This window comes from Citrobacter sp. Cf072, from assembly GCF_030334485.1.
Taxonomy (GTDB): domain Bacteria; phylum Pseudomonadota; class Gammaproteobacteria; order Enterobacterales; family Enterobacteriaceae; genus Citrobacter; species Citrobacter freundii.
The window spans coordinates 57,672-104,292 of record NZ_JAOWDX010000015.1 but is presented as its reverse complement, the minus strand read 5'-3'; the positions used below and the strand labels follow the sequence as shown (position 1 = coordinate 104,292).

42 protein-coding genes (1 of these 42 running past the window's edge) are annotated in these 46,621 nt (G+C 53.3%); 33 read left to right on the top strand and 9 right to left on the bottom strand.

The window, feature by feature from the left end:
• Positions 1 to 351 precede the first annotated feature (351 nt).
• The 5 genes from OGX66_RS01365 to OGX66_RS01345 all read left to right on the top strand — a co-directional run bounded on the left by OGX66_RS01365 (position 352) and on the right by OGX66_RS01345 (position 7,270).
• Positions 352 to 1,983, top strand: a complete 1,632-nt coding sequence (locus tag OGX66_RS01365; protein ID WP_193863377.1) for a sensor histidine kinase — start codon at positions 352 to 354, stop codon at positions 1,981 to 1,983.
• Entirely contained in the window at positions 1,980 to 2,699 is a 720-nt protein-coding gene (gene dcuR, locus OGX66_RS01360; protein ID WP_003031875.1) for a two-component system response regulator DcuR, read from the top strand. Before OGX66_RS01365 ends, dcuR begins: the two co-directional genes overlap by 4 nt.
• 716 nt (positions 2,700 to 3,415) lie before the next feature.
• Positions 3,416 to 4,756 carry an anaerobic C4-dicarboxylate transporter DcuB gene (gene dcuB, locus OGX66_RS01355; RefSeq protein ID WP_003031873.1) on the top strand — a complete coding sequence of 447 codons (1,341 nt, stop codon included), beginning with the start codon at positions 3,416 to 3,418 and terminating at the stop codon, positions 4,754 to 4,756.
• A gap of 96 nt (positions 4,757 to 4,852) precedes the next feature.
• Positions 4,853 to 6,499, top strand: coding sequence for a class I fumarate hydratase FumA (gene fumA, locus OGX66_RS01350; protein WP_003031871.1), 1,647 nt, complete (start codon positions 4,853 to 4,855; stop codon positions 6,497 to 6,499).
• Between the two features lie 147 nt (positions 6,500 to 6,646).
• Positions 6,647 to 7,270: a DUF2238 domain-containing protein gene (locus OGX66_RS01345; protein ID WP_003031870.1), complete on the top strand. Its 624-nt coding sequence runs from the start codon at positions 6,647 to 6,649 to the stop codon at positions 7,268 to 7,270.
• 20 nt (positions 7,271 to 7,290) lie between these two features.
• Here OGX66_RS01345 and OGX66_RS01340 read toward each other — a convergent pair whose 3' ends face one another.
• The 3 genes from OGX66_RS01340 to melA all read right to left on the bottom strand — a co-directional run bounded on the left by OGX66_RS01340 (position 7,291) and on the right by melA (position 10,426).
• The gene (locus OGX66_RS01340; protein WP_003031867.1) at positions 7,291 to 7,545 is read right to left on the bottom strand and encodes a SemiSWEET transporter; all 255 of its coding nucleotides are present in this window, start codon (positions 7,543 to 7,545) and stop codon (positions 7,291 to 7,293) included.
• A 2-nt stretch (positions 7,546 to 7,547) separates the two neighbouring features.
• Positions 7,548 to 8,978 carry a melibiose:sodium transporter MelB gene (gene melB / locus OGX66_RS01335; RefSeq protein ID WP_032948355.1) on the bottom strand — a complete coding sequence of 477 codons (1,431 nt, stop codon included), beginning with the start codon at positions 8,976 to 8,978 and terminating at the stop codon, positions 7,548 to 7,550.
• Positions 8,979 to 9,070: 92 nt separating this feature from the next.
• Entirely contained in the window at positions 9,071 to 10,426 is a 1,356-nt protein-coding gene (gene melA, locus OGX66_RS01330; protein WP_270936194.1) for an alpha-galactosidase, read from the bottom strand.
• A gap of 269 nt (positions 10,427 to 10,695) precedes the next feature.
• Between melA and melR the strand changes: the two genes are divergently transcribed.
• The 7 genes from melR (at position 10,696) to pmrB (ending at position 20,211) form a co-directional block, all read left to right on the top strand.
• Positions 10,696 to 11,628 carry a transcriptional regulator MelR gene (gene melR, locus OGX66_RS01325; protein ID WP_003841146.1) on the top strand — a complete coding sequence of 311 codons (933 nt, stop codon included), beginning with the start codon at positions 10,696 to 10,698 and terminating at the stop codon, positions 11,626 to 11,628.
• Between the two features lie 237 nt (positions 11,629 to 11,865).
• A complete protein-coding gene (gene adiA, locus OGX66_RS01320) occupies positions 11,866 to 14,133 on the top strand; it encodes an arginine decarboxylase (RefSeq protein ID WP_008321469.1) in 2,268 nt (755 codons plus the stop codon).
• 311 nt (positions 14,134 to 14,444) lie between these two features.
• On the top strand, positions 14,445 to 15,206 hold the full coding sequence (locus tag OGX66_RS01315) for an AraC family transcriptional regulator (RefSeq protein ID WP_044702149.1): 762 nt from the start codon (positions 14,445 to 14,447) through the stop codon (positions 15,204 to 15,206).
• Between the two features lie 127 nt (positions 15,207 to 15,333).
• Positions 15,334 to 16,671, top strand: a complete 1,338-nt coding sequence (gene adiC, locus OGX66_RS01310; RefSeq protein WP_003031853.1) for an arginine/agmatine antiporter — start codon at positions 15,334 to 15,336, stop codon at positions 16,669 to 16,671.
• A 146-nt stretch (positions 16,672 to 16,817) separates the two neighbouring features.
• Positions 16,818 to 18,455, top strand: coding sequence for a phosphoethanolamine transferase EptA (eptA, locus tag OGX66_RS01305; protein WP_185229306.1), 1,638 nt, complete (start codon positions 16,818 to 16,820; stop codon positions 18,453 to 18,455).
• A 4-nt stretch (positions 18,456 to 18,459) separates the two neighbouring features.
• Positions 18,460 to 19,128, top strand: a complete 669-nt coding sequence (gene pmrA, locus OGX66_RS01300) for a two-component system response regulator PmrA (RefSeq protein WP_016155408.1) — start codon at positions 18,460 to 18,462, stop codon at positions 19,126 to 19,128.
• Positions 19,129 to 20,211: a two-component system sensor histidine kinase PmrB gene (pmrB, locus tag OGX66_RS01295; protein WP_003841135.1), complete on the top strand. Its 1,083-nt coding sequence runs from the start codon at positions 19,129 to 19,131 to the stop codon at positions 20,209 to 20,211. It abuts the gene before it with no gap.
• Here pmrB and pmrR read toward each other — a convergent pair.
• The gene (gene pmrR, locus OGX66_RS01290) at positions 20,205 to 20,294 is read right to left on the bottom strand and encodes an LpxT activity modulator PmrR (RefSeq protein WP_008321468.1); all 90 of its coding nucleotides are present in this window, start codon (positions 20,292 to 20,294) and stop codon (positions 20,205 to 20,207) included. The two genes, pmrB and pmrR, sit on opposite strands and share 7 nt — an antisense overlap.
• Before the next feature lie 157 nt (positions 20,295 to 20,451).
• A complete protein-coding gene (gene proP / locus OGX66_RS01285; protein WP_044702152.1) occupies positions 20,452 to 21,954 on the bottom strand; it encodes a glycine betaine/L-proline transporter ProP in 1,503 nt (500 codons plus the stop codon).
• Positions 21,955 to 22,653: 699 nt separating this feature from the next.
• Between proP and kdgT the strand changes: the two genes are divergently transcribed.
• Positions 22,654 to 23,652: a 2-keto-3-deoxygluconate transporter gene (gene kdgT / locus OGX66_RS01280; protein WP_003841132.1), complete on the top strand. Its 999-nt coding sequence runs from the start codon at positions 22,654 to 22,656 to the stop codon at positions 23,650 to 23,652.
• Positions 23,653 to 23,682: 30 nt separating this feature from the next.
• Here kdgT and OGX66_RS01275 read toward each other — a convergent pair whose 3' ends face one another.
• Positions 23,683 to 24,576: a diguanylate cyclase regulator RdcB family protein gene (locus tag OGX66_RS01275; RefSeq protein ID WP_044702154.1), complete on the bottom strand. Its 894-nt coding sequence runs from the start codon at positions 24,574 to 24,576 to the stop codon at positions 23,683 to 23,685.
• Positions 24,573 to 26,930: a clamp-binding protein CrfC gene (crfC, locus tag OGX66_RS01270; protein ID WP_270936182.1), complete on the bottom strand. Its 2,358-nt coding sequence runs from the start codon at positions 26,928 to 26,930 to the stop codon at positions 24,573 to 24,575. The genes OGX66_RS01275 and crfC overlap by 4 nt, the downstream gene beginning before the upstream one ends.
• Before the next feature lie 539 nt (positions 26,931 to 27,469).
• Here crfC and OGX66_RS01265 point away from each other — a divergent pair.
• The 16 genes from OGX66_RS01265 (at position 27,470) to phnP (ending at position 39,459) form a co-directional block, all read left to right on the top strand.
• Entirely contained in the window at positions 27,470 to 27,805 is a 336-nt protein-coding gene (locus OGX66_RS01265; RefSeq protein WP_003031835.1) for a zinc ribbon domain-containing protein YjdM, read from the top strand.
• A 139-nt stretch (positions 27,806 to 27,944) separates the two neighbouring features.
• A complete protein-coding gene (yjdN, locus tag OGX66_RS01260; protein ID WP_106107969.1) occupies positions 27,945 to 28,394 on the top strand; it encodes a VOC family metalloprotein YjdN in 450 nt (149 codons plus the stop codon).
• Positions 28,395 to 28,526: 132 nt separating this feature from the next.
• Positions 28,527 to 29,315 (top strand): phosphonate ABC transporter ATP-binding protein, encoded by a 789-nt coding sequence (gene phnC / locus OGX66_RS01255; RefSeq protein WP_003841124.1) that lies wholly within the window; start codon positions 28,527 to 28,529, stop codon positions 29,313 to 29,315.
• A gap of 155 nt (positions 29,316 to 29,470) precedes the next feature.
• Positions 29,471 to 30,487, top strand: a complete 1,017-nt coding sequence (gene phnD, locus OGX66_RS01250) for a phosphonate ABC transporter substrate-binding protein (RefSeq protein WP_003031828.1) — start codon at positions 29,471 to 29,473, stop codon at positions 30,485 to 30,487.
• A gap of 104 nt (positions 30,488 to 30,591) precedes the next feature.
• Positions 30,592 to 31,371: a phosphonate ABC transporter, permease protein PhnE gene (phnE, locus tag OGX66_RS01245; protein WP_003841119.1), complete on the top strand. Its 780-nt coding sequence runs from the start codon at positions 30,592 to 30,594 to the stop codon at positions 31,369 to 31,371.
• Between the two features lie 20 nt (positions 31,372 to 31,391).
• Complete coding sequence (phnF, locus tag OGX66_RS01240; protein ID WP_044702161.1) at positions 31,392 to 32,117, top strand: phosphonate metabolism transcriptional regulator PhnF; 726 nt, start codon at positions 31,392 to 31,394, stop codon at positions 32,115 to 32,117.
• Entirely contained in the window at positions 32,118 to 32,570 is a 453-nt protein-coding gene (gene phnG, locus OGX66_RS01235; protein ID WP_003031825.1) for a phosphonate C-P lyase system protein PhnG, read from the top strand.
• Positions 32,567 to 33,151, top strand: a complete 585-nt coding sequence (gene phnH, locus OGX66_RS01230; RefSeq protein WP_003841109.1) for a phosphonate C-P lyase system protein PhnH — start codon at positions 32,567 to 32,569, stop codon at positions 33,149 to 33,151. Before phnG ends, phnH begins: the two co-directional genes overlap by 4 nt.
• Positions 33,151 to 34,218, top strand: a complete 1,068-nt coding sequence (locus OGX66_RS01225; RefSeq protein ID WP_061549240.1) for a carbon-phosphorus lyase complex subunit — start codon at positions 33,151 to 33,153, stop codon at positions 34,216 to 34,218. Before phnH ends, OGX66_RS01225 begins: the two co-directional genes overlap by 1 nt.
• 46 nt (positions 34,219 to 34,264) lie before the next feature.
• Positions 34,265 to 35,056, top strand: a complete 792-nt coding sequence (phnJ, locus tag OGX66_RS01220) for an alpha-D-ribose 1-methylphosphonate 5-phosphate C-P-lyase PhnJ (RefSeq protein WP_224774781.1) — start codon at positions 34,265 to 34,267, stop codon at positions 35,054 to 35,056.
• Entirely contained in the window at positions 35,053 to 35,811 is a 759-nt protein-coding gene (phnK, locus tag OGX66_RS01215; RefSeq protein WP_003844769.1) for a phosphonate C-P lyase system protein PhnK, read from the top strand. Before phnJ ends, phnK begins: the two co-directional genes overlap by 4 nt.
• Before the next feature lie 89 nt (positions 35,812 to 35,900).
• Entirely contained in the window at positions 35,901 to 36,581 is a 681-nt protein-coding gene (gene phnL, locus OGX66_RS01210) for a phosphonate C-P lyase system protein PhnL (protein WP_032938148.1), read from the top strand.
• A complete protein-coding gene (phnM, locus tag OGX66_RS01205; RefSeq protein WP_003031811.1) occupies positions 36,578 to 37,714 on the top strand; it encodes an alpha-D-ribose 1-methylphosphonate 5-triphosphate diphosphatase in 1,137 nt (378 codons plus the stop codon). The genes phnL and phnM overlap by 4 nt, the downstream gene beginning before the upstream one ends.
• A 2-nt stretch (positions 37,715 to 37,716) precedes the next feature.
• The gene (phnN, locus tag OGX66_RS01200) at positions 37,717 to 38,271 is read left to right on the top strand and encodes a ribose 1,5-bisphosphokinase (protein ID WP_088902830.1); all 555 of its coding nucleotides are present in this window, start codon (positions 37,717 to 37,719) and stop codon (positions 38,269 to 38,271) included.
• Positions 38,258 to 38,692: an aminoalkylphosphonate N-acetyltransferase gene (phnO, locus tag OGX66_RS01195; RefSeq protein WP_032948341.1), complete on the top strand. Its 435-nt coding sequence runs from the start codon at positions 38,258 to 38,260 to the stop codon at positions 38,690 to 38,692. Before phnN ends, phnO begins: the two co-directional genes overlap by 14 nt.
• A gap of 8 nt (positions 38,693 to 38,700) precedes the next feature.
• Positions 38,701 to 39,459 (top strand): phosphonate metabolism protein PhnP, encoded by a 759-nt coding sequence (gene phnP / locus OGX66_RS01190; protein WP_088902831.1) that lies wholly within the window; start codon positions 38,701 to 38,703, stop codon positions 39,457 to 39,459.
• A gap of 201 nt (positions 39,460 to 39,660) precedes the next feature.
• Here the strand turns inward: phnP and yjdP are convergent, their stop codons facing one another.
• Both yjdP and OGX66_RS01180 read right to left on the bottom strand, forming a co-directional pair.
• Complete coding sequence (gene yjdP, locus OGX66_RS01185) at positions 39,661 to 39,990, bottom strand: DDRRRQL repeat protein YjdP (protein WP_003031807.1); 330 nt, start codon at positions 39,988 to 39,990, stop codon at positions 39,661 to 39,663.
• Between the two features lie 69 nt (positions 39,991 to 40,059).
• The gene (locus OGX66_RS01180) at positions 40,060 to 42,324 is read right to left on the bottom strand and encodes a hybrid sensor histidine kinase/response regulator (RefSeq protein WP_115489424.1); all 2,265 of its coding nucleotides are present in this window, start codon (positions 42,322 to 42,324) and stop codon (positions 40,060 to 40,062) included.
• Between the two features lie 114 nt (positions 42,325 to 42,438).
• On the opposite strand from OGX66_RS01180, the gene OGX66_RS01175 reads away from it, so the two are divergent.
• The 4 genes from OGX66_RS01175 to OGX66_RS01160 all read left to right on the top strand — a co-directional run.
• Positions 42,439 to 43,962, top strand: a complete 1,524-nt coding sequence (locus OGX66_RS01175; RefSeq protein WP_003844755.1) for a sugar ABC transporter ATP-binding protein — start codon at positions 42,439 to 42,441, stop codon at positions 43,960 to 43,962.
• The gene (locus tag OGX66_RS01170) at positions 43,955 to 44,950 is read left to right on the top strand and encodes an ABC transporter permease subunit (protein WP_003031803.1); all 996 of its coding nucleotides are present in this window, start codon (positions 43,955 to 43,957) and stop codon (positions 44,948 to 44,950) included. The genes OGX66_RS01175 and OGX66_RS01170 overlap by 8 nt, the downstream gene beginning before the upstream one ends.
• Positions 44,951 to 45,038: 88 nt before the next feature.
• Positions 45,039 to 45,980: an ABC transporter substrate-binding protein gene (locus OGX66_RS01165; RefSeq protein WP_003826688.1), complete on the top strand. Its 942-nt coding sequence runs from the start codon at positions 45,039 to 45,041 to the stop codon at positions 45,978 to 45,980.
• Between the two features lie 120 nt (positions 45,981 to 46,100).
• Positions 46,101 to 46,621, top strand: the 5' portion of a protein-coding gene (locus OGX66_RS01160; protein WP_088902833.1) for a D-lyxose/D-mannose isomerase. It continues 163 nt past the right edge of the window; 521 of the gene's 684 nt are visible here — the first part of the coding sequence; it begins with the start codon at positions 46,101 to 46,103; its stop codon lies beyond the right edge, outside the window.

Below are 46,621 nucleotides of genomic sequence, written 5' to 3'. Positions count from 1 at the left end.
GTTTGTGTGAAGTGATTCACATCCGCCGTGTCGATGGAGGCGCATTATAGGGAGTTTCCTGTGGCCCGCAACCCTTAAATGACAGAAAAATGACTGACTGCTGCATTCCACAGCAAAACCCCGCCTTATACCCATTTACGCACAGAGTTATCCACAATCGTAAGCAAATTATCTGTCAGCGTCCCTGAAAAGGGAGAGAATCGGTATGAAAACCTCTATATAGAAAGAAATTCACTCTACGCTATATAAAGAAGAAAAGCTGACAACTTAAGCTCCATAATCCCTACCACCTTTGAATTACGCCCCCCATCAGGCGATAATACCCGCACAAACCGTGATTCCAGGACCGTGATGAGACACTCACTGCAACGTACTGCTATACGCAAACGCCCGATGAAGCTTGGCACCACCGTGATCCTCATGGTTAGTGCAGTTCTCTTCTCCGTGCTGCTTGTCGTTCATCTGATTTATTTCTCGCAAATTAGCAACATGACGCGCGATGCGTTAGCGAGTAAAGCGATTGCCGTCGCGCGAACGCTAGCCAACTCTCCGGAGATCCGCCAGGGACTAATGAAAAAGCCCGAGGAAAGCGGTATTCAGGCGATTGCCCAAGCGGTGAATAAGAGCAACGATTTTTTGTTCATCGTCGTCACCGATATGCACAGCATTCGTTACTCCCATCCCGAAGCACAGCGAATCGGCCAGCCATTTAAAGGCGATGACATTTTGCTGGCCCTGCAAGGTAAAGAGAATGTCGCCATTAATCGCGGGTTTCTGGCTAAAGCCCTGCGGGTATTCACCCCTATATACGACGAACATCACCAGCAAATTGGCGTGGTGGCGATCGGTCTTGAGCTAAGCAGAGTTGCTGAACAGATCAATAACAGCCGCGGCAGCATCATCTGGTCAATCTTATTTGGCGTGCTGGTTGGGCTGCTCGGTACATGGATATTCGTTAAGGTCCTCAAGCGCATTCTGTTTGGTCTGGAACCTTATGAAATCTCCAATCTGTTCGAACAACGCCAGGCGATGCTGCACTCTATAAAGGAAGGAGTCATTGCCGTTGACGAGTGCGGTGAAGTGACGTTGATTAACCAAGCTGCGCAGGAGCTGCTGGATTATCACAAATCACAAGATGATGCCCAGCTCTCCACGCTCAGCCATGCGTGGTCACAAGTGGTCGATTTTTCACAGGTACTACATGACGGAACGCCGCGCCGCGATGAAGAGATCATGGTGAAGGATCGGCTACTCTTAATTAACACGGTCCCGGTACTCAGCAACGGTAAAATCATCGGCGCCATTTCAACCTTCAGAGATAAGACTGAAGTCCGAAAGTTAATGCAACGCCTGGACGGTATGGTCAACTATGCCGATGCACTTCGTGAACGATCCCACGAATTCATGAATAAATTGCACGTGATTCTGGGATTATTGCATCTGAAAAGTTATAAGCAGCTTGAAAATTACATCCTAAAGACCGCGAACAATTATCAGGAAGAAATTGGCTCACTGTTAGGAAAAATAAAATCTCCGGTGATCGCAGGATTTTTACTCAGTAAGATTAATCGCACATCTGATTTAGGCCATAGCCTGGTCATCAGCAATGAAAGCCAGCTACCGGAAAATAACAACGAAGATCAGGTGGCGGTGCTGATTACCGTTCTGGGGAATCTGATTGAAAACGCCCTGGAGGCGCTAGGTCAAGAACCTGGTGGTGAGATCAGCATATCCTTGCATTATCGACACGGCTGGTTGCATTGCGAAGTGAATGACGATGGTCCGGGGATCGCCCCCGAAAACATTGAGCACATCTTTGAGAAGGGCGTTTCGTCAAAAGGAACCGAACGGGGCGTAGGTTTAGCGCTTGTTAAACAACAGGTTGAAAACGTTGGCGGCAATATATCCGTCGAGTCTGAACCTGGGATCTTCACCCAATTTTTTGTACAGTTACCGTGGAATAGTGAGAGGGCCAGCAGATGATCAATGTCTTAATTGTCGATGACGATGCAATGGTAGCGGAATTAAACCGTCGTTATGTCGCGCAACTCTCCGGTTTTCACTGTTGCGGCACAGCCTCCACGCTGGAGAAAGCAAAAGAGATAATCTTTCATAGCGGTCATCATATCGATCTGATTTTGCTAGATATTTATATGCAAAAAGAAAACGGCCTGGACCTGCTACCGGTTCTGCACAGTGAAGGTTGCAAGTGCGATGTCATCGTCATCTCTTCTGCAGCCGATGCCACCACCATTAAAGATTCACTTCACTACGGCGTCGTTGACTACTTGATCAAACCTTTCCAGGCGTCCCGGTTTGAAGAGGCGCTCACCGGCTGGCTACAGAAAAAAACTGAGATGGAAAAGCATCAGTACTATGAACAGTCTGAGCTTGACCAGTTGATTCACGGCAGCTCCTCCAATGAACAAGAAACGCGGCGCTTACCCAAAGGATTAACGCCACAAACGTTGCGCACGTTGTGCCAGTGGATTGATGAGCACCAGGATCAGGAGTTCTCCACGGATGAGCTGGCTAACGAGGTCAATATCTCGCGCGTCTCTTGCCGTAAATACCTTATCTGGCTCGTCAATTGTCACATCTTATTTACCAGCATCCATTATGGCGTGACCGGCAGACCTGTTTATCGTTATCGCGTGCAGGCTGAACACTACTCATTGCTTAAACAATATTGCCAATAAATACACTTGGGATTATTTGTTATTTGAAAGTAACAATTATTAAAATAATGAAAAATCCCTATTTCACCAGCTGACACTGCAAAATTATAAATTTGCGTTAGATCAAATATATTTGTATCCGGCATGTTAAATGTATTATTTTAATATTGACAAATATCACACTGTTTTTAATTTCAAAATCGCTAACAAAAGTTAATTAAGTATTATCTAACTCGCAGAGTGTGTATTTTTACCCATAAAGGATTAGTCTGAAATTAACCAGACATACAAAATCTAGACTGGTAGCAATGGAGACCATGCTACGTACCATGGACACCGTACATTTTTGTGAGCAAATAAAAGTATCCGCACGCCGACTTCATCACATCATGAAATGGCGTGACCGTGATCACATAAATAACCCACTCACTCATTCTGTCGGTGGTTCATGTAATAGCGGAAAACGCAAAATAGATAAATTACAGCGTCAACCGCGGCTCTCCATGTTCAGCTCTGCTTCCCATCGCCTGAGGATTCTCTCCTCTGATCAAAGCCACAGAAAAAACCAAATATCGCCATAACTTTAAAAAAAAATTCTAGCAAGACATTTGAACATTAATCGCAAATACGGACATATCGAATACTGACCATTTTTTGATGCTTATTCTGGCAAAAAAGAATGTGGCACAGATCCATTTTTCAAAAAATTGACTGGGTTTTTCGCGAGGGTAAATAAAATGTTATTTAGTATACAACTTCTCATAATATTAATATGTTTGTTTTATGGTGCCAGAAAGGGCGGTATCGCGCTGGGTTTATTAGGCGGTATCGGCCTGGTCATTCTGGTTTTCGTTTTCCATCTCCAGCCGGGTAAACCACCTGTAGATGTCATGCTGGTTATTATTGCCGTGGTGGCCGCATCGGCAACCTTACAAGCCTCCGGCGGTCTTGACGTTATGCTGCAAATCGCTGAAAAGCTGCTGCGCCGTAACCCAAAATATGTTTCCATCGTCGCACCTTTCGTTACCTGCACCCTGACGATTCTCTGCGGTACAGGGCACGTGGTATACACCATCCTGCCAATCATTTATGACGTTGCCATTAAGAACAATATTCGCCCGGAACGTCCGATGGCGGCGAGTTCCATCGGTGCGCAGATGGGTATTATCGCCAGCCCGGTTTCTGTAGCCGTTGTGTCACTGGTGGCAATGCTGGGTAACGTAACGTTTGAAGGCAAGCATCTCGAATTCCTCGACCTGCTCAGCATCACCATCCCGTCTACCCTGTTGGGTATCCTGGCGATCGGTATCTTCAGTTGGTTCCGTGGTAAAGATCTGGATAAAGATGAAGAGTTCCAGAAGTTCATTTCTGTACCTGAAAACCACAACTATGTGTATGGCGATACCGCCACGCTGTTAGACAAAAAGCTGCCGAAAAGCAACTGGCTGGCCATGTGGATCTTTCTTGCCGCTATCGCCGTTGTTGCCGTACTCGGCGCGTTCTCTGAGCTGCGCCCTACCTTTAGCGGCAAACCACTGTCAATGGTACTGGTTATCCAGATGTTCATGCTGCTGACGGGTGCGCTGATTATTATCCTGACGAAGACCAATCCCGCTTCAATATCTAAAAACGAAGTCTTCCGTTCCGGTATGATCGCGATTGTGGCGGTGTACGGTATTGCCTGGATGGCCGAAACAATGTTCGGCGCGCACATGACAGAAATCGAAGGTGTGCTGGGCAATATGGTGAAAGAGTATCCGTGGGCCTATGCAATTGTTCTGCTGCTGGTATCCAAATTTGTAAACTCCCAGGCAGCGGCGCTGGCAGCGATTGTTCCGGTCGCACTGGCAATCGGGGTTGATCCAGCGTACATCGTGGCTTCCGCTCCGGCATGTTACGGTTACTACATTCTGCCGACCTACCCGAGCGACCTGGCGGCTATTCAGTTTGACCGCTCTGGCACCACCCACATCGGCCGCTTCGTTATCAACCACAGCTTCATTCTGCCTGGTTTGATCGGCGTAAGCGTATCCTGTGTCTTTGGTTGGATCTTCGCCGCAATGTACGGTTTCCTGTAATCACAGTTCGCGTGCCGTCCGCGTTGGTACGGCACGCCACCATTAAGACACAGAGAATTTTAAAATTCCTGAGAAAAATGAAAAGGCTGGAAGCAAATGTCAAAAGTTGAATTCACTTACCAGGCGGCTTTCCCACTGGGGGAAGACAAAACTGAGTACTACCTGCTGACATCCGATCACGTCAGCGTCGGCGAGTTTGAAGGCGAAACAATCCTGAAAGTAGCTCCTGAAGCACTTACGCTACTGGCCCAACAAGCCTTCCACGATGCCTCCTTCATGCTCCGCCCAGAACACCAACAGCAAGTCGCCTCAATTCTCCATGATCCCGAAGCCAGCGAAAACGATAAGTACGTGGCGCTGCAGTTCCTGAGAAACTCCGAAATCGCCGCCAAAGGCGTGTTGCCAACCTGCCAGGACACCGGTACGGCAATTATCATGGGTAAAAAAGGTCAGCGCGTTTGGACCGGCGGCGGCGATGAAGCGGCCCTCTCCAAAGGCGTATTTAATACCTATATTGAAGATAACCTGCGCTACTCGCAAAACGCGGCGCTGGATATGTACAAAGAAGTGAATACCGGCACCAACCTGCCCGCACAAATCGATCTGTACAGCGTGGACGGTGACGAATACAAATTCCTGTGCGTGGCCAAAGGCGGCGGCTCAGCCAACAAAACCTATCTGTATCAGGAAACCAAAGCGCTGCTGACTCCCGGCAAACTGAAAAACTTCCTGGTTGAGAAAATGCGCACGCTGGGTACTGCAGCTTGCCCGCCGTATCACATCGCATTCGTCATTGGCGGGACGTCAGCGGAAAGTACCCTTAAAACGGTGAAATTGGCCAGCACACACTACTATGACGCGCTGCCGACTGAAGGTAATGCTCACGGCCAGGCGTTCCGCGATCTGCAACTAGAACAGGAACTGCTGATCGAGGCACAGAAACTCGGCCTTGGCGCTCAGTTTGGCGGGAAATACTTCGCACATGATATCCGCGTGATCCGCCTGCCTCGCCACGGCGCATCCTGCCCGGTTGGTATGGGCGTTTCTTGCTCCGCAGACCGTAATATTAAAGCCAAGATTAACCGCGAAGGGATCTGGATTGAAAAACTGGAACATAACCCAGGTCAGTACATTCCGGAATCTCTGCGCCAGGCGGGTGAAGGTGAAGTGGTTAAAGTTGACCTTAACCGCCCGATGAAAGAGATCCTCGCCCAGCTCTCTCAGTACCCGGTTTCTACTCGTCTGTCACTGAGCGGTACTATCATTGTCGGTCGTGACATTGCCCACGCGAAGTTAAAAGAGCGTATTGAGTCCGGCGAAGGTTTACCGCAGTACGTGAAAGATCATCCGATCTACTACGCGGGGCCGGCCAAAACGCCTGCAGGCTATCCGTCCGGTTCTTTAGGCCCAACCACCGCGGGTCGTATGGACTCCTACGTTGACCTGTTGCAGTCTCACGGCGGCAGCATGATCATGTTGGCGAAAGGTAACCGCAGTCAGCAAGTGACTGACGCCTGCCACAAACACGGCGGCTTCTACTTAGGCAGCATCGGTGGTCCGGCAGCGGTACTGGCGCAGCAGAGCATTAAGCATCTGGAATGCGTGGAATACCCGGAGCTGGGAATGGAAGCTATCTGGAAAATCGAAGTAGAAGATTTCCCTGCTTTCATCCTGGTCGATGACAAAGGCAACGATTTCTTCCAGCAAATCGTCAGCAAACAATGCGCTAACTGCGCGAAGTAACCCATTCGGCCCGGCACTGGACTGGCACTAAATTTTTGGCGTCAGTCCAGCGATCCCCCCGGGCCAACTTTATCCCCCCATTTACTGGTATTGAATTTTTGCCGTTCACAGGGAATAGTGACCTTTTCCATTACGTGTGAATTCGCAATGCTCCGCACTCTGAACCCCACAATCTTGCACACTGGCGCAGTATTCCTGGCGCTGATCCTTATCTACACCGGTATCTCTGCCTCGGAGAAAATCACCTGGCTGATGGAAGTCACGCCGGTCATTATTGTCGTACCGCTGTTGCTGGCTACCATGAAGCAGTACCCATTGACGCCGCTGCTTTATACGTTGATTTTCTTGCACGCCATCATTCTGATGGTAGGCGGGATGTATACCTACGCCAAAGTTCCCGTCGGTTTTCAGGTTCAGGAATGGCTGGATCTCAGTCGTAACCCCTATGACAAGTTGGGTCACTTCTTCCAGGGGCTGGTACCAGCCCTGACGGCAAGAGAGATTTTAGTGCGCGGCAATATTGTCCGTGGTCGTAAGATGCTGGCATTTTTAGTCTGCTGCGTAGCCCTGGCGATTAGCGCAATGTATGAACTGATCGAGTGGTGGGCAGCGCTGGCAATGGGACAAGGTGCGGAAGACTTCCTTGGCACGCAGGGTGATCCGTGGGATACCCAGTCGGACATGTTCTGCGCCCTGCTCGGTGCGTTAACAACGATCCTCGCGTTGGCGGGCTGGCACAATCGGCAGTTGAAAACGGCCGGAGAGCGCTAACGCTTCTCCGGCAATCTGCGCTACCTACTGCGATACTTGATAACCAGAATCGGCAAGGCGAACAACAGTGTCAGAAAGTTCGCCATGCTGACAGCGGTATCTTCAATCAATAACCCATAAGCCAGCCACAACACCAACCCGCACACAAACATCACATACATTAAACCGGAGATACCCTGGGTGTTGCGGGTGGTAATAACCTTAATCGCCTGCGGCAAAAAAGAGAGCGTCGTCAGCGTTGCCGCCAGATAGCCAATCCAGGAATGCCACTCCATAGCTAGGCCTTCACATCGCTGGCCACTACCACCGGAATCTCCGGAGTATTCGACTGTTTGACGGGCGACGGCACTTTTCGGTACTTATCCAGCAGGTGGATCTGAATCTTACGCAGCATATCGCCATTCAACCGGTAGTAACGGAAATAGAGCACCAGTGTCACAACGAAAAAAAGCGTGGGCAGCGCGATCATGATGAACTGCATGCCGAGGATGGTCTCAGCAGATTGCGTCGCATTCGGAACATAACCAATCAATCCCAGCACCACCGCAATAAAGAAAGCGGAAAACGCCGAGCCACCTTTGACCACCATTGTCTGCACGGCATAGGCAATACTCTCGCAGCGGACGTTAAACTTGTATTCACCGTAATCTACGGTGTCCGCCACCATAATCACCTGCAGTACCCAGAACAGCGCCGTACCAATGTTCAGAAGGATCCCTGCGGTAACAATCAGGAAAGTATTGTGGAATGCCCCCAGAGCCATAATCAGCAATACGCCTGCGCTGAGAACTGGCATAACCGAAGCGCCAGCCCACAGTACCCGGCGAGAAAGCGCCTTTGACAGACGGGGAAAGAGAATCAATGTCAGCAAGTTAGCTGCTCCGGCATAGGAGAGGTAGTATGGGAAAAGGTCAGCATCACCCACCACGTAGGTGAAGTAGTAAATCGCAAAACCTGTAATGATATTGGACGCTACGTTGTAAGCCAGCGCCATCCCCAGCAAGCAGGAAAGCTGATCGTTTTTGTAGATAAGCGCAAGGATTGATTTCAGCGTCAGCCGGGTGCTGTCTGCGGTAGCTTCGCTGTCAGAGGAATACACTTCATGCACATTGCGCAAGGTTACGAGGGTAGAAACAATAAAAAATGCGATCAGCACCAGCGTAAACATCTGAAAACCAAAACCACGATCGGCTCCGCCAACATAGTTTACAAAGGGTAGCGTCACGCCCGCGGTGACAAACCCTGCAAGGCTGGCGAAAAAACGAGGGAACGGCACCAGTTGTTCACGTTCGCGTTTATCCAGCGTAATCGTGGGGACCAGCGACCAGAATGGAATATCCATAATGGTGTAGGTCATCCCCCACAAAATATACGTCACGCAAACAAATACGACCTGCGCAGTACCCTCAAACAGATGTGCGCTAAAAAGCAAAAACAGCACCAACGAGTTCGCCAGCGTACCGAGTAAGATCCAGGGTTTAAATTTTCCCCAACGCGACCGGGTGGCATTCACTATCCACCCCATCACCGGATCGTTAAACGCGTTCCATATTTTTGCCACCAGGAACAAGGTTCCGACGACGCCCACCGATAATCCCACCACGTCGGTGTAGTAATACATCAGGTACATGTACACAATACCGATGGCGAAATCCTTACCGAACGCTCCAAATCCGTAACTGAGTTTTGTTGTCAGAGAGATGCTCATAGGGTATCGGGTCGCTGTTACCAGCGCCCGCCTTCTGTAAGAGGAAACGTCAGAGGTTAAACGCCGGATGCTCTGCCCGGCGTGATTGTGTATTAACGGTGCAGCCAGGCCGGCAGCCAGTCGCCGTGAGACGCGATCAGGTCGTCCACCAGCGCATAAATCTCTTCAATCCCCAGTACCGCGGCGGTATGCGGATCCATCATCGCCGCGTGATAAACACGATCGCGGTTCTCCGTCAGGATGGCTTCCGTTAGCAGAGTCTGAACATTGATATTGGTTTGCATCATCGCCGCCAAATGTGACGGGAGAGCACCGACTTTCGTTGGCTGAATACCATTCGCATCAACCAGACAAGCGACTTCAACACAGCAACCTTGCGGCAGGTTATCGATCAGATTGTCATTGCGAACGTTGCCATAGACGACGCTTGGTTCACCGGTCCAGATAGCGTTCATGATAGTGCTGGCATATTCGCGCGACGGTTTAATGTCGATCCGCTCAGCCGTTTCGTACTCTTCCAGCTCTTTTTTCCAGTTCGCCAACTGTTCCACACAACGTTTCGGATATTCATCCAATGGCACCTTATAGCGCTCAATCAGATCTTCACGCCCCGGTTTGATAAACCACGGCGTATATTCGGCGAAGTGCTCCGACGATTCGGTGACGAAGTACCCCAGTTTTTTGAACATTTCATAGCGCACAATGTTCTGGCAACGGGTATTTCCGTGAATATTCGGTTTCGGCGCCTGACCGGATTCATAGGCCGCCAGCAGCTCCGGGTAGAGATTCACATAGGCGCCGTCCGCCGTTTTGCGCTCCAGCTCCAGATAAAATGCCATATGGTTGATCCCGGCACTGCGATAGCGCAAAGAGGCAGGGTCAATGTTCAGATCGCGGGCCAACTCCTCCGCCGTCCCCTGCACCGAATGACACAGCCCAACCTGCTTAATATGCGGATAGCGCGCATACATTGCCCAGGTGTTCATCGCCATCGGGTTAACGTAGTTAAGCATTGTGGCCTGCGGACAGACTTCGGTCATATCCTCACAAATCTGCCATAAATGCGGAATGGTGCGCAGCGCGCGCATAATGCCGCCCGGCCCCAGCGTGTCGGCAATCGTCTGCTCCAGACCATGGCGTTTACACACCGTAAAATCGGTGACGGTACAGGGTTCATAGCCGCCGATCTGGAAAGCGACCACCACAAAATCAGCATCCTGTAATGCTGCTTTTTGATCGGTATAGCAGGTGATTCGTCCAGACGCGCCCGCAGAATCCATCAACTTGCGCACAACAACGTGTGACTCTTCCAGACGCGTAGGATCGAGATCCATCAAGGCGATATGCGCAGATTTAAGCGCATCGCGGTGAAAGACGTCCCCAAGAATATTTTTGACGAAAATCGTGGAACCGGCGCCGATAAAGGTAATTTTGGGTGCAGACATCATGACTCTCCAGAACATTAGTGAACACAGTCATGGTGGCACAGCGTATAGCTGAAAACTTCCGACTTCTCTGCTGAGCATTCCCATAAACTCAGATCATCACTCTGCACCCTATTGGATCTGAGTTTATGGGACAAAATTACCCAAAAAGCAGAGTATGTGGCCGCAAAATGTCGCTATGCTCAATGGTAACGGTCCAATTTGTGTCCTGATTCTCAGCCTTAATACGTGTTAAATGACATGATTCTGATAATTCAGGAAATGGAGCAACCATGAGCACATTACCGACATCGCCTCTTCCTCCCGATCCGCACATGTGCAGTAGCGATGAAGAACAAACCCGCAGCCCACTATCGCTGTACTCAGAATATCAACGGATGGATATCGAGTTGCGCTCACCGCATGCTATGCCAGCCAGCCACTGGCATGGGCAGGTGGAGATCAATGTGCCGTTTGATGGTGACGTCGAGTATCTGATCAACAACGAAGTCGTACAGATAAAACAGGGACACATCACGCTATTCTGGGCCTGCACACCGCATCAACTCACGCGTCCGGGCAGTTGCCAAAGTATGGCTATCTTCAATTTACCGATGCACCTTTTCCTCTCCTGGCCGCTGGATCGCGAGTTGATCAACCATGTTACCCATGGAATGGTCATCAAATCGCTGGCGTCGCAGCAGTTGAGCACCTTTGAAGTTCAGCGCTGGCAACAGGAACTGAACAACCCGAACGAACAAATTCGCCAGCTCGCCATTGATGAAATTGGTCTGATGCTCAAGCGGTTTAGCCTTTCCGGCTGGCAGCCTATACTCGTCAATAAAACCTCGCGGACCCACAAAAACAGCGTGTCGCGGCACGCCCAGTTTTACGTCAGCCAAATGCTGAGCTTTATTGCCGATAACTACGATCAGGCGCTCACCATCAACGACGTCGCGGAACACGTGAAGCTCAACGCCAACTACGCGATGGGGATTTTCCAACGCGTGATGCAACTCACCCTGAAGCAGTACATCACGGCAATGCGGATCAATCACGTCCGCGCATTGCTAAGCGATACCGATAAAACCATTCTCGACGTTGCGTTGACCGCCGGATTCCGTTCCAGCAGCCGTTTTTATGACACCTTCAGCAAGTTTGTCGGCATGTCGCCGCAGCAGTACCGCAAACTAAGCCAGCAGCATCGGCAAACAATGGCTGGTTGATATCATTCGGCCATATCAGTATCAGCCAAAAAAATAATCCCCCTGTCGATAAACGGTGGTGAAAAACCGCCAATAAGCAAACGTAACCATATGTTTAAAAACAAATTAAACATAAATCAGACTATTTTTCACCCGCTTTACAGCCCGTTTTGACAGGATAATACTTGCCTGCGTCACATTCATACGGTGTGTCTGCAATTCATAGATTGCAACCTTTCCACAACCGGGTAAAAGATGATGAAAGTATTAATTGTTGAAAGTGAGTTTCTGCATCAGGACACCTGGGTCGGTAGCGCTGTCGAACGTCTGGCTGACGCATTAAGCCGCCAAAATGTTACCGTCATTAAGTCCACCTCATTCGACGATGGCTACGCAATCCTCGCCGCCAATGAAGCCATTGATTGCCTGATGTTCAGCTATCAAATGGAACAACAAGACGAACATCTGAACGTCAGGCAATTGATCGGCAAGCTCCACGAGCGCCAGCAAAACGTTCCCGTATTCCTGCTGGGCGATCGCGAAAAAGCCACCGCATCGCTGGATCGCGACCTGCTGGAGCTTGTCGATGAATTCGCCTGGATTCTGGAGGACAGCGCTGACTTTATCGCTGGCCGTGCCATCGCAGCGATGACTCGCTATCGTCAGCAGTTGTTACCACCGCTGTTCAACGCCCTGATGAAATACAGCAATGTCCATGAGTATTCCTGGGCTGCACCGGGTCACCAGGGCGGTGTCGGTTTCACCAAAACACCTGCCGGTCGACTGTACCATGACTACTACGGTGAGAATCTCTTCCGTACCGACATGGGGATTGAACGTACCAATCTCGGTTCTTTACTCGACCATACAGGCGCATTTGGGGAAAGTGAAAAAAATGCTGCCCGCGTGTTCGGTGCCGACCGTTCCTGGTCCGTAGTGGTCGGGACTTCCGGCTCTAACCGCACCATCATGCAGGCTTGTATGACCGACAACGACGTCGTGGTGCTGGATCGTAACTGCCATAAATCCATCGAGCAGGGGCTGATCCTCACCGGGGCAAAACCGGTGTACATGGTGCCAAGCCGCAACCGGTACGGCATTATCGGGCCTATCTACCCGCAGGAAATGCAGCCTGAAACTTTACAGAAAAAAATCAGCGAAAGCCCGCTGACCAAAGGCAAAGCTGGGCAAAAACCGTCTTACAGCGTTGTGACCAACTGTACCTACGACGGTGTTTGCTACAACGCCAAAGAGGCGCAGGATCTGCTCGCACAAACCAGCGATCGCATCCACTTCGATGAAGCCTGGTACGGCTATGCTCGCTTCAACCCAATTTATGCCGATCACTACGCCATGCGTGGCGCGCCGGGCGATCATAACGGTCCTACCGTTTTTGCCACCCACTCGACCCACAAACTGCTGAATGCGCTCTCTCAGGCATCTTACATTCACGTTCGTGAAGGTCGTGGGGCCGTGAACTTCTCCCGCTTTAACCAGGCGTACATGATGCACGCCACCACCTCTCCGCTGTATGCTATCTGCGCCTCAAACGACGTGGCGGTCTCCATGATGGACGGTAACAGCGGCCTGTCGCTCACTCAGGAAGTGATCGACGAAGCAGTCGATTTCCGTCAGGCCATGGCACGGTTGTACAAAGAGTTCACCGCCGAAGGCGACTGGTTCTTCAAACCGTGGAACAAAGAAGTGGTAACCGATCCGCAGACCGGTAAAACCTATGACTTTGCCGACGCGCCAGCCACATTGCTGGCTACCGATCAGAACTGCTGGGTGATGCGTCCGGGTGAATCCTGGCACGGCTTTAAAGACCTGCCGGATAACTGGAGCATGCTGGATCCGATCAAAGTCAGCATTCTGGCGCCGGGGATGGGCGACGATGGCGAACTGGAAGAGAACGGCGTACCGGCCGCACTGGTTACCGCCTGGCTTGGCCGCCACGGCATCGTGCCGACCCGAACCACCGATTTCCAGATTATGTTCCTCTTCTCCATGGGGATTACCCGCGGGAAATGGGGCACACTGATCAACACGCTGTGCTCTTTCAAACACCACTACGATGCCAATACCCCGCTGGCACAGGTGATGCCAGAACTGGTTGAGGAACATCCTGACACTTATGCCAACATGGGTATTCACGATCTGGGCGACACCATGTTCGCCTGGCTGAAAGAAAACAACCCAGGCAGCCGTCTCAATGCAGCCTACTCCGGTCTGCCGGATGCGGATATTACTCCGCGTGACGCTTACAACGCGATAGTCAGTGACAACGTTGAGATGGTGGCGATTGAAAATCTGGCGGGACGTATTGCGGCAAACTCCGTGATCCCTTACCCACCGGGAATTCCGATGCTGCTGTCCGGTGAAAACTTTGGCGATGCCAACAGCCCGCAAATTGGGTACCTGCGTTCGTTGCAGTCCTGGGACCACCACTTCCCTGGATTTGAACATGAAACCGAAGGAACGGAAATTATTGACGGTGTTTATCACGTTATGTGCGTGAAAGCATAAGGTCTCTTTTTAGATAGTCCGATGTTTAAGGTAGACATGTCATTCTTGAGTAATTCCTGAGTATTGCTGCAAAACAATAACACTGTCATACCTTTTTGCGCGGGACCACCCCGCGCTTTTTTTATACGCAAATAGCATCTTTCCACTTGCGTAAAAAAATGTGTACATAAGAAAAATCCCACCAAACATTGTAATTAATTTCAGACACGTTATTTTATTGCGGTCCTGGTTTCATCATACAATTTCAATTTAGCCGATTTGGCTCATCTGATGTTGAGCTACGGTGTTTTTTCATATTCCTGGAGTTGGGTATGAAGCTTTGCAGCAAAGAAGCTTGTGTTGTTGTATTAACGGAGAAGGATGTTTGGTTAAGGATTAACGGTAAAGACGCCATCAGTTTAAAAGCTAATCATATGGCACTGGTGGCATGCGATAATAATATTATCGATTTTTCATCACTTAATAACGCATTGGTTGTACATATTAGCCGCGATATCATTAAAGACTATCTGCGCTTTTTAAATAAAGACCTTTCACAGATCCCACTCTGGCAACGCAGTGCCAGCCCAGTGATGACCTCAGCGTGTCTGACGCCGGATGTCTTCAGGGTGGCTGCCCAACATAGCGTAATGGACACAGTGAACGAAGCTGAAAGAGAGCGTACGCGCTCGCTACTGTTCACGGTGTTATCACGCTTTCTCGACAGCAAAAAGTTTATCTCTTTGCTCATGTATATGCTGCGCAACTGTATCAGCGACAGCGTTTATCACATTATTGAGAGCGATATACATAAAGACTGGAATTTAAGCATGGTTGCCAGTTGCTTATGCCTGAGTCCTAGTTTGTTAAAGAAAAAGCTCAAAAGTGAAAATACAAGTTACAGCCAAATAATTACCACCTGTCGCATGCGATATGCCGTCAATCAATTACTGATGGACGGCAAAAACATTTCCCAGGTCTCTCAACTGTGTGGATATAACAGTACCTCATACTTTATCTCCGTATTCAAAGAGTTCTATGGGATGACACCTCTGCATTATGTTAGTCAACATAGGGAGCCATCCGCCGCCTGATTTTTAATCAGTTAGCGATAAGCCATAATAATATCAGCATTAGCGATACCCCAGCTCCGTCATCATTAAACAGACTTTTGACGAGGTATGATAAGGCGTCATTTATCCTTATCAGGAGTTAGAAAATATGTCGACGGATGCTGATGCTCACAAAGTGGGCTTAATCCCCGTCACCCTTATGGTGTCGGGGAATATTATGGGTTCCGGTGTATTCCTGCTACCCGCAAACCTTGCGTCAACTGGCGGGATTGCAATCTACGGATGGTTGGTCACGATTATCGGTGCTCTGGCACTGTCGATGGTGTACGCCAAAATGTCGTCCTTAGACTCCAGTCCCGGTGGTTCTTATGCTTATGCCCGCCGCTGCTTCGGTCCTTTTTTGGGCTACCAGACCAACGTGCTGTACTGGCTGGCCTGCTGGATTGGTAACATCGCCATGGTGGTCATTGGTGTCGGTTACCTGAGCTACTTCTTCCCCATCTTAAAAGATCCGCTGGTCCTGACGCTGACCTGTGTCGTAGTACTGTGGATCTTCGTATTACTGAACATTGTCGGACCGAAAATGATCACCCGCGTGCAGGCCGTCGCAACGGTACTGGCGCTGGTACCAATTGTCGGGATTGCCGTCTTCGGCTGGTTCTGGTTCCGCGGTGAAACCTATATGGCGGCCTGGAACGTCAGCGGCATGAACACCTTCGGCGCGATTCAAAGCACTCTGAATGTTACCTTATGGTCATTTATCGGGGTAGAAAGCGCCTCCGTCGCGGCTGGCGTGGTTAAAAACCCCAAACGTAACGTACCTATCGCCACCATGGGCGGCGTGCTGATTGCCGCGGTTTGCTACGTGCTCTCCACCACCGCGATCATGGGTATGATCCCTAACGCGGCGCTACGTGTTTCAGCCTCTCCGTTCGGTGATGCCGCACGCATGGCGCTGGGTGACACCGCAGGGGCAATTGTCTCCTTCTGTGCTGCGGCCGGGTGTCTTGGTTCTCTGGGCGGCTGGACGCTGCTTGCCGGGCAAACCGCCAAAGCCGCAGCCGATGACGGCCTGTTCCCACCGATTTTTGCCCGCGTGAACAAAGCCGGTACGCCAGTGGCCGGGTTAATTATCGTCGGCATTCTGATGACCATCTTCCAGTTCAGCAGCATGTCGCCGAACGCAGCGAAAGAGTTTGGTCTGGTCTCTTCGGTCTCCGTTATCTTCACCCTGGTGCCGTATCTGTACACCTGCGCCGCGCTGCTGCTGCTCGGCCATGGTCACTTTGGTAAAGCACGCCCGATGTACTTACTGGTGACCTTTATCGCCTTTGTCTACTGCATCTGGGCGGTTGTCGGTTCCGGAGCCAAAGAAGTGATGTGGTCGTTCGTCACGTTGATGATCATCACCGCGCTGTACGCACTGAACTACAACCGGATCCATAAAAACCCGTATCCACTGGATGCCCCGGTAAACAATAACTAACACCAACAATCGTCGTGGCCCGATGGCGTAAGTTCATCGGGCCAACGTTCTCCCACCGCTCTTCGAAACATCAACATTAAGAACTTAAGGTTGGCTTAATTTTACTTTGAGAGGATTTGCGCCACATAGTCGATGGAACCCCCTTAATGTTAAAGCTCTTGTTTAAAAGGCCCACTCTCGGGCTAATCAGCTGGCTTCTGCTGATCTCATTTTATCTTGCGACCTTCCTGAACATTGCGTTCTATAAACAAGTGCTGCAAGACCTGCCTCTGGACTCTGTGCGTAGCGTGCTGGTGTTTTTATCAATGCCGGTGGTCGCGTTCAGCGTCATGAACATTGTGCTGACACTGGCCTCATTCCTGTGGCTTAATCGCCTGGTGGCGTGCATTTTCATTCTGGTTGGCGCATCGGCCCAATATTTCATCATGACCTACGGCATCATCATCGACCGCTCAATGATCGCCAATATGATGGACACCACCCCCGCCGAAACCTTTGCTTTGCTGACGCCACAACTGCTCATCACGCTCGGAGTGAGCGGCATTCTGGCCGCACTTATTGCCTGCTGGGTAAAAATCAAACCGATCACGTCTGTCATGCGCAGCATACTGTTCCGTGGCGCGAACATTCTGATCTCCGCACTGCTGATCGTGCTGGTCGCTGCGTTCTTCTATAAAGATTACGCTTCACTGTTTCGCAACAACAAAGAACTGGTGAAATCCCTCAGTCCATCCAACAGCATTGTGGCGACGTCATCCTGGTATTCACACCAGAGGCTGGCCCACCTGCCGCTGGTACGCATTGGCGAAGATGCACACCGCAATCCGTTGATGGTGAAAGAAAAGCGTAAGAACCTGACGATTGTGGTTCTCGGCGAGACTTCACGTGGCGATAACTTCTCGCTGTCAGGCTATTCGCGCCAGACCAACCCACTGCTGGAAAAAGATAATGTGGTCTATTTCCCCCGCACAACGTCCTGCGGAACGGCAACGGCAGTATCAGTACCCTGCATGTTCTCGGATATGCCACGCGCGCACTACGACGAAGAACTGGCGCAGCATCAGGAAGGCGTGCTCGACATTATTCAACGGGCGGGAATTAACGTTCTGTGGAACGATAACGACGGCGGCTGCAAAGGGGCTTGCGACCGGGTTCCACACCAGAATATGACTATGCTGAACCTGCCGGGGCAGTGTATTGACGGTGAATGCTACGATGAAGTCCTGTTCCACGGGCTGGAAGAGTACATTAATAACCTGAAAGGCGACGGCGTGATTGTGTTGCATACCATCGGCAGCCACGGTCCGACCTATTACAACCGCTATCCTGCGCAGTTTAAGAAATTTACGCCAACCTGCGATACCAATGAAATCCAGACCTGTTCACAGCAACAGTTGGTCAATACTTACGACAACACTATTCTTTACGTTGACTATATTGTTGATAAAGCAATCAATATACTGAAAGAGCACCAGGATAATTTTACCACCAGCCTGGTCTATCTTTCCGATCACGGCGAATCCTTAGGAGAAAATGGCGTCTATTTGCACGGCCTGCCGTATTCGATTGCACCTGATACGCAAAAACATGTGCCGATGCTGCTGTGGCTCTCCGAGGATTATCAGCAACGCTATCAGGTCTCTCAGACATGTTTGCAAAAACGGGCAAGCTCAGAAGATTTCTCACAGGATAATCTCTTCTCAACCCTGCTGGGATTAACGGGCGTACAAACACAGAAATATCAGGCGGCGGATGATATTCTGCAACCCTGCCGGGGAGGCTAAACGAATGAAAATCCTGATTGTTGAAGATGATACGTTGTTATTACAGGGACTGATACTCGCCGCGCAAACAGAAGGCTATGCCTGCGACGGCGTATCAACGGCCCGCGCAGCGGAGCAGTGTCTGGAGACCGGACATTACAGTCTGGTGGTCCTCGACCTGGGCTTACCGGATGAAGACGGCCTGCACTTTCTGAACAGAATCAGACAGAAAAAATACACCGTGCCGGTACTTATCCTCACCGCCCGCGACACGGTGAAAGACCGTGTCAGCGGACTGGACGTGGGTGCTGATGACTATCTGGTCAAACCGTTCGCACTGGAAGAACTGCATGCCCGCATCCGGGCGCTGCTGCGTCGGCATAACAATCAGGGTGAAAGTGAACTCATTGTCAGCAACCTGACGCTGAATATCGGTCGGCGCCAGGTGTGGATGGACGGGCAAGAGGTTATCTTAACGCCGAAAGAATACGCACTCCTGTCACGCCTTATGCTCAAAGCGGGCAGCCCAGTACACCGGGAAATTTTGTATAACGACATCTACAGCTGGGATAACGAACCGTCGACCAATACGCTGGAAGTGCACATTCACAATCTGCGCGACAAAGTCGGAAAATCTCGCATCCGCACGGTCAGGGGATTTGGCTATATGCTGGTTGCCACTGAGGAAAGCTAAGTGAAGCTGCTGCAATATCTAAAACAACCGCTCCCGCTTCGTCATCGCCTGATGCTGACGATTGGTCTTATTCTGCTGGTCTTTCAGCTGATTAGCACTTTCTGGTTGTGGCATGAAAGTACCGAGCAAATACAGTTATTCGAACAGGCATTGCGCGAAAATCGCAACAACGATCGCCACATCATGCATGAGATCCGCGAGGCCATCGCCAGTCTGATCGTCCCCGGCATCTTTATGGTCAGCCTGGCGCTGCTGATTTGCTACCAGGCAGTGCGACGTATTACTCGTCCGCTGGCAGATCTGCAAAAAGAGCTGGAGGCGCGGGCAGCCGATAACCTGACCCCGATTGAAATTCACAGCTCAACCATTGAGATCCAGGCGGTTGTCTCCGCGCTCAACGACCTGGTAACGCGGCTAACCAGCACGATTGAAAACGAACGCTTATTTACCGCCGATGTCGCTCACGAACTGCGCACACCGCTGTCAGGCGTGCGCCTGCATCTGGAATTATTATCCAAAACCCATAAGGTCGACGTTTCGCCGCTAATTGCCCGGCTAGATCAAATGATGGACAGCGTATCGCAACTGCTGCAACTCGCCCGCGTCGGACAGTCGTTTTCGGCCGGGAGCTACCAGCATGTCAAGCTGCTGGAGGATGTTATTCTGCCCTCCTACGATGAACTCAGCACCATGCTGGACCAACGTAAACAGACGCTGCTCCTGCCACAAAGCGCGGCGGACGTTGTCGTGCCTGGTGATGTTACGCTGTTGCGGATGCTACTACGAAATCTGGTGGAAAACGCGCATCGTTACAGCCCGGAAGGCACCCATATTACGATTAGCCTGAACACAGAGCATGATGCCGTCCTTGCCGTTGAAGATGAAGGGCCGGGCATTGATGAAAGTAAATGCGGGGAGTTGAGTAAAGCGTTTGTGCGTATGGACAGCCGCTTTGGCGGAATTGGACTGGGGCTGAGCATTGTCAGTCGCATCACCCAGTTACATCAAGGGCATTTCTATTTGCAAAATCGCCAGGGAGCCAACGGCACTCGCGCATGGGTGGAATTGGCGAAAATTCAGTAAGAGCTCACCCATACATACAAAAAGCTGCTGACGATCAGCAAACTGCACACGGTGGTCAAACTTTCATAAATACGGGTTTTCATGACACTCTCCTCCGAAACTATGGAGGAGAGTTTGCCTGAAGGATATTAAGCCAACCTTAAGGCCACGCGCCGGATGGCGGCAGACGCCTTATCCGGCCTACAAAGTACAATGCTACCCGTAGGCCTAAAATCTGCGTGCCATCAGGCAATGACACGATTACTCATCAATACGCGGATGCTGCTGCACCAGACGCGTGCGCTTAACCTGTAGTTCAGCAATTTCCTGATCGATATCTTCGATTTTCTGTTCAATGTTATCGTAGTGTTCGCCGAGGATCTCTTTCGCTTCCTGAATATCCGAAGCGGCAGGCGTGGCCCCTTTCAGCGGCTGATTGGCGGTCTCTTTCATGGTCACGCCGGTAATTAAACCAACCACCGCAATCACCATCAGATAATAAGCAGGCATCATCAGATTCTGCGAGCTTTCCACCAGCCATGCGGCCAATGTCGGAGTCAAACCAGCAATCAATACCGAGATATTAAACGCGGCGGCCAGTGCACTGTAGCGAATATGCGTCGGGAACATCGCCGGTAACGTTGACGCCATCACCCCGGTAAAGCAGTTGAGGATCACCGCCAACATCAGCAACCCGGCGAAAATCAGACCGATAACATTACTGTTAATCAGGATAAATGCCGGAATCGCCAGCACAAACAGCGCAATACTGCCCATGATCACAAACGGACGGCGCCCGAAGCGGTCGCTGAGCAACCCCATAATCGGCTGCACAAACAGCATACCAATCATGATGGCGATAATAATCAACACACCGTGGTCTTCGGAGTAATGCAGGTTATGCGACAGGTAGCTCGGCATATAGGTGAGCAGCATGTAGTAGGTGACGTTGGTAGCAATCACCAGACCAACACATGCCAACAAGCTGCGCCAGTGCTTAGTCGCAATCTCTTTAAACGAAACCTTCGGACCTTCCTGTAGACCCTGACGATCGCCCTGCTCCAGTTTATCCACGTGCTGCTGGAACGCCGGCGTCTCTTCCAGCGCATGACGCAGGTACAGACCAATCAGCCCTAACGGTAGCGCCAGGAAGAACGGAATACGCCAGCCCCAGTCAAGGAAATTTTCCTCGCCGACGACGGTTGAAATCAGAACCACCACGCCCGCACCCAGCACAAACCCGGCAATCGAGCCGAAGTCCAGCCAACTGCCCATAAATCCACGCTTACGGTCCGGCGAATATTCCGCGACAAAAATCGACGCCCCGGTGTACTCTCCGCCGACCGAGAATCCCTGTGCCATCTTACACAGCAGTAGCAGAATCGGCGCCCAGATACCAATTGAGGCATACGAGGGAATAAGACCGATACAGAAGGTACTTATCGACATAATCACAATGGTGATAGCCAGTATCTTCTGACGACCGTATTTATCGCCGAGCATACCGAAGAACAATCCGCCAAGCGGTCGAATCAGAAAGGGAACAGAGAAGGTAGCGAGTGCAGCAACCATCTGCACGCTGGGGTCAGCCCCCGGGAAGAACACTTTACCTAATGCGTAAGCAACAAATCCATAAACACCAAAATCGAACCATTCCATCGCATTACCTAACGACGCTGCGGTAATGGCTTTTCGCAATTTACCGTCATCAATGATGGTAACGTCGCGCAGCGTTATCGGTTTTATTTTTTTCCTTTTTAGCATACTCGTCCTCATAGACTTAGCCCTGTCACGCTCCAGTTCGAGTCCCCCAACGCCCATGCGTCAAGGTCATCACCGAGCGGGGAACGCACAGGCGCATTCCCTGTAACAAGCGTAGCAGGTTTACTTACACTGACGAGAAACGCACAGTACAACCGAACCTGTTGACGCCTGATTGGGCGGTTAATGACCTCTTTACCCTAACAGCGTTTAAATTTGTGATCAACTTCACATATAGTTTTTCATTTCGTCAACATGCGTAAATTAGGTCATTCTTAGTCATCTTTTTTACATGTAACGCTTGTGATTTACTGACAATTAAATACAAGAATAAATCGCTTTATTGCACCAACAATCACAGCGGTCATTATTATTCTGCTAGCAAAAAAAACACCTAATCCCTTCACAAAAAGATCACAGCTTTTTTAATAATCAGAGCGACCGGGAACTTTTGCTCGGAATATGTGATGAAGATAACTAAAACATCGTTTTATTTTGATTGAATCAACGTTCCCATGAATGCAAACTAATTCCAGACGCAATATCCCTGGGAGCAGCAACACGCTCAACGTATGCCGCGTTAGATTTTATAAAACAAAGAGATAGCGATTTTCTTTGTTAAGAGAAACCAGTAACCATTTGAATTTATTAATTTTTACCCTCTTGCGCTAGTGTTAGCGGCGACAAGACATGAGGACGTTTATGAAAATTAAAGCCACGATTGAACGCATCCCCGGCGGAATGATGTTGATTCCTCTGTTATTAGGCGCAGTGTTAAATACGTTAGCTCCGGATACCGGTGCGTATTTCGGTTCGTTTACCAAAGGAATGATCAGCGGAACGGTACCGATTCTGGCAGTGTGGTTTTTTTGTATCGGCGCATCTATTGATTTACGGGCAACCGGCACGGTATTACGCAAGTCCGGTACGCTGGTAATAACCAAAATAGCCGTGGCGTGGGTAGTGGCAATGATTGCGGCTTCATTTATTCCTGATACCGGTATTCAAACCGGGTTCTTTGCAGGCCTCTCAGTTTTGGCAATTGTCTCCGCAATGGACATGACCAACGGTGGTTTGTACGCCAGCCTGATGAACCAGTACGGCACCAAAGAAGAGTCCGGCGCATTTGTGTTGATGTCTCTGGAATCCGGCCCGTTGATGACCATGGTCATCCTCGGCTCCGCGGGTCTGGCCTCCTTCGAGCCACACCATTTTATCGGCGCGGTATTACCGTTCCTGATTGGCTTTACATTAGGCAACCTGGATCATGACCTGCGTTCTTTCTTCAGCAAAGCCACACCGGTGCTGATCCCGTTCTTCGGCTTCGCATTGGGTAACACCATTAACCTGAGCGTAATCGTTGATACCGGTCTGCTGGGTATCTTGCTGGGTGTCGCGGTTATCGTCATCACCGGTATCCCGCTGATTATTGCAGACCGTGTTATTGGTGGCGGGAACGGTACGGCAGGCGTGGCAGCCTCTTCAGCAGCAGGCGCTGCGGTGGCAAACCCGGTGATTATCGCCCAGATTAACCCGGCGTTCGAACCGGTTGCCGCATCCGCTACGGCGCTGGTTGCCGCCAGCGTAATTGTCACCGCCATTCTGGTGCCGATTATCACCGCGCTGTACGCCAAACGTTTTAATAAAAACCTGGTCGCCAACGAGACGGTGGCCACCCCGGCAGACTCTCTGCACCACTAACTCTGTCTTAGCCCCACTGACCGTCCCTGCTCAATTGATGAGTAGGGACGGTGCAAAAATCTCCTCAACCATCGCATCAGCCAGTCGTTTCGCCGAACACAATCGCGGCATTCCTAACGCCACATTTTGCCAACGCTGCGTCACCGACCAGCTCACCGGATGACGCTGCGCATCGCACCAGTCGCCTAACCAGCTCAGCATATCGTTATACTCGCCCGATCCGCCGACAACTGGCGTGCTGAGCCAATGATGATAGTAATGACGCGTAGCAGGCGCCGCATTCACGTTGTCCGCCAACGCCTGAGCGGCCATGGTTCGCAGGTTGTCTTTTAGCATTAACACCACATCGGCATTCGCTAACCGGCAGGCGTCACCGAAGGCTCCCCAGCGCAACTCCTCCAGCGCAACAAAACAGCGTCCAGGTAACGACCAACCGTCATATGCGCCAGCCCGCCAGCGGGTAAAAATTTGTTCGCTGTGTTCGCCCGCCTGAACCGTCAGGCCACGCTGGGTCAGCGCCTTCTCTTTATACGCAGCGCGTTGGGTAAACCAGTCAGTCAGTGAATTTATTTGTTGTAAAAGACCAGGGGTTGAAAGCCCACGCGGGTGTTCGGTTTGTTGTAAAAACCTCAGCCCTTCGGCAATACGCACCAGCGCCAGATGGCCTGGGTCGATCATGCCCGCCAACTTCTCTACCAGCTTAAGACGCATCACCAGATGCTCGCTGGATACTCCCGCCATCACCCACGCCCGTAGTTGTGTCTGGGATAACACCTCCTGCGTCAGACGCGCACGCAACCGCTGCTGCTGTTGCAGAAAACCGCCGGAACGTTTGGTTTCATCTCCCTGAACCAGATCGACCATAAACTTCGGGTAGACACACTCCAGCGTCCTCCCGGGGCCTTCCAGTAAAACGTTAGTCATGTGTGCTCGGTTGCAAAAAGGGTATTGATATCGTCACGCAGCAAACGGGAATCTTCATAAAGCCATGCCGCAATCGTAATGCGCTGCTGCAATTGCTCATTCATTGCATTCACCGCGGATTCATTTTGTTGGCGTAGCGTCAGACTCTCACTCAGGCTCGCCTGCAATTGCGCCAGACACAGTGAAAAATCTGCAAAAAACGTGGCCATGCCTGCCGTAACGGAAATATCGACCTGAGCAACTAAAGCTTTACGAATTTGTTGGCAAAACTGGGAGACATACTGCACAAGGTTCTTATGCAAAGCGCCCATATCAATGAGATAACGCGTTTTTGTTTCGACGTAATCATTCCATCCCCAGTTGGGTTGATTTAGCCAACGAGAGAAAGTGTCACGTACCGCACCACCAGTAGACGGCGCATTTTCTGCCGGAATATCCTGCTCAATGGCCTCGTTAAACAATTGGCGGGTATTGAAATTAAACATCGCTGTATGGAACGCTGGAAAACGGATCCGCGCACGAAAACCGGCGTGGTTTAGCTCCTCTTTCACCCTTTGCTCAATTGGCCGCATCGCGTCATTTAGCGCCCGGGAGAGTGTCGACTCAAGCTGTTCAAAACGCAGGGCTAAGTCACGGCTGATGCTTTCCTGCGCCGCCAGCAATACCCCCTCACAGGACGAGCGAATTTTATCTAACACAATTTTCGCCTGCCCTTCATCGTGCAGCACCAGCATTTCTCCGGCCATTTCTGCCGAGGAGACGCCAGCTCCCAGGCTATGTTGTGACATCATCAGGACGTTTTCTTTGACAAAGAACGTGTTGATACCGCAAAGAATCTCGGTTTGTTGCTCTCTGAGATAGGCTGCAGCAGCTTCCAGCGCCAGTTCTACTTCATGGCTGACTTCATCGCTCACCCGCCCCTGGCTCACTTCTAACTGCTGCATATCCTCTTCAATATGCGTGATGTTCAGCCGCAGTTCGTCATAGGCGACCGTTAACCCGTGGGCACGAAACTCCAGATATTCGTGCACGCTTTGCGCATAGTTCAATAACTTATGTGACGCTGAGCGTAGCGCATACAGCGATGCATTGGCGTAAGCGGCGTGAATCACTTTCTGGATAGGCTGTTCAAACAGCGAGTCTTCCCACAACAGGTCGGCGGCATGACGGATATGCTCCGTATCTTCAAGATCAGTGGTGCGCCAGCGTCTGCCAAGCGCCGCTTCGGCAAAATCCTGCACCCAACGTTGCACCTGATGATCCGGCAGTCGCCCACGGGCCGTCAGCTCATGACGCGCCCTGTTTGCCAGATAGCCCCACATTGAGGAAACCGGATAGATTCTTTCAGGGGCAATGCCACCTTGCATCAACGTGCCAGAAATCAACGCCCGCACCTGCTCTTCATCGTCACTGTTGCGGTCTTTCTGATCGAACTTGTTCACCAGCGCATACAGCGGTACTGACTTGCCAACCGCCATAATCGCCTGACGCACTTCCTCATCAGAAATAGATTTCAATTGGGTGTAATCCAACACTGCCAGCACCGCAGAGGCCCGTACCAGCTGTTCATTAAGCATTTTTTGTAAGTGCGGTTGTCCCGCCTCGTTCGGCCCCGGCGTATCCAGCAACGTTAATTGCCCTGGGTAGCTTGCTTGTCCGGCCAAATGGACAAACTCAACCTCAATAACCGGAATATGCTCAATCGCGGCATAGGCAGCAAAAGGAAAATCAACATCCAATGCTTTTGACAGGCGCACCAGGTCGTTCAGACTTTTAAGGCAATGGAAAATAGGCTGTGCGCCAAGATAATACCGTTCAAATGCCACGCCGGTTTCAATATGCTGCAGCAGGACATTCATATCCTTGTCAATTTCCAGGGTCTGCGTAAGACGCTGGCGATCGCACTCGCGCACACGCTGCTGTAAAACCTTCATTAAGGCATCAATCGGCGCGACATGTGAAAAATGCAGGACTGGCTCTTTCTGCCCCGGCGTATGACGAATTAGCGTTGGTAACGCCGTCATGGGGCGATTACGATTAGGTAAAACTTCTGTCCCTACAATCGCGTTAATCGTCGTCGATTTTCCCGCTTTCATCGTGCCAACAATCGCCAGCACCATTTCCAGACGCGTAATCTTGCGCAACTCATTATTGAGCGTTGCTTGCTGGACATCCATGCCACGCGCGCTGAAGTGCAGGGGCTGAACAACCTGACTGCCATGCTCTCCTTGTTTTAGCGCGACATCATCCAACGACGTCATGGGCAATTTTTGCAATTGCCTGAGATGTTCAAGCGAGAGCATCAGCAAGCGTTCCGCTTCCTGACTTAATTCATATATTGTCTGTGTGTGCATGGAAAATCTTTCCTTAACGCAAATAGCATTGCTTTTATTTAGCCCAATCGTTTTATTTATAGATTTTTTGGCTTTTATAATTACGTGTGGAAATAATTAAAATCAAAACAACCAATTGATATTATTAAAATAAGTTTGGCGTACAACCGCTGGCCTGAAACCTCTCACTTATGTAATAAGTAAGAAAGATAAACAGCGTAGTTCAGTTTTAAAAAATGCCAGCTTAATCCCCCTACTAAAATTAAGGGGGATTGAGATATTCAATCACAATGACTTAGACATCCGCAGGCGATGTTACCTATGAATATCAGATATTTCGCCTCACCTTATCTTAAATAACCTGACGTAGCAATTTCCCTTAAAAAATATTACCCCATACTTTCATTGAGGTAAAAGCAAAGGGTCTTTACAGCAGATCATTTGCGTAATCACGCAGTAGTCCCGACAAAAGCAGGGATTTTATGTATAATTGCGGCCTTTTTCGGCAATCTGCCATTTTTTGGGCGCATTTGCCCCTGCTGACTTTTGAGGAAATCCACATGTCATTACCACACTGCCCACAATGCAACTCCGAATACACTTACGAAGATAACGGCATGTTCATCTGCCCGGAATGCGCGCACGAATGGAACGATGCTGAACCGGCACAGGACAGCGACGAACTGATCGTTAAAGATGCCAACGGCAACCTGCTGGCCGACGGCGACAGCGTTACCGTCGTGAAAGACCTGAAGGTAAAAGGTAGCTCTTCCATGCTGAAGATCGGTACCAAAGTGAAAAACATTCGCCTGGTTGAAGGTGACCACAACATCGATTGCAAAATCGATGGCTTTGGCCCAATGAAGCTGAAATCTGAGTTTGTGAAAAAGAACTGATGCAAATTGCCTGATGGCACTACGCTCATCAGGTCTACACCAGCTCATCTGCCAGGCGGGAAGCTCATACTTCCCGCCTGGTTTATTTATGCAGACGATAACTACACTTAACTGGTTTCTTTTACCTGAGGTAAAGATTATGCCGTTAAGTCCCTATATCTCCTTTGCAGGCAACTGCGCTGACGCTATCGCCTACTATCAAAAAACGTTAGGCGCTGAACTGCTCTACAAAATCAACTTCGGTGAAATGCCCAAATCGGCGCAGGATAGTGAAGATGGTTGCCCTTCAGGCATGAAATTCCCCGATACCGCCATTGCCCACGCCAACCTGCGCGTTGCGGGCAGCGACATCATGATGAGCGATAGCGCCCCGGACGGAAATGCTCACTACTCTGGCTTTACGCTAGTGCTCGACACGCAAAACGTCGATGAAGGCAAACGCTGGTTTGATAACCTGGCAGCAAACGGAAAAATCGAAATGGACTGGCAGGAAACCTTCTGGGCCCACGGTTTCGGTAAAGTGAGCGACCAGTATGGCGTGCCGTGGATGATCAACGTCGTCAAACAACAGCACCCCCCTACAGAGTAATCCAACGGGAGGCCAGCCCTCCCGTACTGTCATCAAATAGCGCTCAACTCTTCATCATCGAGTAACTATCCCTTAACGAAAACGTCACATTGATCCGCCACGATGGGGCCACTTTTTTAGGGAGGCCGCAGCATGCAAACGATTATTCGCGTCGAAAAACTCTCCAAGTCCTTCAATCAACATCAGGCGCTCAATGCGGTTGATCTGAACATCTGTTCCGGTGAGATGGTGGCTCTGCTTGGGCCGTCCGGCTCCGGCAAATCCACCCTTTTACGTCATTTAAGCGGCTTGATCGTCGGTGATAAATCACCCGGTAGCCGCGTCGAGCTGCTGGGCCGCACCGTTCAACATGAAGGCCGCCTGGCGCGCGATATCCGCAAAAGCCGCGCCCACACCGGCTACATCTTCCAGCAGTTCAATCTGGTGAACCGCCTGACAGTGCTGGAGAACGTCCTGATTGGCGCGCTCGGCAGCACGCCGTTCTGGCGCACCTGTTTTAGCTGGTTTACCGCTGAGCAGAAACAGCGTGCATTACAGGCGCTGACCCGCGTGGGCATGGCGCATTTTGCATACCAGCGTGTTTCCACGCTTTCGGGCGGACAACAGCAGCGCGTCGCAATCGCCCGCGCGCTGATGCAGCAGGCCAAAGTGATCCTTGCCGATGAGCCGATTGCCTCACTGGACCCGGAATCCGCACGCATCGTGATGGACACCCTACGCGACATCAACCAGACCGACGGAATCACCGTGGTCGTCACGCTGCATCAGGTGGATTACGCCCTGCGCTACTGCGAACGCATCGTCGCGCTGCGCCAGGGCAACGTCTTCTTTGATGGCAGCAGCCAGCATTTTGATAACGATCGTTTTGACCATCTTTACCGCAGCATGAACCGCGTCGAACAGAACGCGCAGGCTGCATAGTTCTAAAAAACCAGGCGTTATTGGCGCAGCCAGGCTGGAGACGGCCAGCGCGGAAAAACCGGAGCGTACACGCAGTACGTGAGGATTTTGAGCACTGCCCGGATTCAGGCTGGCAAGTGAAATAGCCTGGAACAATGACTAATTAAGGAAACGACATGAGCTATAAGACAGTTGCCGCGCTGGCTTTCACCAGCATGTTTAGCGTCAGTACCTTGTTAAGCCCGGCGCATGCCGAAGAGCAAGAAAAAGCGCTGAACTTTGGCATTATTTCGACCGAGTCACAGCAAAACCTGAAGCCGCAGTGGGAACCGTTCCTGAAGGACATGGAAAAATCACTGGGCGTGAAAGTGAACGCCTTCTTCGCCCCGGACTACGCCGGGATCATCCAGGGCATGCGCTTTAACAAAGTGGATATCGCCTGGTACGGCAACCTCTCGGCAATGGAAGCGGTGGATCGCGCTAACGGGCAAGTGTTTGCCCAGACCGTCGCCGCCGACGGATCCCCGGGTTACTGGAGTGTGTTGATCGTTAACAAAGACAGTCCGATCAATAACCTGAACGATCTGATCGCCAAACGTAAGGATCTGACCTTCGGCAACGGCGATCCCAACTCAACGTCAGGCTTCCTTGTTCCCGGCTACTACGTCTTTGCCAAAAACAACATCTCCGCGAGCGATTTCAAACGCACCGTTAACGCCGGACACGAAACCAACGCCCTGGCCGTCGCCAACAAGCAGGTCGATGTCGCCACCAACAACACCGAAAACCTCGACAAGCTGAAAACTTCCGCGCCGGAAAAGCTGAAAGAGCTGAAGGTGATCTGGAAGTCACCGCTGATCCCGGGCGATCCGATCGTCTGGCGTAAAAACCTCTCCGAAACCACCAAGGACAAGGTGTACGACTTCTTTATGAATTACGGCAAAACGCCGGAACAGAAAACCGTACTGGAACGCCTTGGATGGGCACCGTTCCGCGCCTCCAGCGATCTGCAACTGGTGCCGATTCGCCAGCTGGCACTGTTTAAAGAGATGCAGGGTGTGAAGGACAACAAAGGGCTGAACGAGGAAGAGAAAACCAGCAAAACCTCGGCGTTGAAAGCGCAGCTCGATGACCTTGACCGTCTGACCGCCGCACTGGGCGCTATGACCAGCGTCACCAAAGCGGTGCAGTAACCCTGGTGCCCGGTGGCGCTTCGCTTACCGGGCCTACGGTGTTTTGTAGGCCGGATAAGACGCCTGCGCCGCCATCCGGCAATAACCTATGCACGGAGCTAAACATGCAAACCATCACCGTCGCCCCGCCCAAACGTAGCTGGTTCTCGCTGCTGAGCTGGGCCATTCTGCTCGCCGTACTGGTGGTCTCGTGGAAAGGTGCCGAAATGGCTCCGCTCACGCTGATCGAAGATTCCGGCAATATGGCAACCTTCGCCGCCGACTTCTTCCCACCGGACTTCAGCCAGTGGCAAGACTATCTCGGTGAAATGGCCGTCACCCTGCAAATCGCCGTCTGGGGGACTGCCCTCGCCGTGGTGCTATCGATTCCCTTCGGCCTGATGTGCGCCGATAACCTGGTGCCGTGGTGGATTTACCAGCCGATGCGCCGCCTTATGGACGCCTGCCGCGCCATCAATGAAATGGTCTTCGCGATGCTGTTCGTGGTCGCCGTCGGGTTAGGGCCATTCGCCGGGGTGATGGCACTGTTTATCCACACCACAGGGGTACTCTCCAAGCTGCTTTCCGAAGCGGTAGAAGCCATTGAGCCGGGTCCGGTAGAAGGTATTCGCGCCACCGGAGCCAACAAAATTGAAGAGATTCTGTACGGCGTTCTGCCACAGGTCATGCCGCTGCTTATCTCCTACTCACTGTATCGCTTTGAATCCAATGTTCGCTCGGCCACGGTAGTCGGCATGGTGGGCGCAGGCGGTATTGGCGTGACCTTATGGGAAGCGATTCGCGGCTTTCAGTTCCAGCAAACCTGCGCCCTGATGGTGTTAATCATCGTCACCGTCAGCCTGCTGGATTTCCTTTCCCAGCGTTTGCGTAAGCACTTTATCTGATTAGCGAGGCATTGATTGCTATGCACTTGTCTACACATCCGACCAGTTATCCAACGCGTTATCAGGAAATTGCCGCGAGACTTGAGCAGGAGCTACGTCAACATTATCGCTGCGGTGACTATCTGCCCGCCGAGCATCAGCTTGCCGCGCGCTTTGACGTAAACCGTCACACTCTGCGCCGCGCCATTGACCAGTTGGTTGAACGCGGTTGGGTTCAGCGTCGCCAGGGAGTCGGCGTGCTGGTGCTGATGCGCCCGTTCGATTACCCGCTTAATGCCCAGGCACGCTTTAGTCAGAACCTGCTGGACCAGGGCAGCCACCCCACCAGCGAAAAACTGCTGGCGGTGCTGCGTCCGGCCTCCAGCCACATTGCCGATGCGCTCAGCATAAACGAGGGCGATAACGTGATTCACCTGCGCACCCTGCGCCGGGTTAACGGGATCGCACTGTGCCAGATCGACCACTATTTTTCCGACCTCACGCTGTGGCCGCTGCTGCAAGGCTTCAACAGCGGTTCACTGCACGACTATCTGCGTCAACAATCCGGTCTGACGCTGCTGCGCACGCAAACGCGCATCAGCGCCCGCCGCGCGCAGGCCAAAGAGAGCAAGGTGCTGGAAATCCCCAATATGGCGCCGCTGCTGTGCGTGCGCACCCTGAACCACCGTGAAGGCGAAGAACACGCGGCGGAATACTCCGTCAGCCTGACCCGCGCCGACATGATCGAATTCACTATGGAGCACTGAATGCATTTCGATACCGCCACCCGCCAGCGCTGGATGCGCGCCCTGGCTTACAGCAATGCCGATGCCCTGAACGCCCGTATCAACGCGCTCAAACTGACGCCGGACTATGAACTTATCCGCGCACCGGAAAGCGGACTGATGCAGATCCAGGCCCGTATGGGCGGTACCGGTAACCGCTTCTTTGCCGGTGACACCACGCTTACCCGCGCAGTGGTACGCCTGAAGAGCGGCACGCTGGGTTACAGCTACCTGCTGGGACGCAACAAACAACATGCCGAGCAGTGCGCGGTGATTGACGCGCTACTGCAGGAACAAACGCATTTCCAGAACCTAATGGAAACCTTAATTGCCCCGCTGGAAGCGGAACGCGATGCGTTGATTAACGCACGCTGTGCCGAAGTCAACGCCAGCCGGGTCGACTTCTTCACGCTGGTACGCGGAGATAACGCATGACCTTACAGACCGCATTTAATTTACCCGTTCAGGATGCTCAGCAGAGCTTTCGTCGCCTGCTGAAAGCCATGAGCGAACCGGGCGTAATCGTCGCCCTGCATCAGCTGAAACACGGCTGGCAGCCGCTGGGTCTGGCGACCACCAGCGTGCTGCTGACCCTGGTCGATGGCGACACGCCGGTCTGGCTGGCGCCGTCGGTGGATAACGATATCGCCCGGCAGAACCTGCGTTTTCACACCAACGCGCCGCTGGTGGATCAACCACAGTTGGCGGCCTTTGCCGTCGCCGACGAACGTATCAGCAGCGAACAGCTTAACGCCCTCTCCGCCGGTTCAGCCGTCGCACCAGAAACCAGCGCCACGCTGATTGTGCAGGTCTCTGGCTTAAGCGGTGGACGCATGCTGCGTCTGACCGGCGCGGGCATCGCCGAAGAGCGCATGATCGCGCCACAGCTCCCGGAATGCCTGATTCACGAACTCACCGAACGCCCGCACCCGTTCCCACTGGGGGTCGATCTGATCCTCACCTGTGGCGAACGCCTGCTGGCTATTCCGCGAACCACCCATGTGGAGGTGTGCTGATGTACGTCGCCGTCAAAGGGGGCGAAAAGGCGATAGCCAACGCCCACGCCCTGCAGGAAAACCGACGCCGGGGCGATGAGACCATTGCTGAACTGAGCGTGGCGCAAATCGAACAGCAGATGAACCTGGCCGTTGATCGGGTGATGACCGAAGGTGGCATCGCTGACCGCGAACTGGCTGCACTGGCGCTCAAACAGGCCAGCGGCGATAACGTCGAGGCCATCTTTTTGCTCCGCGCCTACCGCACTACGCTGGCAAAGGTAGCTGTCAGCGAACCGGTTAACAGCGCAGAAATGCGTCTTGAGCGCAGAATCTCCGCGGTCTACAAGGATATTCCCGGCGGGCAGCTGTTGGGGCCAACCTATGACTATACCCATCGCCTGCTGGATTTTACCCTGCTGGCGAACGGTGAAGCGCCGCCGCTGCGCACCGCTGAGAGCGAACAAGATGCCTCCCCGCACGTCTTTTCCCTGCTGGCGAACCAGGGCCTGGCAAAACGTGAAGAGGATGATGGCGCGACACCCGACGACATCACCCGCACGCCGCCGGTTTACCCCTGCTCACGCGCTTCACGTCTGCAACAGTTGATGCGCGGTGACGAGGGATATTTGCTGGCGCTGGCCTACTCCACCCAGCGCGGCTACGGGCGCAACCACCCGTTTGCCGCCGAAATCCGTAGCGGCTATGTGGCACTGGAAACCGTACCGGAAGAGCTGGGATTTGCGGTGAACGTCGGCGAACTGCTGATGACGGAATGTGAAATGGTCAACGGTTTTGTCGCGCCAGAAAATGAATCCCCCCATTTTACCCGCGGCTACGGGCTGGTGTTCGGTATGAGCGAACGTAAAGCGATGGCGATGGCGCTGGTGGACCGCGCCCTACAGGCAGCCGAATACGATGAAACGGTCACAGGACCGGCGCAGGATGAAGAGTTCGTGCTGGCGCATGCGGATAACGTCGAGGCGGCGGGTTTTGTTTCGCACCTCAAACTTCCCCATTACGTCGATTTCCAGGCCGAACTGGAACTGCTCAAACGCCTGCAACAGGAGGCCACCCGTGACCACTAACCTCTCCGGCTACAACTTTGCCTATCTTGATGAGCAGACCAAACGCATGATCCGCCGCGCAATTCTGAAAGCGGTAGCGATCCCCGGTTACCAGGTACCGTTTGGCGGACGTGAAATGCCGATGCCATACGGATGGGGAACCGGCGGCATTCAACTTACCGCCAGCGTGATTGGCGAGCCGGACGTGCTGAAAGTGATTGACCAGGGCGCGGACGACACCACTAACGCCGTATCGATTCGTAATTTCTTCAAGCGTGTGACCGGAGTGAATACCACTGAGCGTACGGAAGATGCGACGCTGATCCAGACCCGCCACCGCATCCCGGAGACGCCGCTGGTGGAAGATCAAATAATCATCTTCCAGGTACCGATCCCCGAGCCGCTACGCTTTATCGAACCGCGTGAAACGGAAACTCGCACCATGCACGCGCTGGAAGAGTACGGCATCATGCAGGTGAAACTGTATGAAGATATCGCCCGCTTTGGTCATATCGCCACCACTTACGCCTATCCGGTGAAGGTCAACGACCGCTACGTCATGGACCCGTCGCCCATCCCGAAATTCGACAATCCGAAGATGGACATGATGCCGGCCCTGCAACTGTTTGGCGCAGGCCGCGAAAAACGTATCTATGCCGTTCCACCTTACACTCGCGTGGAAAGCCTCGATTTCGACGATCACCCGTTTACCGTGCAGAGCTGGGATGAACCTTGTGCCATCTGCGGCTCAACCCACAGCTATCTCGATGAAGTGGTGCTCGATGACAGCGGCAAACGCATGTTTGTCTGCTCCGACACCGATTACTGCCGCCAACAGAGCGAGGCCCTCAGCAAATGACGCAACCGCTGCTTTCAGTCAACAACCTGACCCATCTCTACGCGCCGGGCAAGGGCTTCAGCGATGTCTCTTTTGACCTGTGGCCAGGCGAAGTGCTGGGTATCGTCGGCGAGTCCGGTTCTGGCAAAACCACGCTGCTGAAATCGATCTCTTCACGGCTGACGCCGCAGAGCGGTGAGATTTTGTATCAGAACCGTTCGCTGTACGGCATGAACGAGGCCGACCGTCGCCGTCTGCTGCGCACCGAATGGGGCGTGGTGCATCAGCATCCGCTGGATGGCCTGCGACGTCAGGTCTCCGCAGGCGGCAATATCGGCGAACGCCTGATGGCCACTGGCGCGCGTCACTACGGCGATATCCGCGCCACCGCGCAGCGCTGGCTGGAGGAGGTGGAGATCCCAGCCTCGCGTATTGACGACCTGCCAACCACTTTTTCCGGCGGTATGCAGCAGCGCCTGCAGATCGCCCGCAACCTCGTCACCCATCCCAAACTGGTGTTTATGGACGAACCCACCGGCGGGCTGGACGTTTCGGTACAGGCCAAACTGCTGGACCTGCTGCGCGGCCTGGTGGTGGAACTGGATCTTGCAGTGGTCATTGTCACCCACGATTTGGGTGTGGCGCGTCTGCTGGCAGACCGTTTGCTGGTGATGAAGCAGGGTCAGGTGGTGGAAAGTGGATTAACCGACCGCGTGCTCGACGACCCGCACCATCCGTACACCCAGTTGTTGGTGTCGTCCGTTTTGCAAAATTAAACATCGGATGCCGGATGGCAGCTTACGGGGCGCTTTTTGTAGGCCGGATAAGCACAGCAACATCCGGCAATAAGAACCATGAGGCTCAAATGATCCGCGTTGAAAATGTCAGTAAAACCTTTGTCCTGCATCAGCAAAACGGCGTGCGTCTGCCGGTGCTGCAAAACGCCACGCTGGAAGTGAAAAACGGCGAATGCGTGGTGCTGCACGGTCACTCGGGTAGCGGCAAGTCCACGCTGCTGCGATCGCTGTACGCCAACTATCTGCCGGATGAAGGACACATCCACATTCGCCACTGCGATGAGTGGGTCGATCTGGTGCAGGCCCCGGCGCGCAAAGTGTTGGAAGTTCGCCGTTCAACCATCGGCTGGGTGAGCCAGTTCCTGCGCGTAATCCCGAGGATTTCCGCGCTGGATGTGGTGATGCAACCGCTGCTGGATCTGGGTGTCTCCCATGAGGAGTGTGCAGCCAAAGCGGCTAACCTACTTACCCGCCTGAACGTGCCGGAGCGGCTGTGGCACCTGGCACCGTCGACCTTCTCCGGTGGCGAACAGCAGCGCGTCAACATCGCCCGCGGGTTTATCGTCGATTACCCGATTCTGCTGCTCGATGAACCCACCGCCTCGCTGGACGCCAAAAATAGCGCCGCCGTCGTCGCATTGATTGAAGAAGCAAAAGCCCGCGGCGCAGCAATTGTCGGTATTTTTCACGATCAAACCGTGCGCGACCGCGTAGCGGATCGTCTGCATCTGATGGGAACAACAGCATGATTATCAATAATGTAAAGCTGGTACTGGAAGATGACGTGGTGCAAGGATCGCTGGAAATCGAGGGCGGGGTCATTCGCGCCTTTGCTGAAAGTCCGAGCAGCCTACCTGAGGCGCTGGACGGCGAAGGCGGCTGGCTGCTGCCAGGGCTTATCGAGCTGCATACCGATAATCTCGACAAATTTTTTACCCCGCGCCCGAAGGTAGATTGGCCTGCCCACTCGGCGATGAGCAGCCACGACGCGCTAATGGTCGCCAGCGGCATTACCACCGTGCTGGACGCAGTGGCGATTGGCGATGTGCGCGACGGTGGTGACCGTCTGGAAAATCTGGAGAAGATGATCAACGCGGTGGAAGAGACGCAAAAGCGTGGGGTCAATCGCGCCGAGCACCGCTTGCACCTGCGCTGCGAGCTGCCGCATCACACTACCCTGCCGCTGTTTGAAAAACTGGTCGGTCGTGAGCCGGTGACGCTGGTGTCGCTGATGGATCATTCCCCCGGCCAGCGTCAGTTCGCCAATCGTGAGAAGTACCGCGAGTATTATCAGGGCAAGTATTCGCTCACCGACGAGCAGATGGCCCGTTATGAAGAAGAACAGTTAGCGCTGGCTGCGCGTTGGTCACAGCCCAACCGCACGGCGATTGCCCAGATGTGCCGTGAGCGCCAGATTGCGCTGGCGAGCCATGACGATGCCACCTGCGATCATGTGCTGGAATCGCATCAACTTGGCAGCGTGATCGCCGAATTTCCCACAACTTTCGAAGCCGCCGATGCCTCACGCCAGCATGGCATGAACGTGCTGATGGGCGCACCTAACATCGTGCGCGGCGGTTCTCACTCCGGCAACGTGGCGGCACATAGGCTGGCTGAGCTGGGGCTGCTGGATATTCTCTCCTCCGACTACTACCCCGCCAGCCTGCTCGATGCGGCATTTCGCGTAGCGGATGACGACGCTAACCGCTTTACGCTGTCGCAGGCTATTCGTCTGGTGACCCGCAATCCGGCGCGGGCCTTAAATCTCGACGATCGCGGCGTTATTGCCGAAGGTAAACGCGCGGATCTGGTGCTGGCGCATCGCAAAGGCGGCAACATCCATATCGACCACGTCTGGCGTCAGGGCAAAAGGGTATTCTGACTATGGGTAAACTGATCTGGCTGATGGGGCCGTCCGGCTCCGGTAAGGACAGTCTGCTGGCAGAATTGCGCCAGCAGGAACCGGCGCAACTGCTGGTGGCGCATCGCTACATCACCCGCGCCGCCAACGCCGGGAATGAAAATCATATTGCGCTAAGTGAACCAGAGTTTTTTACCCGCGCCGGGCAGAATCTGCTGGCGCTGAGCTGGCACGCCAACGGTTTCTACTACGGCGTCGGCGTGGAGATAGACCTCTGGCTGCACGCTGGTTTTGATGTGGTGGTCAACGGCTCGCGTGCGCATCTGCCCCAGGCGCAGGCCCGTTATGGCGCTTCTTTGCTTCCCATTTGCTTACAGGTTTCTCCGGCAGTTCTCCGCCAGCGCCTGCAGGCTCGTGGGCGGGAGAGCGAAACGGAAATCGCCGCCCGTCTTGAACGCGCAGCCCGCTACGCCCCGTATGACTGCCACATCCTGAATAACGATGGTAGTTTGCTACAGTCTGTCGATACACTGCTCGCACTGATGGGACGCAAGGAGAAGAAACATGTCTGTCTGTGAATTACGCCGCGCCACGCTCTACGATACCGATGCGGTTTACGCGCTCATCTGCGAGTTGAAGCAGGGTCAATTTGACCTGCAGGCTTTTAGCACTGGTTACGCCGCTAATCTGCAAGATGCCAATATGCACTACCAGCTGGCACTGATCGACGGACAGGTCGTCGGCTTGATCGGTCTACACCTGCAGTTTCATTTGCACCACGCCAACTGGATTGGCGAAATCCAGGAACTGGTGGTGATGCCGCAGGCGCGAGGGTTAAGGGTTGGCAGCCAGCTACTGGCTTGGGCCGAAGCCGCCGCACGCGAAGCGGGCGCAGAAGTCACCGAGCTTTCCACCAGCACCCAACGCCTTGACGCACACCGTTTTTACCAGCGCGAAGGCTATACCATGAGCCATTTTCGCTTCACCAAACCGCTGTAGGGGGAGCCATGAGTCTGACCATTACGCTAACGGGAACGGGCGGCGCACAGCTGGTGCCGACATTTGGCTGCGACTGTGCGGCCTGCCAACGAGCACGCTTACAGGCGCAATATCGTCGACGCCCTTGTAGCGGGGTGGTCAAATTCAACAATGCGGTGACACTGCTGGACGCGGGGCTCCCGCATCTGATGGACGACTGGCCAGCGGGCAGCTTCCAGCAGTTTCTGTTGACCCACTATCATATGGATCACGTGCAGGGGCTGTTTCCGCTGCGCTGGGGCGTGGGGGCGACTATCCCGGTGTACGGACCGTCGGATGAAGAGGGTTGCGACGATCTGTTTAAGCATCCCGGCATCCTCGATTTTAGCCATACCGTCGCGCCATTCGTAGTGTTTGACCTGCAAGGATTGCAGGTCACGCCGCTACCGCTCAACCATTCAAAGCTGACGTTTGGTTATCTGCTGGAGACCGCACATAGCCGCGTGGCGTGGCTCTCCGATACCGCCGGACTTCCCGACAAGACGCTGAAGTTTCTCCACAATAACCAACCCCGGGTGATTATCATCGACTGCAGCCATGCCCCGCGCACCGAGCCACCGCGCAATCACTGTGATTTAAATACCGTTATCGCGTTGAACGACATTATCCGCTGTCCACGGGTGATCCTGACGCATATCAGCCATCAGTTCGACCTGTGGATGATGGAAAACCAGCTTCCCGCAGGGTTTGAGGCAGGATATGACGGTATGGAGATTATGCTGGAGTAAGGAAATTTGCCGGATGCGATGAAAACATCTTATCCGGCCGACAAGACGACAGTCAGGCGACTTTTCCATAAGCATAGAGAGATTGCAATGCATACATGCACTGTGCTCAAGTGCATGCATTAACATAAAATGGCGAGATGTTGAGCTGACAGCGAAATCCCTTACAGGGGATAAAATATTCTTACATTTAGATAGTTACAGTTAACGATCGTAATCTTCTTCCATTCTGCGTTCTTCGTCTTCTAACTGACGCCGTTCTTGATCAAGCTGGCGCTGACGGTCATCCAGTTGGCGACGTCGATCTTCAAACTGGCGGCGGCGATTGTCATATTGCCTGCGCCGGTCGTCACTCATCTGGCGCTGCCAGCTTTCATCACGGGAATCATCATAATCCCGCCCGTTGTCCGGTTTGTATGCGTCGTTTATCGCCTGCTGAATATTACCAATGGCGTCATCGATAATATCCGCCTGCGCCGATACGGTGGTCAGCATCAGCAAACTAAAAAGAAGGAATGTCGCGGAGCGTTGCATAAAACCAGCCTCATCAAGAAACTCGCCCCACGGTAACCAAAGCGTATTTGCGCGGGTAGCGGAGGAATCTCAATTACGCGAATGCCGCAGCGCCTGCGCCAGCTCTCCCCGAGTAAAAGGCTTACGCAATAGTGCCACATCCGGCAGCGCCGGGTTATGCGCCGGGCGTAAATCCTGACCGCTCATCAGCAAGATGGACAACTGCGGATAATGTGCCTGGGCATGGTTAACCACATCCACGCCGCTTAAACCACCAGGCAGCATTAAGTCACTGATAAAAATATCAATCTCGGATGAAGCCGCCAGCATATGCATCGCCTGTTCGCCGTTGGCGGCCTCTAACGTCAGGTAGCCCAGCAGGTGTAATTGCTCGCACAACGTCTGGCGTACATCGTCCTCATCCTCGAGCACCAACACCAGTTTTTCATCGTTGGTCGTTGTGTGTTGCGCTACCGCTTCCACTTGAGCCTGCACCGGAACAACGGCGCGAGGCAGTTGCAGCCGGACAGTCGTTCCCTGCCCGGGGGCGCTTTCAATCTCCACCCGGCCACCGGACTGGCGCACAAAACCGTAAACCATCGACAGCCCAAGCCCACTGCCGCTGCCAGTCTGTTTGGTGGTGAAAAATGGCTCGAAGACCTGCGCTTTCACTTCCTGCGACATCCCACTTCCCTGGTCGGCTACCTCCAGCATCACCATGTCCTGCTTACGCCCATCGCTGCGCGTAACCCGTTGATTCCAAGTACGGATTTTTATCGTGCCCGCCTGCCCGTCCATGGCGTCACGGGCGTTCATCACCAGATTGATAATGGCGTTTTCCAGTTGGCTGACGTCAATCCACGCGGGCCAGGCAGGCGACTGGGCTTCAATCTCCAGCGTCAACGTGGCCGGAAGAGAGTGGCGCATCAGTTCGCCCAGGTTTTCCAGCAAGGTTTTCAGCTCCACCGCATGAGGGTGCAATGACTGTTTGCGCGAAAAGGCCAGCAGCCGTTGGGTAAGCAGCGCCCCGCGCTCGGCGGCTTTTAGCGCCCGATTGACCCGTGGCGCATCGGGCGACTCCGGATTCACCAAATCCAGACTGCCAATAATCACCGCCAGCAGGTTATTGAAATCATGCGCTAATCCACCCGTCAGTTGCCCCACCGCCTTCAGCTTTTGGCTGTGCAACAGCGCTTCTTCCAGCCCCTGACGCTCGGTGCGATCGATTTCCATCTGGCTGGTTTTTTCTTTTAGCAGTCGAGTGGTGTGCTCCAGCGATGCCGTATTGCGGGCAAAGACGCTAAAGGCGCGGGCCAGCTCGCCCAGCTCATCGCGCCGCTGCAGGGCCGGGACACTGACGTCTGATTCACCGTGCGCCAGCCGGGTCATCGCCCGCGAAATGGCCGTTAGGTTGGAGCCGAGATTACGGTAGATATACCACCCGGCAAAACCGGTGATCACCACCGCCAGCAGCGCAAACACTAAAATAAACAACGCGCCGGATTGCAGTTCCTGATGGTTTTGCGCCACCCGCTGCTCTGAGATCAGCGCCACCTGCGAGGCATACTGGTTGATATCGCTGTTGAGGATCGCCACCAACGCTTTGATGTGGAACATATACCAATTGATGGCTAAATCACTTTGCTCCAGCGCGGAGGAGAGCGGCTCCAGCTTATGCAGCTCCTGGTTGAAGTCGTTGAGGATACCGCTAATCAGCGGATTGGCATGCAGCAAGGGAAGAGCGGGCATCACTGCATCCAGTTGTTTCACCACCGAACGCGGCGTGGGCGTGTCGATGGCGGCAACAATTAAGCGGTCCATCTGCCCCAGCAGCACATCGTCCTGCGCGCCGGTGAGCTTTTGCAGATGACGTAAATAGCTTTGATTTTGATACAGCGAACTGAGCAGCGCGTTACGTTCCAGGTGCCGCCGCTGACCGCGCTGCAACATACCTTCTACGCTGCTTTGTAGCTCCTGGCTGCGCTGGATAATTCGCTCGACCAGCACCGGCTCCTGCTGTGCCAGCGGCGCGGTAGCCAGTTGTTCCAGCGACTGCTTCAGCGCCCTTTGCGTCTCCTGCAGCCGCTCCGCTTCCCCTTTGTATTCCAGCGCCCCGACTACCTGCGACAGCCGCACCGCCGCTGTCGCGACGTTCGCCGTATCCCGTGCCAGGTTCATGCTGCCGGTCATGTCGTCAACGGTTTGCTGCTGCACCTGCTCCTGGATCTGGCTTGCGTGCTGAAACCCCAGCACCGCCACGCCGCTCACCATCAGCGTGACCGCCACCACCAGCAGATTGAAGAACAGCAATCGTCCACGCGCACTGGCGAAAAAGTGACGTCCCGGTTGCGGCATATCACGCTCCGTGAAGAAAAATCGCAATATGACAAATATGAACGGCTTCTGACATTTTGCATTTACATTCCTGTGATGGACTGCTGATATCGGCCACCCCACAGGAGATCCGCCATGAGCAGGACACCAGTTCTGGAGATGCGCAACATTGCTAAAGCGTTTGGCAAATTTTACGCGCTGAAAGGGGTCGATTTAACGGTCTGGCCGGGCGAGATTCATGCCCTGATGGGCGAGAACGGTGCGGGGAAAAGCACCCTGATGAAGATCCTCGCGGGCGCCTATACCGCCACCAGCGGTGAAATCCTGATTGACGGTCAGCCGTTTCACATTCGCGGCCCCAAAGATGCACTCAGCGCAGGCATCACGCTGATTTATCAGGAGATGCAGCTCGCGCCGAACCTGACGGTGGCAGAAAATATCTTTCTTGGCAGCGAGCTGTCGCGCGGCGGTCTGGTCCAGCGTAAAGAGATGGTCATGCAGTCACAGAAAGTCATCGATCGACTCGGCGCCCAGTTTAAGGCCAGCGACCGTGTGATGACGTTGACCATCGCCGAACAGCAGCAGGTTGAAATTGCCCGTGCCCTGCACCGTAACAGCCGCATTCTGGTGATGGATGAACCCACCGCCGCCCTCTCCTCACGTGAAACCCACCGCCTGTTTGAACTGATCATGCGCCTGCGCGATGAGGGGATGGCGATTATCTACATCAGCCACCGCATGGCGGAAGTGTACGAACTCTCCGATCGCGTCAGCGTCCTGCGCGACGGGCAATATGTTGGCAGCCTGACCCGCGACAAGCTCAACGCCTCGGAGCTGGTGCGCATGATGGTGGGCCGTCCGTTGAGCGACCTGTTCAACAAAGAGCGCGACATTCCTTTAGGTAAAGCACGCCTCAACGTCCATCACCTTACCGACGGCCATAAAGTCCAACCGTGCAGCTTGCTGGTGCGCTCCGGGGAGATCGTCGGCCTGGCCGGGTTAGTCGGCGCCGGGCGTTCTGAACTGGCGCAGCTGATTTTTGGCGTGCGCAAAGCCATCGGCGGCATGATTGAAGTGGACGGTGAACCGGTGGTGATCCACTCCCCGCGCGAAGCAATTGACCACGGCATTGGCTTTCTGACGGAAAACCGCAAAGAGCAGGGATTATTTTTAGAGCTGGCAGCGGCAGAAAACATCACCATGGCAACGCTGGAACGTGACGCGAACTGGGGCATGCTCGATCGCAAAAAGGCGCAGGCGATTTCTGATGACGCCATCAAATTGCTCAATATTCGCGTCCCGCATGCCCAGGTCCGCGCAGGCGGCTTGTCCGGCGGCAACCAGCAAAAGCTGCTGATTTCGCGCTGGGTGGCGATCGGGCCACGCATTTTGATCCTCGATGAACCCACGCGCGGTGTGGACGTCGGCGCCAAAAGCGAGATCTACCGGATCATGAACGATATGGCGCGCAAAGGCGTGGCGATCCTAATGATCTCCAGCGAACTGCCGGAAGTGGTCGGGATGAGCGACCGCGTGTACGTCATGCGCGAAGGCAGTATTGCCGGCGAGCTGAACGGACAAAGTATTACCCAGGAAAATATTATGACGCTGGCAACCGGCGTGAACGACTCCCATCATCAGGCGGTACCCCATGAATAATCCAACCACTCCCCAGCAGGTGGCGAAATCCGCCTCCGCAAAAAAAATGCTGATGAGCGATCTGATGCAAACGGTCGGTATCTTACCGATTCTCATCCTGATAGTGGCGGTGTTTGGCTTTATCGCGCCTAACTTTTTTACCGAGAGTAACCTGCTGAATATTACCCGTCAGGCGTCGATCAACATCGTGCTGGCCGCTGGCATGACCTTCATTATTTTAACCGGCGGCATCGATCTTTCGGTTGGTTCGATTCTCGGCACCACCGCCGTCGCAGCCATGGTGGTTTCTCTCATTCCTGAGTTTGCCATGCTGTCAGTCCCTGCTGCACTGTTGCTCGGCATGGTGCTGGGGTTGTTTAACGGTGCGCTGGTCGCTTTTGCCGGCCTGCCGCCGTTTATCGTCACGCTTGGAACCTATACGGCGCTGCGCGGCGCAGCTTACCTGCTGGCCGACGGCACGACGGTGATTAACTCCAACATCAGCTTTGAGTGGATCGGTAACAACTATCTCGGTCCGGTTCCGTGGCTGGTGGTCATTGCGCTGGCGGTGGTGGTGGTGTGCTGGTTCATTCTTAGGCGCACCACACTCGGCGTTCATATCTATGCGGTTGGCGGCAATATGCAGGCCGCGCGCTTAACCGGTATCAAAGTGTGGCTGGTGCTGCTGTTCGTCTACGGCATGAGCGGTTTGCTCTCAGGTCTTGGCGGGGTGATGAGCGCCTCGCGGCTGTACAGCGCCAACGGCAACTTAGGCATGGGTTACGAGCTGGACGCCATCGCGGCGGTGATCCTCGGCGGCACCAGCTTTGTTGGCGGGATCGGCACCATCACCGGCACGCTGGTGGGGGCGTTGATCATTGCCACGCTCAATAACGGCATGACGCTGATGGGCGTCTCCTATTTCTGGCAATTGGTGATCAAAGGGGCGGTGATCATCATAGCGGTGCTGATCGACAAATACCGTACCCGACACCATCAAAGTGCATAGACAAGCTTACTGGCCTACTCATTCGTAGGCCTGATAAGCGCAGCGCCATCAGGCGTATAACAACAATACCCTACGTGAGGAAACGAGTATGCGTTTGAAGCCATTAGTGACCGCGCTCTGTGCTGGCGCCCTGCTTGCTGCAGCTCCATTTGTGCAGGCAAAAGAACTGAAATCCATCGGCGTTACGGTGGGCGATCTGGCCAACCCGTTCTTCGTGCAGATCACCAAAGGCGCGGAGCTGGAAGCACGCAAACTGGCAGGTGATAGCGTTAAAGTCACGCTGGTTTCCAGCGGCTACGATCTGGGGCAACAGGTGTCGCAAATCGACAACTTTATTGCCGCCAAAGTCGACATGATTATCCTTAACGCCGCCGACTCCAAAGGCATTGGCCCGGCGGTTAAACGCGCGAAAGACGCCGGGATCGTGGTGGTTGCCGTTGACGTAGCGGCGGAAGGCGCAGACGCGACCATAACTTCCGATAACACTCAGGCAGGCGAAATGGCCTGTAAATACATTACCGACCGTCTGAAAGGGAAAGGCAACGTCGTCATCATCAACGGGCCGCCGGTTTCTGCCGTCCAGAACCGTGTGGAAGGCTGCCAGACTGAGTTTAAACGCCACCCGGACATCAAGGTGCTGTCGCATAACCAAAACGCCAAAGGCAGTCGCGAAGGCGGGCTGGAGATCATGACCGCGTTGCTGGCGGCGAATCCGAAGATCGACGGCGTGTTCGCCATTAACGATCCCACGGCGATCGGCGCCGATCTGGCGGCAAAACAGGCGCAGCGTAGCGAATTCTTTATTGTCGGCGTAGATGGATCCCCAGACGGTGAAGAAGCGCTGAAGCGCGAAAACTCACTATTTGTGGCGACTCCGGCACAAGATCCGCAGGTGATGGCTGCCAAAGCGGTTGAAATCGGCTATGACATATTGCAGGGGAAACCAGCCCCGAAAGAACCCGTGCTGATCCCAGTGACGATGATCGATAAAAACAACGTCGGCAGTTATAAGGGTTGGACGGTTAAATAGCCCGCCACAACAACGCCGGTTGGCGGCAAAGATACCTTATCCGGTCTACAAGATCGCTATGAATTTGTAGGCCGGATAAGCGCGGCACCATCCGGCATTATATTAAGGAGGATTCAGCCGATGAAACGCTCCGCAATAAACGAGATCCTTGGCCACACGCGCCAGTTTTTCTCTCAGCACGACGTGCATCTCCCCCCTTTTGCCAGCTTCCCCCCGACCCAATGGCGCAAGCTTGATGCCGCTGCCTGGAGCGAAGTGTTCGACCTTAAGCTCGGTTGGGATGTCACCGCGTTTGGCGGCAACAATTTCGCCGCGCAAGGATTAACGCTGTTCACCCTGCGTAATGGTTCGCCGAAAGGCATGCCTTACGAGAAATGCTACGCCGAGAAAATCATGCATGTTCGCGATGCACAGGTCACGCCGATGCATTTTCACTGGCGCAAACGCGAAGACATTATCAATCGCGGCGGCGGCAATCTCATTGTAGAACTGTGGAATGCAGGGATCCGCGAGCAAACGGAAGACAGCGACGTTAGCGTGGTAATTGACGGCTGCCAGCAAACCCATACCGCAGGCAGTCAACTGCGCCTGACGCCGGGTGAAAGCATCTGCCTGCCGCCGGGCCTGTATCACAGCTTCTG

Coding starts and splice junctions, on each gene's coding strand:
- OGX66_RS01365 (WP_193863377.1), top strand. CDS start 352: ATGAGACACTCACTGCAACGTACTGCTATACGCAAACGCCCGATGAAG.
- dcuR (WP_003031875.1), top strand. CDS start 1,980: ATGATCAATGTCTTAATTGTCGATGACGATGCAATGGTAGCGGAATTA.
- dcuB (WP_003031873.1), top strand. CDS start 3,416: ATGTTATTTAGTATACAACTTCTCATAATATTAATATGTTTGTTTTAT.
- fumA (WP_003031871.1), top strand. CDS start 4,853: ATGTCAAAAGTTGAATTCACTTACCAGGCGGCTTTCCCACTGGGGGAA.
- OGX66_RS01345 (WP_003031870.1), top strand. CDS start 6,647: ATGCTCCGCACTCTGAACCCCACAATCTTGCACACTGGCGCAGTATTC.
- OGX66_RS01340 (WP_003031867.1), bottom strand. CDS start 7,545: ATGGAGTGGCATTCCTGGATTGGCTATCTGGCGGCAACGCTGACGACG.
- melB (WP_032948355.1), bottom strand. CDS start 8,978: ATGAGCATCTCTCTGACAACAAAACTCAGTTACGGATTTGGAGCGTTC.
- melA (WP_270936194.1), bottom strand. CDS start 10,426: ATGATGTCTGCACCCAAAATTACCTTTATCGGCGCCGGTTCCACGATT.
- melR (WP_003841146.1), top strand. CDS start 10,696: ATGAGCACATTACCGACATCGCCTCTTCCTCCCGATCCGCACATGTGC.
- adiA (WP_008321469.1), top strand. CDS start 11,866: ATGAAAGTATTAATTGTTGAAAGTGAGTTTCTGCATCAGGACACCTGG.
- OGX66_RS01315 (WP_044702149.1), top strand. CDS start 14,445: ATGAAGCTTTGCAGCAAAGAAGCTTGTGTTGTTGTATTAACGGAGAAG.
- adiC (WP_003031853.1), top strand. CDS start 15,334: ATGTCGACGGATGCTGATGCTCACAAAGTGGGCTTAATCCCCGTCACC.
- eptA (WP_185229306.1), top strand. CDS start 16,818: ATGTTAAAGCTCTTGTTTAAAAGGCCCACTCTCGGGCTAATCAGCTGG.
- pmrA (WP_016155408.1), top strand. CDS start 18,460: ATGAAAATCCTGATTGTTGAAGATGATACGTTGTTATTACAGGGACTG.
- pmrR (WP_008321468.1), bottom strand. CDS start 20,294: ATGAAAACCCGTATTTATGAAAGTTTGACCACCGTGTGCAGTTTGCTG.
- proP (WP_044702152.1), bottom strand. CDS start 21,954: ATGCTAAAAAGGAAAAAAATAAAACCGATAACGCTGCGCGACGTTACC.
- kdgT (WP_003841132.1), top strand. CDS start 22,654: ATGAAAATTAAAGCCACGATTGAACGCATCCCCGGCGGAATGATGTTG.
- OGX66_RS01275 (WP_044702154.1), bottom strand. CDS start 24,576: ATGACTAACGTTTTACTGGAAGGCCCCGGGAGGACGCTGGAGTGTGTC.
- crfC (WP_270936182.1), bottom strand. CDS start 26,930: ATGCACACACAGACAATATATGAATTAAGTCAGGAAGCGGAACGCTTG.
- OGX66_RS01265 (WP_003031835.1), top strand. CDS start 27,470: ATGTCATTACCACACTGCCCACAATGCAACTCCGAATACACTTACGAA.
- yjdN (WP_106107969.1), top strand. CDS start 27,945: ATGCCGTTAAGTCCCTATATCTCCTTTGCAGGCAACTGCGCTGACGCT.
- phnC (WP_003841124.1), top strand. CDS start 28,527: ATGCAAACGATTATTCGCGTCGAAAAACTCTCCAAGTCCTTCAATCAA.
- phnD (WP_003031828.1), top strand. CDS start 29,471: ATGAGCTATAAGACAGTTGCCGCGCTGGCTTTCACCAGCATGTTTAGC.
- phnE (WP_003841119.1), top strand. CDS start 30,592: ATGCAAACCATCACCGTCGCCCCGCCCAAACGTAGCTGGTTCTCGCTG.
- phnF (WP_044702161.1), top strand. CDS start 31,392: ATGCACTTGTCTACACATCCGACCAGTTATCCAACGCGTTATCAGGAA.
- phnG (WP_003031825.1), top strand. CDS start 32,118: ATGCATTTCGATACCGCCACCCGCCAGCGCTGGATGCGCGCCCTGGCT.
- phnH (WP_003841109.1), top strand. CDS start 32,567: ATGACCTTACAGACCGCATTTAATTTACCCGTTCAGGATGCTCAGCAG.
- OGX66_RS01225 (WP_061549240.1), top strand. CDS start 33,151: ATGTACGTCGCCGTCAAAGGGGGCGAAAAGGCGATAGCCAACGCCCAC.
- phnJ (WP_224774781.1), top strand. CDS start 34,265: ATGATCCGCCGCGCAATTCTGAAAGCGGTAGCGATCCCCGGTTACCAG.
- phnK (WP_003844769.1), top strand. CDS start 35,053: ATGACGCAACCGCTGCTTTCAGTCAACAACCTGACCCATCTCTACGCG.
- phnL (WP_032938148.1), top strand. CDS start 35,901: ATGATCCGCGTTGAAAATGTCAGTAAAACCTTTGTCCTGCATCAGCAA.
- phnM (WP_003031811.1), top strand. CDS start 36,578: ATGATTATCAATAATGTAAAGCTGGTACTGGAAGATGACGTGGTGCAA.
- phnN (WP_088902830.1), top strand. CDS start 37,717: ATGGGTAAACTGATCTGGCTGATGGGGCCGTCCGGCTCCGGTAAGGAC.
- phnO (WP_032948341.1), top strand. CDS start 38,258: ATGTCTGTCTGTGAATTACGCCGCGCCACGCTCTACGATACCGATGCG.
- phnP (WP_088902831.1), top strand. CDS start 38,701: ATGAGTCTGACCATTACGCTAACGGGAACGGGCGGCGCACAGCTGGTG.
- yjdP (WP_003031807.1), bottom strand. CDS start 39,990: ATGCAACGCTCCGCGACATTCCTTCTTTTTAGTTTGCTGATGCTGACC.
- OGX66_RS01180 (WP_115489424.1), bottom strand. CDS start 42,324: ATGCCGCAACCGGGACGTCACTTTTTCGCCAGTGCGCGTGGACGATTG.
- OGX66_RS01175 (WP_003844755.1), top strand. CDS start 42,439: ATGAGCAGGACACCAGTTCTGGAGATGCGCAACATTGCTAAAGCGTTT.
- OGX66_RS01170 (WP_003031803.1), top strand. CDS start 43,955: ATGAATAATCCAACCACTCCCCAGCAGGTGGCGAAATCCGCCTCCGCA.
- OGX66_RS01165 (WP_003826688.1), top strand. CDS start 45,039: ATGCGTTTGAAGCCATTAGTGACCGCGCTCTGTGCTGGCGCCCTGCTT.